Origin of the sequence: Desulfosporosinus sp. OT (assembly GCF_000224515.1) — a bacterium.
Taxonomy (GTDB): domain Bacteria; phylum Bacillota; class Desulfitobacteriia; order Desulfitobacteriales; family Desulfitobacteriaceae; genus Desulfosporosinus.
Window position 1 is genome coordinate 1 of the sequence record NZ_AGAF01000053.1, and the last position, 57,671, is coordinate 57,671.

The window sequence follows — 57,671 nt, forward strand, 5'->3', positions numbered from 1 at the left end:
CTTAACAATAATTCGAAGTCATTATCAGGAATGCACCTTCGTAACTTAGTTAGCGCTGAATTTAACCTTGACTTGCAAGTTCCTAATGGTATTCCCAAACAATCGGATATTTCATTAAGCTTTAGACCGGAATAAAAATGTAATACGATAATCTCTTTGCTTTTCAAATATAAATTATTAACTGCTCTCCACAATTCATGTTCCTCTTCACTTTTCAAAATAGCGTTTTCCATCAGATCAATTGAATGATTCTCAGGAACTTGGCCAAAAAATCTTAACCATTTTTGTTTTCGCAACATATTTCTGCTGGTATTTACTGCTATTTTGTATATCCATGGCTGTAAAGATTTAGAAGAATCATAAGTATAATATTTCCGAAACACTTGGATAAACGTTTCTTGAGTAATATCATCAGCCAATTCTTTTGATTTAGTCAGGAATAATGCAGTTCTATAAACAAAGTTTGAATTATCAACAAAAATTTTTTCAGCTGTTTCCCTTTCTATGTCATCACTCAACCCTAACCCTCCTTTCATTGAATAATCTACTACATATACACATCAAATCCCCAAATGGTTCGCTGCGAATAAATATATTTTCTAACTCATAGGCTTTCGGTGCTTTAGCTGCCTTACTTTTTTGAAAAATCAGATAATGAGCAGGAATTTTACGGAGCACTGTCGAAATGATAATCTAGAAAGCATCAACAGGCTCTAGCCTGAAAGACAAGCAAAGGATCAGCTAGCCTATTTGAAAAAACCATGGCATTCTTGAAGCCTAAGCTCACATTTAAATGAAATGAGGGGGAGAAAGATCTGTGAAAAAATTAGCTATTAAAGAAGGAACAACCTGTATGTCATGTCTCCAATGCATGATAGCATGTGCTGAGTCATTCTATAAGGAAGCGGATATCACCAAAGCCTGCATCAATATTACTGGAACTGAGACTGGCGGAGAACCTGTGACCTGTGACCAATGCGGAAAATGCGCAGAGGTTTGTGAATTCAGCGCCATAACCAAGACTCCCAAGGGCGTGTACATGATCAATAAGAAACTCTGCACATCCTGTGGAAAGTGCGTGGATGCCTGTCCTTACCAACTCATCGTGAAGCCTAATGAAGCTTCAGTTGCATCAAAGTGTATTGCTTGTGGCATTTGTGCAAAGGCGTGCCCCGAAGGTGTACTGGAAATCGTAGACATCTAAAACGTACAATGAATCCATGGTAGCTCTTTGGTAAAGGTAGTTGATTGCAAAAATTATAGTTTATTCGCTAATTAAAACATGTAGTTTCAGTTTGTTGTAGAAACTTGACTGCATGTTTTTTTGTCGCGCCTGCTTAGGTTAAACCTCAAGATTTGAAGCCAGAATATGTTTTGTATATTCATGCTGAGGATTTTCGAATACCTCGTCGACCGTTCCCATCTCAACAATCTTACCTCGCCGCATAACGGCCACACGATTACAAATGGCTCTTATTATCTCCAAATCATGAGAAATGTACAGCATGGAGAGATTATGCCCTTTGTTAACTTTTAAGAGGTTCAGAATTTGCGCCTGTACCGATACATCCAACATGGATGTTGGTTCATCATAGATAAGCAGCTTGGGTTTAGAGAAAGAGCACGTATAATCGACAGACGCTGCGCCTGTCCTCCACTTATTTCGTGGGGATATTTCTCCAGATGATCCTTGGCAAGGCCAACCCTTTCGATAAGCTCATACACCAGTCGTTCTTCTTCAGCCTTGTTATGCGCCATTTTATAGAGTTTGATTGGTTCCGCGCAAGAAAAATAGATATTCCTGCGCGGGTTAAACATTGACTGCGGGTGCTGAAAAACAACCTGTATTTCTTTTCTTAAGTGGTACCAATCCTTCCTATTTGCTTTGGTCAGATCGCGACCCTCATAAAGTACAGCCCATAGTCGGTTTAAGTAAACCCGAGATAATCTTTGTCACAGTCGATTTTCCGCAGCCGCTCTCACCGACCAAGCCGAATATATCCCCTTCATTGATTGTGAAGCTTACATCATCGACGACTTTAACTGATTTTTGGCCAAAAAAACCGGTATGGTATTTTTCAGTTAACCGCTTCACCTCTAACAACATAATTTGGCCCCTTCCTCCCTATCAAAGTTATTACAATTGAAGCACTTCACAGCATGCCCATCGTTCAGCTCTGTCAGCTTGGGCTCTGCTTTCGTGCAGTTTTCATTTAACTGTTCACACCTATCGCTAAATCTGCAGCCCTTGGGCAATTCTTGAAAAGAAGTCATAAACCCTTTCATAACTTTAAACCCTCTCGAAGGCATAGACGCTATCAAGCCTTTAGTGTAGGGGTGCTGGGGATTATTTAACACGTCATCAGCCCGTCCTGTTTCCACGACCTCACCGCAATACATTACGGCAATCCTGTCCGCAATATATTTTGCAGCCGCTATATCGTGCGTGATGAATATCATGGAGCACCTGGATTCCTTTCTTAACTCATGCAAAATTTCGACAACTTCTTTACGAAGCGCCCAGTCCAGCGCTTTTGTCGGCTCGTCTACTATAAGCAGGTTAGGATTGGTGATGATTGTCCAGGGACATTTCCCGAATATCTCGGCCGCCGATTTTAACGGCCCCGCCACTAACCTCCCAATAGCGCAGCAACAAGCTGACGCAGGTGGTTTTCCCCGCCTCTGAGGGGCCTACCAAAGCAACCGTTTTCCCCTGTTCTGCTGCAAAACTTACGCTATGCAGCACTTCCTCAGAATTGTCATCATAGCGGAATGAGACGTTTTCAAAGGTAACGTTATGGGCAAGTTTGTCAACATTAATCGGCAACCCTGCGTCTTTTACGACAGGCTCAGTCTCCAGGACCCTTTGAATGCGATCAGCAGCAGCAAACACCAAACCCAGATTGCGAGCTGCGCCACATACTTCGATAATCGGGTTAAACAGCAAGGCGGACAAAATGACGACCATAGGATAAATCGCAAATTCGACGGAGCCCTGAGCCACAAAGCTGGCCGTCACTCCCATGACGATGACGGTAAAGACGCCTACCAAGATCTGCATCAGCATACTTCAGAGCAATGACCAGATACCCGCCAATGTCGGAGACGCTCCCCCCCAGGAATACCACAGAAACAGCTTTAGCCATGACAAGGGCTTGTCCAATATAGGTTGTGCTGATGGCCAAACCGATCAGGACTTTTAAGGCCACTTCACGTTTAATAGCTGCCACATAACGCAGCAATCGTCCATATGCTCCCATTTGTTATCCTTTCTTTGTGCGCCACGGGCGCAATTATTATAATTATAGTTTAACAGTGGTATCCAGGGTCAAGGCCGAACGAATCAGTAATTTTGTATAATCATTTTGGGGATGTGGGTTTGTATGTAATAAAATACTTCTGAATAAAATAAAGACCACGAAGCTGACTCTAATGAGTCAAACCTCCATGGTCTTTGCAAACACCTTCATGGTTCTGCATTCAGAATATATTCTTACAATAATTCTACGATTCTACAAACTCTTCATAAATTCCTGCTAATTTCGGTATTTGAAAATAAATTCCCAAATAACTGTATTGATACATTAGAATAAGAAGATTGCGAACTAATCTACGTCATTTTTGAATCTTCCCATTATAACAGTATTATGATAGATACCATCTCTATGAATTCGGTCCTTTTTTAATAATCCTTCTTCTTCAAAGCCAAATCTTTTATATAATTGAATTGCCTTTGCGTTTGTATCTACCACGGTTAATGCAATCTTTTTAATTCCTTGATTATCTGCCCAAAATAAAATATTTTCCAATAAAACTTTACCTATTCCACAACCCCAAAATTCCTTTAATATACATATTCCAAACTCGGCTTTATGTCTAAATCTACTTAACTTACTTCCTACGCAACGACTAAATCCAATAATCTTACCTTCCACTTCTGCAACTAGAAATACAGATTTTTCTGTTATTGAATCTTCATAAATAAGTTTTTCGAAGTCCTCCGGTGTTAATAAACCTTCACCTGATTCCCTATCAAGATATTCTGTTTCTCCATCTATCTTCACTCTTAATTCAGATAGTTCAGTTGCATCATATTTAGTTGGACAACGACGCACCCATGTAAGGTTTTTACCTTCTATTTTTCTGTTTTCAATAATCATACATTACCCCTTAATTATCTATCTTTATCAAAAAAACTTTCTCGATTTCCTTCCACCACTCTGGTTCATCAGATGGCATGGGTGACAACCGTCAAAGGGCATGTCCCAGAATGGACAGCGTAATTTAAAGCCAGAATGTTCTTACTTAAACATTCTGGCTTTAAGATTAAACTACTTTGTTAAGACGTCTTTAAACCAATCATCGATTGAGTGATTCAGATCTTCAGGAAGTTTATTTCTCAATTCATGACTTAACCATGACAGTGACTTATTCGCAAGGTATTGTCTCATCTGGGCTTCTGCCTCTAACATAACTACCTTTATGAGACAAGGACATTTACTAAAACTATCGGGTAAATTATCCTTATCAACCAAGATATTATTTTGTCTAATTTCAGCGCATTGAAATATGGGAGATGCTCCTTCCACTGCCTCAATGACGTCCCAGAAACTAATTTCTTCCGGTCTGCGAGCTAACTCATAACCGCCATTTACACCTGGTAGGGAACGAACAATTCCGGCCTTCCTTAGCTTTGTAAATACCTTAGACAGATATGTTTCAGAAATTCCGTTAAATAGTCCTAATTCTTTAACACCAATTGGCTTCCCAGAGGGGAGGTCCACCATGTGCAGCAAAGAATGTAAAGCGTATTCAACACCTATGCTAAATTGCAAAGTACATTTCCTCCCTCAATCATTTCAAACACCATTGTGACATTCTCTCTCATAGTAGACCATATAAGGATAATATATTCTACCCAAGATTTCAATTGACTTTTTTAGTTAAATCAAATATAATCGCTATTATAGATAACAATTATCCACAATATCTCTTATGCCCTTATATTTTTCTAGGAGGATGAAAAAATTATGATTAACAAGACACTATCGGAAGTATTATCGCACCCTGCAGACGGAGTTGTAGCAATAGTCACTCAAGGAACAGACGAACCGCATGTCGTTAATACATGGAACAGTTATGTTCACATTTCTGCTGATGACAAATTATTGATTCCAGCCGGATTCATGCATAGAACTGAAAAAAATATTGCTTCAAATGACAAAATCCAACTTACGATGGGTAGCCGTGAAGTACAAGGCAAAATGTATAAAGGCACTGGATTTCTAATTAAGGGTACTGCCAGGTTTCTTAAAGATGGTGAAGAGTTTACAATGATGAAGAAACAATATGACTGGATTAGAGCAGTTCTAGAGATAACCATAGAACACGCAATCCAGACAATCTAGCAACTGAAACCTCTCATTATTCTGTTGCCAGCATCTTGTATCTACTATAATTTAAGCCAGTCGGTAGGAGTCACGTTTAACGAAGATAAAGTAATAAAGTCAAATAATGGCTAGAAAGAGCAAGGGATATCATTCATTTGATTATCCCTTGCTATAATATTTTAGGAGATATTACAAATGGAACTAAACGAGATCATGGCCTTTCAAATAATATCGAAGTAAATAATCCGCTCCTTGTCAATTGATAAATTTACCTCGTCATTTCTAACAAACCGATTATTAACCTCAAACAAAGTATCAACATCTAGAAGATTCTATGGAATGCTACGTTCATTCTTTTACTCTTTTAGCTTTCCGACACTTTTTAAAGCATCGTAGATTAGTTGATCACTTCTTGGATCAGATTGGCTATTGGTTGTTTTATCAGGATATCCTGCGATAATATGTATTGTATTTTGAGGAGACATCGGCAGCACCATGACTGAAGGTATAGGTGCTGTTTGTGACGAAATCGGTGTCCAAAACGCACCCAAATAAACTCTTTCATCATTCGCCACTACAACAAAAGGCAACCCGGAGAGTGGCACGTAGTCCAATAGCCCGCTAAGGTCAAAGTCTTTTCTAAGTTCCAAACTATGATCCTTCCATTTGTATATCTTCAGGTCTTTATCAGTTAATACAGGTTGTGTCTCCAACTGTAAATCTTCAATTTTAATGTTTATTGCGTTTCCTGTTTGTTCTCTCTTAACCAAAAAAATCGCAAAATGATTAGAAACCTCATGGTTTTTCATACTACTAACGGGTATTCTATTTGACTTATAGGGATTCTCTAAAGAACATGCCAAAACAAGTATAAGCAAAAATAAAAATAACATCTTTCTTAATACAAAACTCTTCATAGGCTCACTCCCACTCTTGAACATTAAAATAGTTCTCTTACACATAAAATACTCCGCAATTGGGCATTTCACTTTACTTTAGACTTCGTTAATTGTCTATCGGAATGACTTTATACGAACCTGTTCGTATATTTTACCTTGTCTCCTCCACCAGTGACGACCATCCAGATTCGTCACTGGTAACGAATCTGACCTACACCCAGGTGCTCAGCCTCCTGGGGATTCCGGAGGATGAGCGGGAGGAGTTTATCGTGGAGCATGATGTTGAGAGCCTATCACAGTCTCCACATTGGTTTTCTGATCCAACAACCAGGGCAAAACACCAGGGGTTGGCCTTCAACCGTCCGTCCGTTCATTCATTCATTCTGTCTGCAAATTCGATACTAGGCAATATAAATAACAACACAAAACGATTAAGCCCACCCCGCAGGCCGCCATTAAAACTAAAATGGAACTTAAATTTAATAACATGCCGAATAGGCCATAAGCAACCGGAAGCGATATATTGCTTATCAAGGTCGATAGACTGAACACTCTTCCAGTCATCGTATCTGTAGTATACCTTTGCAATAACGACTGCCAAAAGACAAACGCCCCGGCAATACAAGCACCGATAACTGACATGACCAACATATAAGCATAGACTGTTTGAATGGCAAAATACTGCAAAACAGCGATAACCATAAAACAGAATTCTGCAGCAAAAATAAAGGAGACCAGCGTCCCTTCGCTTACGGAAGTGGTATTTTTGATACTTATCATGACTGATCCCGCAAACAATCCGACTCCCAGCATCATTTCCAAGTAACCCAGGTTATTCAAGCCGTTTCCTTGAAGCCCTTTGGCTAAAAAAGGCAAGGTCACCGTTAAACTTCCTAAGAAAAGGTGAGCTATGGCAATGACGGTTAATAGAAATAAAATCCGCTTTTGATTTTTAATAAAAGAAACGCCTTCCCATATCTCCTCCCGGATATTTTTCGTTTCTTTCATGACGCGATAGTCTTTATGCACTGTGATAAACCAAGCCAGAAACGAGGCTATAAAATAGGAAATACCGTTTGCCAAAAATACCCAGGCTAGTCCAAATACGCTCACGGCTATCGCCCCAAAGAGAGGGCCTGCCACCGAACAAACACCGCTAACCATTTGGCTCAGGCCATTTGCTTTCGTGAAGTCTTCTTTTTCCACGATTTCGGGAATAATCGCTTGCATGGCCGGCTCGAAGAAGGCGGTGACAAAGGATATACAGATTCCGATGAGAAAAACATGCCATACTTCAAGTACCTTAACCATCGCTAATAACCCAATGACAAGGACCAGACAACCCCGGATGATATCCGTCACCACAAGTATTGTTTTCCGCTTCCAACGGTCAGTCATCACTCCGGCAAATATGCCAAGAAGAATCTCCGGAAGGGCAGATGCCAATAAAAATAAGCCCATGCAAGAAGGAGAATTCGTTCTTTGTAAAATCCACCAGGCAAGCGCTATGGCATAAAACTTATCTCCTAATTGGGATATTATCTTTCCTGACCAAAGGTAAGTGAAATTTTTGTTAATCACAATCAAACCCGCCTTTCTATAACTTTTATAGCCCATGGTAAACTATAAAGTTATAGTCAGGTCAAGTTTAATCCGGTTCTTTTCGGTCCTGCCTGCTCAATTTCCGGATATTCTCAATTTCTTTATCGCCTATTCCTAAAAATTCCAGAAAAAAATGGTGGGAATCCGGTGAATTTTTTTCTAACTGACTGTGAAAACGATCCATCATAGCATCATCAAGGCCTGACTGTTTTAGTACTGTAACAAAGACTTGTTTATCCAGCAGCATTTTTTTAGTTGTTGGATTCTTTTTCTTAAGCATTTCGACAATCATCTTTTGTTGAAATCTCAAATACTTTATTTCCCGGTTTAATTCACTTAAACGTCTTTCCAAAACATCGCTCTCGCTTTTTTCATCCGTATCAAGTAGATCTTTAATTTCATTCAGGGGCACGCCGGCTTCACGAAAAGCACATATCTGGCTCAGACGTTTTTTATCCTCTTCGGAGTATTGTCTGTAATTTCCCCTCGTACGTTGCGAAGCAACCAATAAACCAATGGAATCATAATATAATAAGGTACTTCTCGACAGCTTAAATTCACGACATAAATTTCCTATAGTATACATACGGCTACCTCTATAAATTTTTAGTTACGATATCCCAATTAACTGCACAACGATCTTGCAATCAACAGAGTCGAAGCGCCATGTCTCTCAAAACCGTCATCGTCAGCCGGACCCAGACTGACAAATACATCATCCATGACCTCATCATCAACATATGACTGGTCTTTAAGAAATGCCCCTGCTTTATTATAGACACCCATGTCAAAATACAAAGGAACAGCTTCCCCATCGTGAAAATCAACGCTGGAATTAACCCCTGTGTTTTTATCGATAATCTTCATCTTAAACCCAGGAAGGCATACTACTTTCAGATCCAAGCCTTTGTTCAGTTCTTCCTGAGATATCACTGAAACTACCTTTTTATTTTCATATGCCATCAAGGCATAAAGAACAACTCCGCCGCTGCCACCAGTTTCAACCGAAACCAGGATCTCATTTTTCTTTGCGGCAGTGAAACTCCCGATACTGAAGCGCGGCAACATGACCCCAAAATCTTCAGGCAGTAAATAAGCATCAAACTTCCCGATAACCCCATCCCTGACAACCACCGCCAGATTACGAGTTTGATTGCCAAAAGATGCACTCGGATCATTGTTTTCGCCAACCAGCAGCACATCGTCAGCAGCACCGTCTCCATCGGCGTCAATTCTGGTGCTGTCATAAACATATCTAGTCTTTCCGTTTCCCGGATCATTCTGTGAGAACGTACTACCGGGAACAAAATTCGGGGAATACTGGTGTGTTGTATGTACTGCAGTTCTTTCCGAAACAGTAGGATCTGGTTTTCCATCATTGGAAGTATTACTGGCGTTTGAATTATTTTCATTGGATGTTGAATTAATGCCGTCTATGGTATTAAGGCTGGCGACAGTTTTATCGCCGTCCGTAGGATCATTCTGCGTATTGCTTGTATTACTGGTTACCTTGACAGCGTCTGTTTCAAACATCTCATGATAATTGAAGACAACGATTATTCCGACTGTACAAGTAACTGTTATTGCAATGATGATGACAACAGGTAACTTGCAAAAAATATTTCTAGTCTGCATTGGCTCGCAATTCTCGGCTTCACAATTATTGCACTGGCAATATGTGATGGCCAACCCCTTCCCATTAGCATTTCAGATACCTAATATGCTCATTTTTTACGTTAAGCACGACCTCACATAATCAACTGGCACATCCATACGAGTGGCCGTTTCTTCAATCGAAAGTCCGGTGTTTATAAATCTCCTAACAACCATAATTATGTTTTCGCCGACTTCAATAATGTGCTTGTCCAAATCATAGAAACGAACTACTCTCTGGCCCCACGAATGTTCAAAGAGTGGATGAACATATTCGATACTTTTCATAAAGTTTAATTTTGCAATAAAGCCGTCCATGTCTTCTTCCTCAAAATATAACTCACAGGCATTGTTTCCAAAAACAATTTCTTCATCTTGCTTATGAATAAAGCCTTTCCAAGTATCAGCAGTCTGCAATGCAATACCGCCTGTCAAAGTAACATTTGCCCCAAAATCAGCAAGAATTTCTAACCCTAAAACGTCGTGATAAAACTGCTTTGCTTTCTCTATATTTCTTACAGCAATCAAAGTGCAAGTATACTTCATTCTCATAATCCTCCCATATAAAATCATAAAAAATAAAATTTCTCTAATGTTCGTTCATATGTCGGCTAAGTCGGAGGGATTGCTCCCTCTTTCTCGCCTAAGAACTGTACGTGTCCCTTTCAAGACATACAGCTCAAGCTCTCATTTATCCGTCTGTCTTTATGATATTTCCGCCAATCTCAGTTGTCTTATGGTTTTACAGACTTCCTGTTTTTGTTGTTCATTTTGAGGCTCACCTTTTAACGGGAACATTTTTCCATATCGTCTATTACAATATCCATGTACCAATTGTAAATTATTATATTTCCTTGTCCCGCCGTGTATCACCGGTACTTTTTCTCTTACTACCAGTTTCTCACTGAAATCCGTAATACTCATTCTGCATATAGGGCATTTATAATTCTGAGTTTTAGCCAGTTTCTGTTTGCTTTTAATACAGTTTCTGTCAAACTCTTTTTCGTCCCTATTCTCGAAGTATTCGTTAAGACAAGCGTCATATGGCGTTGCTCTGAATTTGATAAATGTATGCCTGGCTATCGGTATCCACGACATTTTTGTGAGTTGCTTGTACTCTTTAGGGTCGGTCAGTATCCATCGATTTTTGCTTTGTCCCGTTATATCTGGTTTGTAGTATCTATCTACTATCCAAGTTTTGCTTTTCCTTTGATGTAGATATTTTAAAAATATAAACGTACATTTCCAGACATGGTGGTCCATATATGAATACGTCTGCTTTGCGACCGAAGGCGACCAATAGTTACCTATGCCTCTTATAATGGGATTGAGTTTGTCTGTTATTGCGCTAACGTTACTGCCTTTCAGTTTCTGTATTTCCTTTGAGATGGTTTCCTTACTTTTCTTGATAGATTCCTTAGATGGCTTTATCAGCAGTTTTTTGCCCTGACACGTTGGGTATAATCTAACATTAAAGCCCAGAAAGTTAAAGCCGTCCTCTATTGGCACTACTCTTGTTTTTCTTTTGATAATTCTAGGCCCCTTTTCTCCAAATATGGCTTTAGTAGTCCATAGACATCTTCTGCATCCTTTTGCGTATTACACATTATTACAAAATCATCTGCATAAAACACTAGGGTATATTTGCTCTTATTTGCATAACTTACATTTCTGCCATTGCTCTTCACGGGTTTGTATTTTATTCCAAGTAGTTCTTCCATACCCATTAGTGCCTCTCGGTCTATGCCCTCTCTATTAAATCCACATTTCTCATAACAATTGATTGCTCTTTTGTTATATTCAAGAACTCGCAAATATACCTTATGATATACCTTATGATATCCCATAGTGTTAAAGGCAAAATTAAGTACCAATTTTGTAACTTCAGTTCCAATACCTATATTAACTTTGTCATTATTTAAAACCTTCATCTTTTCTAGGTTAGAGATTAAAATGAAAGCCATACTTTCTGCGCTTTCATTTTCCCTCGCTTATTCGATAAAATGTTTATCTGCCTAAAACATTAGCTAGCTTCCGGATTCCTTCTATAATTTTCTCCATTTCCAAATGACCATAACCGAGTAAAATTTTATCCTGATGATACCCCTTGATTAAAGCGTGTTCTTCCACCGGATAAACTCGAACACCTGCTTCAAGGCAAGCATTCAGCAATTGATCATCGAAAATACGGCCTGGAAATTGAACTATTAGGTGTAGCCCAGTTTTGTCACCGCTGATTTGGATGGACCCGGAAAAACCTGTGTTTAGTTCTTTCACCACATGGTCACGCCTACTTTTATAGAGCTTTTTCATTCTGGCAATATGCTTTCCTAAATGGCCCTCCTTAATAAACTTAGCCATCACTAGCTGTTCAAGGGTGGGAGAATGCAAATCTAAAAGTCTTTTAATCTCACGACATGGCTGAACAAGGTTTTCAGGCACAACAATATACCCTAACCTCAGGGCAGGAGAGAGAATTTTACTGAAAGAGCCGATATATATAACCCGGTCTGGATCAAGCCCTTGCAGAGAACTTACCGGAAAACCTTCATACCGGTATTCACTGTCGTAATCATCTTCAACGATAAAGCACGAAGACTTTCGGGCGAATTGAATTAATTCTACCCGTCTCTTAACGGGCAAATTGCCTCCTAAAGGAAACTGGTGCGAAGGTGTAGTAAATACGAAGGCAGGATGACTTTCAACAGGGAGCAACTGTGTTTTGATCCCAAATTGATCAACCTGAATCGGTATAAGAGGAGAACCTGATGAACAAAAAATGGAACGGATATCATTATTACTCGGTTCCTCTATGATGAAAGGCCGTTGGTCATTGAGCAACAGCTTAACCACTAGCGTTAATGCTTGGACTGCTCCAGAAGTAATCAAAATTTGACCCGGATGACAGTTAACACCCCTCGTACGGTGCAGGTAGCCAGCCAAAGTACCTCTCAACTCTTCTCGTCCTTGTGGGTCACCATAACTCCATATTGAAGATTCAGCTTCCCCGCAGATTTCTTGTGCCAAATTCCCCCACTTTTTATATGGAAAAAGTTCCAGGTAAGGAAGCCCCGAGCGGAAATCAATAAAGCTAGTAAGTATATTGTTCACGGTATCTTTGCTGGAAGAGAGCTTACTTTGATGACCTGATTCCAAATAGACTCCGTCCTCTACGTAAGTACCAGAACCGGATCGACTAACAAGGTACCCTTCTGCTACCAGTTGCTCATAAGCATCCATAATAGCGTTTCTGGAAATTCTTAGGGTACTGGCTAGCTCACGGGTTGAAGGAAGTTGCTCCCCGGGCCGCAACCGCCCACTTAGGATAGCACTGCTAATCTGGTCGACAATCTGCCGGGTTAATGGAAGTTCCCGATCCTTCTCAATAGAAAGCCATATCATATTCTTCCATACCTCCATATCCAAAGTGGCCCTATAAAAATAGCAAAAACCGGTACTACAACCAGCCACTTTCTTTTGTTATTATACACGAGAAAAAACAAGTTGTGGTATTTATTGGAGGTGGAAGGTTTTATGAACCAACAAATTAAAGCATATCTTTTTCTTGGTACTGCTATGGCCATTATTGGCAGCTCCATGAGTATAGCCAAGCTGGTAATTGGCTTCATTCCGGTTTTCTTAACTTCTGGGCTAAGGTATGCCATTTCTTTAATTATACTGGCACCCCTTCTATGGCGACAGAAAAAAGGTTTTCCTTCATTCTATAAAATCAGTAAAAAGAATTTGTTTATTCTATTTCTGCAAGCCTTAACTGGTCAGTTTCTATTCAGCGTTTTCCTGCTATTTGGCCTAAAGTACATTACAGCTTCGGAAAGTGGTATTCTAACAAGCACCATGCCCGCCGTTATCGGAGTTATTTCCTTTCTGTTTCTCAAGGAGAAAATTAGCCGTCATAAACTAGCAGGTATCACTAGTGCCGTCCTTGGTATCATGCTAATGAATATATTTGGTATTGCTAATCTTGCACAACGAGGCTCCAATCCCCTCCTTGGTAGTTTTCTTGTTTTCGGGGCTGTGGTCGGAGAATCCTTGTTCACTATTATAGGCAAGATCGTTTCTGATCGGCTTAGCTCCTTAACCATTGTCACTTTGGTAACCTTCTTCGGGTTTTTACTATTTTCCCCCTTCGCCATTTACGATGCCATATCTTTTAATTTTTCCAGCGTCCCTTTAAAGGTCTGGATGGCATTACTCTGCTACGGCTCGGTAACTACAGTTGTACCTTTTATTCTTATTATCCGGGGTTTAGCCCTGGCCCCAGCAAGTACCGCAGCTGTATTAACAGGTGTGATGCCTGTAAGTAGTTTACTTTTCGCTTACCTTATTCTTAATGAACCTTTCTTATGGGTTCACTTGCTGGGAATAGGAGGAGTTCTCATAGGAATTAGCTTTATCGCCAGGGAATTTTAGAATCAAACAATCTTGGACGCTTCTGAATGTATTCTTAAAACTTAGAAAAACCAATTTAACTCATCTAGTAAAATAAAAGCAAATTATTTATTATAGCGAAATGAGAAAAATGACAGATTCCGCAAATAGACATAAAATCAATTTTGACCAACTTTATAATGGTTTGGAGGATAATAAATGAATAAGATAGCAACACTCGGTCCAACTGGTACTTTTAGTGAACTTGCATCAAAGAAATATATTGAAACAATCAACGAAAATACTGAAGTGATCTTCTATCCAAGTATAAAAAAGGTTTTCAATGCTATTGGTACGGAATGTGAGTTAGGGATAATACCTATTGAGAATACACTGGATGGATATGTACAACTTACACTTGATTTACTTGCACAAACAGATTTGCAGATAATATATGAAATTGTTCTTCCAATACAATTTTCACTAGTGGGGAATATACAAGATATATCAGATATCAGATATCAGATATCAGAAAAATTTACGTCCAATTTAAAACTCAAGGACAATGTTCTAATTTTTTGAAAAAGCTTACTAACACTAAATTTATAATTACCGAGAGTAACGGCGAATCATTTATAGAAGTAAAAAAGGGGGTTTTAGGGGAAGCGGCCGTAGTTCCGAAATTTCTATTGAATATGAGTAATAAATTCCCTTTTAATATCGAAAATATAACCGATTCAATAGATAATAAAACTCGTTTTATTGTACTTTCGAAAGAAACTATAAATTATGATGCTAATAAACCTTATAACACTTCTATGGTCATTATGAATGCTATAAATAAACCTGGAGAATTATCAAAAATATTAACTGAGTTTTCTCGAAATTATATTAATTTAACTTCAACAATATCACGTCCAACTAAAAAAACACTTGGAAAATATTATTTTTTATTGATATTGAAGGACGTTATGCTAAAGAAATAAAATAAAACATACAATTAGAAAAATTAGTGAGTATAACATAGTTAAAATTCTAGGATCTTATCCTTTATGTTAACTTAATATATGGCTCATTTACGGAAGCCCTTTCTAATGATAATTTAATCGAACATGTTTGGGGGAATTGCGATGATTGAAAAAGCTTTAGTATCAGATTTGGAAGAGATATTAACATTACAAAAGTTAGCGTATATAAGTGAAGCAGAAATTTGCAAGGATTATTGTATTCCACCATGGCTTGATTTCTAATCCCGAAAGCTCTCAATCCGCTTCGGCAAATTTTAATCTTAATTATGTTGCCAAGAGTTCGGCGGCCCAGGACCAGCTCATCATCAGAGTTCATGGACAGGGAGCCTCCCTTATAACGGGGGAAGAGTTTGGAGAATGGCTGACCGGCGTGTCCGGCGGCTGGACTGAAAAGCAGGTTAGCTCTCCCTATGAGCTGAGCCCGGGATTAACAGTTTATGTGAACGATGGCCCTGAGGGGTACCGGTTGAATTTTTATGATTCGGAAAAAGGACTGGCTATGCTTTCCGGTGACGGGGATTTTCGCTATTATATCATCTCTCCCCAGCAATATGAGCAGATCTATGGCCTGTGGGGTTCCCGCAGCTATTTTATCCCGGAGGTGGTTGTCCGGGCCCTGCTGGAAGGAAAGAAAACCAACCGGCAGAGTGTTCAGGACATCCCTGACGAAAAGGATTACCGGGTTATTGAGATAGGCAAGGAACTATATTATCTCTACCAAAAAGGCGGCAATTATTATTGTGAGCGGCTTTCCAAGCATCTACCGGATTTAAATCTGGTAAAGTAAAACTCTGAATCGAGTAATTACCCGTCCCCTCCGTCCCTACCGAAACATTCATATCCACATACGAAACTACAAAGACTAGCAAAGAAATCCCCAAGAATTTATGGGATAGCATTTTGCGCAAGCATCTTCAGGTAGACGAAAGCGACTTTTGGAAAGGCCTTTGAAAAGTAATTTTCTCCCGCTCATCTTCCGGAGTCCCCAGTAGGAGAAGGGCCTGGCGGCAGGTCAAATTCGTCGGTGCCGACGAATTTGACCTAATCGCAACACTCCTGGGAGAATTAGGTTTATATCAACTCCACCGTAACATCTTCGCGTCTTTTTTTTCATAAAACACCATGCGCCACTCAACATCATCCATCGGCTCAAAGTGCAGTGCGGAGCAGGCTACATGGAGCTTGCCCTGGCCGCTGCCGCCGAAAATGATGGCTGTCAGACCATCTGCGCCACCAATAATGCCGATGCAAATGCTGCCCGATGACTGGGGTTCATTGGGATTGATGCGCTTCTGCCGAGGTTGGTCGGAACGAACGCAATCAGTGACGGTAAATGCACATCAGGCAGATCGGGCGAGAGCGTATAGCTTATCACAGTATAGTGCTTCGGGAACTCCTGATTTTGGCTGTCAAAATGCTCACAGGACATTTCGTGCTATTGAGAAAAGGTGCTAACTTCTTCAGTATTCCAATTTAACGCTCGATGATTTAATAAAGAACGATATAATCAGACCGACAATTGCAAGTGTTAGTCCAAAAATAAAGGCATCTTGAACACCTGCAGTCAATGAAGCCCCAATTGAAGATGGATCAGATGGGTTTGTCACACTCATCATATAAGTGTTTTGTGATACTGACATAATAGTAATAGCAACAGCTGTCCCAATCGCTCCAGATACTTGTTGTAACGTATTCATCAACGCAGTTCCATCTGGATAAAGAGCTTTTGGTAGTTGATTCAGCCCGTTTGTCTGAGCAGGCATCATCACCATAGACACACCAACCATAAGAAATGAGTGCAATACAATCACCATTAGAATAGATGTTTCTGTTGTGACCTTTGATAAAAGCCATAACATGACAATCATTATAATAAATCCGGGAAGAACGAGCCCTCTAGGTCCATATCGATCAAAAATACGACCCGTTATAGGAGACATAATACCATTTATCACGCCACCTGGTAAAAGTACAAGTCCGGCTGAAAACCCATCTAATCCGAGCCCAACTTGCAAGTATAATGGTAAAAGAATCATAGAAGACAAGATGACCATAAAGGCAACAAATACGGTTAATACCCCTAAAGTAAACATAGGATATTTAAATACCCGCAAATTAATCATCGGTTTGTTCATTTTACCTTGTCTAAGAGAGAACAAAGCTAGTGCTAAAAGACCTACGGTAATTGTAGAAATAACGATCGTGCTTCCCCACCCATTTTCACCGGCGCTACTAAAACCATACACAATTCCGCCAAAACCAATGGTTGATGAAATAATAGATAGAACATCAATTTTCGGTTTGGTAATCGTAGAGACATTTTGCATATACGTTATACCAGATAGTAAAGCGAGGACAAAAAACGGTAAACAGACCCAAAAAATCCAATGCCAACTAAGATATTCAATAATTAACCCTGAAATCGTTGGTCCAATAGCTGGTGCAAACATGATTACTAACCCCATTAGGCCCATGGTTGCTCCTCTTCTATGAATTGGGTAAATTAATAGAACAGTATTGAACATAAGTGGCAATAATAAGCCAGTTCCTATTGCCTGAATAACACGAGCTAGCAGCAACACGCCGAAACTTGGTGCTAGTGCTGCGGTTATCGTCCCGATAAGCGAGAACACCAATGAAGTTATAAATAATTGGCGAGTACTGAACCACTGTATCAAAAGACCAGAAACTGGAACTAATATCCCCAAGGTCAATAGATAACCTGTTGTCAGCCATTGGACCGTTGAAGAACTAACATTAAATACCTGAATTAAATTGCCAAGTGCCATGTTTAAGGCTGTCTCATTAAATAATCCGATAAACCCTGCAATCAAAAAGGAAACCAAGATAGGAGTGGTTTTAATAGATTGTGTTTGCTGCTGTATGGCATTTGTTGACACGAAAAATTCCTCCCATAAAAACTGAATCAGGCTTAAGTGTATAATTACTTTTCCGTAGGACCTATTTTTTAATTAATAATAATGGGATCTGTTCAGCAATGACTTGAAGCGGTTTCCCATTTTTTGTCGTTAAAGATAAAAGAATACCCCCTTCTACCATAGCGTTAATGACTATACTTAAATCCTTTGACTGCTGTTCGCTATATCCTGATTCAAGTAATTTATTTACATATGTAGATTGCCAATCCTCAAAAGCTGATTGACAGGCAATTCTTATAGGCTCACTTGTCGAATATTTTTCAGCCGCTATTGTTCCTATCGGCAAGCCTGAAATATCAAGTTCCCCGAAATGCTCTGACAATTGCAATATATGGGCTTGTAATGCTTTTATTGGATCTTCAAATCTTGCTAATATCTTTTGAATTTCACTAGTAACGGCCTCTTTTGTATGGTTAATAGCCACAATTGCTAATTCCTCTTTGCCTTTTGGAAAATAATGATATAATGAGCCTTTTGGAATACCACTTTCCTCAATAATGTCATTAAGTCCCACACCATCATATCCACGTATTCGAAATAGTTGAGAAGCAACTTCAATTAGAATGTCTTTAGTCTTATTTTTATGAGTCATCGTTAAGTCACTCCTTATAATATTATAACGACCGGTCTATTATTACAATAATCTTAAATATTAGTTTTGTCAATCGCTTAAGTCGTTGTTGCTTCATGCTGCATTAGAAGGTTGGACTGCAAATTCAAGCAAAAACCAGCAAATATGTTTGCATATACAGACTGATAGCAATACCGTTTATGTTTACCACATTGTCCACGGCTCAAGAGAATATTCTAAGCTATTTGCTTAAAACTGAACCAACATTGCCACCTTGAAAGCACCGCATACTCCACAAGAGATACAGATGTCTAATTCACTGCAAAACATAATGACCAAATGATACTTCAACCATTTCCCCCTGTGTTTTTACGTCTTTCACATCATAGTCTAAAATCTTTTTATTCCTCTCGAAGACAGGATCAGGCACTGGAACAGCGGACAAAAGAGACCGTGTATACGGATGAAGCGGATTATTAAATAACTCTTGGGTCGGTGCCAATTCCATAAGCCTGCCCTGAAGCATTACAGCCACCTTGTCAGAGATAAACTTAATAATGGAGAGGTCATGGGCGATTAGGAGAAAGGAAAACCCATAATAGCGCTGCAAACGTTGAAACAAGTTAATAATCTGCGCCTGAATTGAAACATCCAGAGAGGCAACAGGCTCATCAGCAATAATCAAATCAGGACTCGTACTTAAACATCTGGCAATGGCCACCCGTTGACGCTGCCCCCCTGAAATCTCAGCGGGACGTTTCGTTGCATAGGTGTCATCCAAACCCACTTCGAATAGCAAAGACTCTAATTTATCGCGCAGTTCATTTTTGTTCCTCATAATACGGTTAACCTTCAGCGGCTCAGTAATTATCTGCTCGACCGTCATTCTCGGATTTAGAGCAGCCGCCGAGTCCTGAAAAATAATCTGCATGTTTAAATGCAGATCTTTTTTATTTTGCCTATAGATTTCTTTTTCCGATATCCTCCGGCCCTTAAAATACACTTCACCGCTCGTGGCTGGATAAATGCCCATAATTGTCTGCGCTACTGTGGACTTTCCTGAGCCGGTTTCACCCACCAGGCCAAAAACTTCACCCTTCTTAACCTGAAAAGTCACACCATCGACGGCCTTGATCGTTAAATCTTTATTGATGTGAAAATGCTGTTTTAAATTATTAACACATAAAATTTCCTCTGGGCTCATACTTCGGTCCTTCTTTGCAGTGAAATTGGGGATGTAATTTTGGGCGCTCTTTCATCAAGCAACCAGGTTGCCGCGCTGTGGGTAGGAGAAATCTGAAACATGGGCGGCATTTCTTCGTAATCAATCGCCAGAGCAAATTCGTTCCGAACAGCAAAAGCGTCACCGAGCGGAGGATTCAACATCACCGGCGGCATGCCGGAAATACTGGTAAGATCCTCTCCCTCCTTAGTCAGGGATGGCAGCGCTGACATCAACCCCCAAACGTAAGGGTGCCTCGGATCATAATACACTTCTTCTGCCGTGCCGATTTCAACGATTTTCCCGGCGTACATAACAGCCACGCGGTCGGCAATGCGGGCCACAGTTCCAAAATCATGCGAAATAAAGACGATTGAAATGCCGCTCTTGTCCCGAATATCCAGAAGCAGATCAATTATTTTGGCCTGAACTGTTACGTCCAGAGCAGTCGTCGCCTCATCGGCAAACAACACCTTGGGATTGGAAGCCAGAGCTATAGCTAAGACACAGCGTTGACGCATGCCACCTGAAAAGAAGTGGGGCTGCAGAGCAAACATCTGTTCAGGATTTTCTATACCTACCAAATTCAGCATTTCCAGCGCTCGTTGCCTGGCCTGCTCCCGGCTGACCCTGGTATGCTTAGAAATCGATTCAGTAATTTGTTTTCCGATCGGAATCGTGGGGTTTAACGTTGTCATGGGATCCTGAAATACCATAGACAAAACACTGCCTCGCAATCGACGCATTTGTTTTTCTGTATAATCCGTTATATCTTCACCATCTACTATAATTCGCCCCTGTTTGATCCTTGAAGTTTTGGGAAGCAGCTTCAGAACCGATTGACTCATCACCGTTTTTCCGCATCCGGATTCCCCCACTACCGCCAGAATTTCCCCCTTGTTGAGTGATAAGCTAATGTCTCTGACGGCTTCAACTTCACCACTTGATGTGTCGAAGCTAACTGATAAGTTGTTAAGTTGCAAAACAGGTTCCGCCATGAACAATTCCTCCCCTATTGCAGGTAAGACGTGCCGGGTTTCCGATACCCTGCACATCTTACAACGACTGCGTAGTTTTATACTGACTCAGCCTTTCTACTATTTCTTATTCTTAGAGAGTTTCCACTCCTCAATGTTCCACATCACACCCACGGCATGGTGACCGAGAACCCGTTTCGTGTTTGGACCTTCAAGGCCACTGATGCCGACATAATTGCCGTCAAGATAAACGATTAAGACTGACCCCGGATCCTTGGCGTAAGCAACTTCAAATTTACCATACAAGCTCTTTCTTTCATTAGCATCTTGGGCATGTCTCGCTTGAGTAAGGATATCATCCACTACCGGATTGGAGTATTTCATTGTGTTTGAGCTTCCGTTGGTAATAAATTGCTTATAAGCAGCATCCGGATCAAACTCAACCGCATAACCGGCCAAGAAGCCATCATATCCGGCCTTCCAGTCGAACTTTGTAACCAACACAATTTCCATCTCCACGCCGGCATCTTTCAGCTGCTTGGTAACAACATTGGCAATATCTACGCGCTCTTCTTCGTAGTCACGCACCTGAATTTTGAAGTGGAACTTCTGTCCATTGCGCTCATAGATACCGTCGCTCCCTTTCGTCCAACCGAGCTTGGCCATCTCAGTGGCAAACTTAGCCAGATCATACGGGTAAATGTCAGCATCCTTATTACCGCCAAAAGCGTTCAACTGCATCGTGCTGTAAGCGGTACAGCCCTGACCGGTAAGCACGCTTTTCACGACAGCGTCTTTATCGATAGCATAGTTAAGCACGCCGATGGAATCCTTGTTTTGGGGCCAGAACTTGGATCTAAAGTCCATGGACACTGCCCGGTAGTCAGCTGTTGTAAAATCGTAATTTTTAAATCCCTCTTTACCACGAAAATTCTTGGCATATTTGGCATTGAGCCAGGCCAGGTCTGCTTCACCGGATTGCAGCATCAGAGCCTTTGTGCTTTCCACCGCAACTGTTTTGTAGACTATTTTTTCGATGTTGGGGATCTTATCGTAGTATTTTTCATTTCTCACGAGTGATACCGTTCCGCCGGCTTTATCCCACTGAACAAACTTATAACGGCCGGTACCCACTGGATTTTGGTTGAAAGAGGATGTCGTGAGGTCCTGACCCTCAAGCAGATGCTTCGGAATGATGCCAATTGTAAAATAATTAAGCATAGCAGCGTTATATTTCGCAAGTGTTATCTCCACGGTGTTCTCATCCTTCGCTTTTACGCTGGCAATATCCTTGTAATCATCGAGCATACTTGAAGCTAAAGTTTTGTCAGTTGTCAGCTCCTTATAAGTGTAGACAACGTCCTCGGCAGTAAACGGTTTACCATCCTGCCACAAAACCCCTTGCCTCAGATTGAAGGTATAAGTGAGCGACTTTTCATCATACGAATAACTTTTTGCTAAGTCTGCAATGGGCTTGCCGGAAGCGTCATACTTCATCAAGCCAGAAAAAACAATACTGACTAACTCGCTTTGACCAGTGACAACCGGGTTGATTGTATCGGTATTTTCGCCAGCATAGACCAGGGTATTGGACAAATCAGAGGCGTTCTTTGGTGTGTCACTTGAAACGCTTGAGGCACCTGAGCCACACCCCATAAAACTTAAAAGAACTCCTAGACATAAGACGACTGCCAATAGTGTCTTGATTCTCTTCTTGTATTTCAAGATAATCCTCCTCCAAATTTTATTATTCTAAAGGCCATTGCCCTTATAGAATGCTTTCCAGTTTGTTGGTTTCTCTTCTGAAGAAATAGGCAATATTGGTGATACACACTAAAGTTATGATTAAAAACAAGCCCGGAATGATGATGACCCACCAATTATTCGACAGCAGCGCTTTGTTGGCCAGAGAAAGCATGCTGCCCTAGGAAATAACATCTACAGGAAGCCCCAGCCCAAGAAAACTCAGCGTCGACTCCATGGACATGCTTAAGCTGATGCTGGATACTACCACAAACATAATTGTCGAAACAAAATTTGGAATTAAATGTCTGCGCATAATATGAGGGAAATTTCCCCCCATGCAATGGGCAGCCAGCACGTATTCGCTGCTGCGTATTTGCCTCACTTCGCTGCGCACAATTCTTGCCAAAGCACACCAGCCGGTAACGCCAATGACCAATGATATTTTAAGAATATTTTGCTTTCCAATAACTGACGTAAGCAATAAGACAAGTAATAGTATCGGGATACTGTTAATAAGTTCAGGAACGCGCATCATGACAGCATCAACCCGTGAATCGGCACTGCCGCTAATACATCCATAGACCACCCCGATCACAGTGATGATCGCCATGCTCAGCAGTCCGATAAGAATTGAGGCTCTGCCGCCATACCAGATCATGGAGAAGATATCCCGTCCCAGCGAGTCTGTCCCGAAGTAAAACTCTGCATTGGGTGCTTCACTGAGATTCTGCAGATAAAAACCGGTCGGGTCATGATTATACACTTGCTCCGCAAAAATACATCCCAATACGATTATGCTGAGAATGACAATGGACAGAATCGGTTTTCCCTTCAATTTATGCCTAATAGATGGGTCTTTCCGCTCAGGCAGGTGTGGCCTGTAATTGGCACCAACTATGACGAACTGCTCTCGATTATCCGGCATGTCGGCACCTCCTTCAATTTCATTCTTGGGTCAATCACTTCATTGATCGATTGGGCAATCATACTGGTTGAAACAACCAATATCCCTGTAATCAGCACTACTAACATCAATAAATTGTAATCATGATATTTGGCACTTACGACGGCAAGAGCTCCAATTCCAGGATAATTGAATACAGACTCTGCAATATAAGTTCCGCTCAAGACATGAGGAATCGAAATTGCCATGATGCTTACAATCGTCGGGGCTACATTGCGGAAACAATGCTTGAACACAATTTCATCTTTATTACAGCCCTTGGACTTGGCTAACAGGACATAATCCTTGCGGATTTCATCTAAAAGCTTATTTCTGATCATATAGGCGTAATACCACAGGTGGCTGAGTATCATAACCACCAGCGGCAAAATCATATGCTGAATTCGATTTAGGATATCGCCCGATTTGCCGATATCATAAGCGCCACTGCTAGGCAGCCACTGAAGATTGATACTAAAAATCAAAACCAGAACAACGCCCAGCCAAAACGGAGGAATATAATAGGCCGCTGTCCCCACCTTGCAGATGATTCGATCCACTAAGGTATCTTCATTCCTAGCGCAAAACAAGGCCAGGAGAGTGGCTAAGACAAAGACAAGGATGTAGGCTGTGCCCCCAAGCAGCAAAGTATTTCCGATGAGCGGAGAAACAACCTCCAATGCCGGTGTCTTATACTTCAGCGATAAACCGAAATCACCCTGCAGCACGTTGCTGATCCATTTGCTGTATTGAAGATAGATTGGACCATCCAGACCTAAGCGTACTCGCGCAGCATCCAGCTCCGCAGTGGTCATGGACTCAACTGCATCGCCGTAATAGGATTGCAGGGGATCACCCGGTGCCAGGCGTGCAATATAAAAAACCCCAACAGACAGAATAAATATAGTTAGTATAAATCCTAAGATTCTCTTGATCAGCTTTTTAGAAATCGTTGCTTTTCTGTTCAAGCAGTTCCATCCCCACCTTCTTTTGCAGCTTCTAACACCTTGATTTTTGTTCTTTTAAGATTGACCCCCTTTCAAATGAAAAAACCACGAAGTTGACTCGAGTGAGTCAAACCTCCGTGGTTTTTGCAAATACCTTCATGGTCTTGCCCTACAATATTATTTTATGTTTTATTCGACACTTGGTCGCCAATCCCTGCCAAACAGATCCAAATAATTAATAGCCCTCCCTAACCCTGGGGTCAAGCAGCGTATAGGACAGATCCAGTTAGCAAACAGATACTCTATAGGTTTATCCTTTGAACACTAATGTGGTCCCAACATTATTTGGAATAAAAGCTTCTGGCATCGAATTAGCGATTTGATGTATGGCGGACCAACCAGTACAGTGACCAGGCATTAAATAAGTTGGACTGATCTTTTTCAGTTCGGCAATTGTATCAGGAATTATTTTTTCAAAAATACCGCCTGTTAGATGGAATCCTCCTAAGACAGCATATACTTGTTGGGTATCGGTCAGATGTTGAGCATACCTTATGGTATTGATTACTCCGGAGTGGGCACATCCTGTAATAATTACTAAACCCTTTCCACGAACATTCAAAATGACGCTCTGATCATCCTTTATTAAGGGATCACATTCCCAGTTATCATTACGTTTAGTATAGTGAATAGGAAATCCTTTTTCAAAATCTGTAGTGCGGTCTATTTCACCAGAGACGAGAATCATGTTATCACTCAAAAGAGTCGGTTCTTTCTTTTCAATAAACGTAATGTTATCTCGACGCAAATTAGCTATTTTAGGAGGGGAAATATTTAATTCATATCCATTCGGCATTACAACTTTTCTCTCAAGGGAAGCATCCGGGTGAAGAATGAGGGAGACGCTCTGTGATCCCAACCTCTCAATCAGGCTAGGTAACCCAAAAGTATGGTCGCTATGACCATGGCTGATTACGATTGCTTGAATATCAGCTAACTTGACCCCTAATGAGTTCATATTATGTATGATGCCATTGGTGCTTATACCTGTATCTAATATTACTGTTCCTTTTTTTCTCCGCATTTAACCTGAATCAACGCTGAAAAACCGTGCTCCGCTATTGGAGGAGGACACTTTCTGCTTAAATCAAGCTTTAAATCAATCCTGTGAGCGATTTCACTACTCGGCATAAATACGTCAATAGTATTGTCCATAATTATTGTAATATTTACTTCATCGACTTCTAACAACGGAATATTATTTCTTGTCAAACTACACACCTCCAATTTTCCATGTCATACATATATTAACATCAATTAGTTAATTTATGTTACTGATAGGCAAATATTTCTACTAAATGAAGCCGAGCTACCAAATTTCTCACATCCTTTTGCTAAAGTTTGACGTTATTCGGTACCTCGGGAAAAAGTGTCGCCTTATTTATGTTCAATCGATTCAAAGCTTTCAAAATGGTAGTTCTTTCAGCGTTAGGCAGGGTCAGCTTTAATAAAATTACTTTAGCCTTGCTGACTACACTATAATTTTCTTTTACCCACCGCTCAATGTCTACTCCTCTGGGAGACTTTGTAAACACACCACCCTGGTTAGCCAACCTTGAGTCATCATCAAATACAGGCTCTATGTACTTAACAAACAAATCATCCTCACTAACGCCAGGGTTCTTCATTTTCAACTCTTTATTAATAACAAGTGCTACTCTCTGAGCAAAAGCATAGATAGACCTTTTTTCTTGCTCATTGCCACCTTCACAGAAAGCAAAGTAGGCAGCGATGAAGGGGGAGATTGTCCACTCAAGAAGTGGCGTAACAAGGCCGTTATGCAGCCCCGCTGCCCACCAATCATCATCCGATTCTGTATTTTCCCTGTTTAATTCCCCCCGACCCCCGGTGCCAATCTTAAAGCTCTTAAGGTGCCTTAAGCTATCATAATTATTAAACTTTTTTAGCATTCTATCAAAGGTTGGTTCCAGTAACCAGTCCGGGGACCTCTGACCGCGCCAAATATAATTACTAGTGTTCAATAGTCTCCCTGTTACAAGATTAGAAAACTCTTCCCAAGAGGAGAGATCTGCAGTAATTACTCCTTCACTAAGATTACGGGCTAAATAATCACGTGTTAAGATCATAATTTCCCCCTCAAAAAAGTAAGGCTAGCTGATCAACCTATCTAAGATCGCCCATCAGGATCTCTTAGGCTATCACATGACAGCACCGGATCGTTTTCAAATTCATACTAAGCCCTGTGCGCACAACGGTTATGTTAAAATTCCACATCCTCTCTGCATATCCCTTCCAAATTTATCATTAATTACGGACCTTCAGATAAAGGATTTAACCATTCTTTCGCTCTTCAGCGGAGCTGCCTTAAGCTTCCAGCTCCCACCGGGACCGGGTCATTGCCTGCTTGCAAATCATTTCCAAACGAAATAACCGGATGATACTTCAACCATTTCCCCCTTTGTTTTTGCACCTTTCGAAGATAGGATCAGGCACAGGGACGGCGACAGAAGAGACCGGTTATACACTTGAATCCCACGACTAATAATTAGAAAAGCAGTTTACCACTTATGAGTAAACCGCTCTTCATATTTGTTATATTTAAGCATTTTTCTTAAATATTGTGGTTATAAAACAAACAATGTATCGATTATGAAAATGCGTTGCCTACCCTTATTAAACAGAAGGAAACACCGCACTCAAATCTACCGTTAAATCCGGAAATATTGATACATTTATTTTTTCTTCTTCTGTGTATATTTCCGGCCTGCCATACCTACCGTTACTTTGCAATAAGAATACACTTACAAGCCTACCTTCCGGCTCTACAGTTCAGTATTCCACAACTCCGGCTTTTTCATACTGATTAAACTTGGTAACCCTGTCATGTTTAATCGAAGATGGAGAAATAATTTCAACTCTTTCATCTTCAGGCCATACTAGATAGTCTGCATACGTGTATTGTCTTTCTTCGTGGGGTAATGGCATAATAGCACTCTCCCTCATTCAAGATAACTTTCTTCTACACAGAACCATTGAAGACTCCTGTTAAAACTGTTTATTCCATCATACACAATATTTCATAATAATTATGTTAAAAGTCATTTTACAAAGCTCTATCAAAATTATTAACTGACTCACTCGCTAAGGAAGCTTACATTTGGGTTTTCTGGTTTATCTTATCTAACAGACATTTATCAATTGGATGATACCCCGATACCATTATACCATAAAAAGGTAAACATCTTCGTATATAAGTTTTGTGGTGAATTAACTTCTTCCACAGAAGATGATAGCCAATGTGTTATGTTTCGTATTCATTGCCCACTCACGGACGCCCTTTCCATGTTAAATAAGCTAAATGTGCTTTCAACCAGTTTATCATCCCAAAGTGCCAACAAGTAGTGAGGTATTGAAATTGTCCATACTAAAACAAGCTAATTTGCTGCAGCTTATTGGATTTACCCTTTCTGTCCGTGATTTTTTCACCCTCTGCTATCGAACCGATAAGCATTTCACTGTTTGGCTTATGAGAGTTATGACGCCGCAGAGTGGTAAACGGACTGTCATTAGCGTAACAATAAACGCATCCGTTGGGGCAGGTGTTATAGGCGCCAATATCAATGCTTTCCATACAGCCGCAGCCATTGCGCTGGTTTTTATCAGGCGAAATGTTTAAACTACAGCCGCAAACTCTTTCGAGTACAGCTTTGTCAATACAGCTGGCCTTTTGGATTCCATAAGGTGCCAGGTCTATTTTTTCGCAGCAGGCCTTCGCTGTAAATCCGCAGGCCTCGGCGGTTTCCGCAATATAACCGGCAAGTTCAGCTTTCTCTTCATCATTAATTTCACGGATAAGCGGTGTTTTTAGTTTTCGATATGTCTCCACAAAACTGATGGTCACGCTTTCAGTGAAAGGTGCGAGTTTTTGGCAAAGCCGTTCAAATTGCAATTTATGATAATCAATAGTCAAACTATCATTGAGCATAATCGGATCATAGCGCCACAAAACACGTTCTTTGCCGATTTGTTGGGAAAGCTCTATAAAGGTGTCCTCAATAGTTAGCTTATCACGCAGGTTTTGCTCTATAGTCCGGTCATAAGGTGTCAGAGTAAACTGAAAATAGTATTTGTATCCCATCTCATCAATGAGTTTGAGGTGAGGTAAAATATTTTCAGCATCCTTTGTCCAGAATACAAGGCAATCAACCAGCTCAGGATTAAGCGGCAGGCGTGAAATCTGGGCCTTGTTCCTGGGGTTTCTGGTCAATACAAATCCTGCTTTCAAGCGGTTGATAAACCATTCCGAATAGTAACAGGGAATATCGGTTCGTCGGGACACCGAAACTATCATTAAACATCACTCCCCTCAGGACCCTGTTGTTTTATAATGTCTGACCCCCATGCGCCAGAAGATCAAACAAGGAATGATAAACAACATTCCCACCAAGGGCAGGAACATATAATAAGTCTTATCAGATTTTCCGATCAAATATAAAAAAAAGAGGGCTAGTGAGGAATGCCATATTGTGATCCTGCAAAAATCCTTGAGCTTTAAATCCACCTTCGAATCTATACTTGACTGATTAGTCTTTATCAAAGCGGCTATTCCTGATCTTCCTGAGCTTAGCAAGGCACAAAGGCAGGATGCTGACGATTAGTACCTACAGCTTGGCATGAGCTTGCACAATCGATTTCACAATAGTCTCGATAATCGCTTGCGATTCCGTCGAAGCAATTTCAAATCTTAAACCGCTACTATTTTGAAACACAGCAGCCGGCAGACGGTCATTATAGTTTTTACGCAGTTTAACGTCAATTCCGTCAATTTGTTTCATATCAAATGTTGATTCCGGCGTTGCCACTGGAGCGAACCAAGGGTGATCTCCTTTGATCATCTGTACATTAATGAAAGGTGTTGATGTTCCTTTCGTATTCGTATAGTATAACGAAAAGGTTTCTGACTTTTTGTCCCCTTGAATATAGATCATGGAATTTTGCATATCAAATTTATATCCCTGGGGAATGACTACATCCCCTGCTTGGATAGTATTAAAGCTTAACCCATCTGTAGCCGAAGTGCCCCCTTTTCCTATATAAATGTCTGAAGGCGGATTTTTAGCCGGAACTGCTATACTGGCACAGATTTTCTTTAACTCCTCGATTGAAATGCCCCCGCCGATTATATTGTTGGCAGTATACTCTACACCGTCCTTTGTGAACTGAATATATGCATCTCCAATCGTTCTCACGTATAAAATTGCCGGCAAATCACCTATTTGGATTTGGGTTTTCGTTGAGCGATCAGAAACATTAGGATCCATCCCTTTGGGGAGCCCTTCCGAGATTGTAAATGCTGCGTAGCTACCATAGGCAGCTAAGTACCCTACACCGGAAGCGTTATCCGGAGGCATGTTTTGGCTGCTGCTGATCTGCGAAGAGGTAAGCTGGTATCCAGCGGTGTAGCGTGGAAGTAAGGGGGTAAATGGCAGATATTGATGGTAATTAAAGCTTCCATTTTGCTCAGAAGAAGATTGATTAGACTGAGTTATAGGTTCGCCTGATTTGCCATTTGTCACGGCGGCCACTTTTCCAACTGTACCGGAATTGTTCACCTTAGCATTGGTCAAAGTTACATATACCAGAACAGATACTACTGAAATAACTAATAAAGTCCACTTTAACGGTACTTTACGAAAAACTTTTACCATTCCAATTCTTCTCCTTATCTGTGACCGTGTGCCCAACAAATTTGCCATACTTACAATTCTTGATACTCTCATGTTGCTCTCCGCCAACTTGATAAGCGTAAAGGCATACTCCTTAGGGTCATCAATACCCATCTTTTCAATAGCCAAATAATCACAAGCTATTTCTTGATCTTCACGCAATTTTATTAATGCGTACCAAAGCAGAGGGTTAAACCAATGTAGTATAAGCAAACCCTGTGTCAACCAGTTTACCAATATGTCCTTACACTTGAAGTGAGTTAACTCATGCGTAAAGACATGATTAAGCTGCTCAGGGTTGAAATCCTCTAAAAGGCCAACCGGCACTAAAAGTTTGGGACAGAATAATCCGTATAGCGATGGGCTTGTGATTATCTTCGTTTGAATTAAAGGAACTTCGGCCTTGATGTTTAGTTTGTTCTTGGCTCTTATATAAGCGGAGACTAAATCGGTATCAACTACAGGCAAACCTTGAATATTTTTCGCAAATCTTCTATTGATTAAGCCGGTAATCATGAACAAAACAGCAACTCCTATAAGCCAAAGGAAGAATAAAAGCCGGTGAATAAACCGGTAGTTGGCCAAAGCATTATGGGGTTCGCCCATATTATGTAATACACTCGGCTTTGGGGCCGCGGCAATTTGGTTTATGCTATTAACCTTTTCTTGCTCGCTAAATCCAACGCCTGCTGCGGAAAGGCGTGACGGCGTTTCCGTCCCTCCATAGAGAGAAGCCGTTTTTTGTATATCCAAGTTGGTAAGATTATAAATGCTCAATGAACTTTGGGGAGCCCATGGTACAAGCAAACTGACAAAAACAGCAACCCATAACCAGTAGTGCAAACGTGCTCCAATTCGGTTCTTCACCACTAACTTCACAAGCAGTAGAAGAATTACCAGGAAGCTTACCTTTACCGAAGAACTCCAGATCCAGTCAAAGAAGCCAAGATAATCCAGATGAATTGGCGGCACTGTCAGTCCTTCCTTTCTTCTAGGATGCGTTTCAGCTCTTCAATATCATCCTTCGATAATTCCTCTTCTTGAAGAAAGGTAACTAACAGCGGTTTAAATGCCCCACCCAAAACCCGGCTGACAAAAGATTGGGTCTCTGACCTGATGCACTCGGTCTCACTAACCAAGGAATAGTACCAATAGATCCTGCGCTTTTCCTTATAACCCAGAGCCTTTTTCTTCACCAACCTTGTGATTAATGATTTTACTGTGTTAGGCTTCCATTCGGCTATGCCTTCTAAGGCATCAACAATTTCGTTGGCAGTAAGAGGAGAATTTCTTGACCACACTATTTTCATTACTTCCCACTCGGCATCCGATATTTTCGGTGTCTCAGCCATATGTTTCCTCGATTCTTCAGTTTACTTTTGTAATCATTATTACACTTGTAGTTATAGTTGTCAATATCCTATTCAAAGCAAACAACAAAGCAGTTATCCCTTGCCTAAAACAACGGATAACTGCTTTGTCTTATCTATTCAACTCCCGCTGATAAATTCAAACCAGAATACCACGCCTTCTCCTGTGTTTTTGGCCCCATAGCTGAAGTGAAATAATTCCAGAATCGTCCGGGCAATGGCCAACCCCAGACCCGTGCCCTTAGTCCTTCCCCGCGACTCATCCCCTTTTTTATAGGGCAGCCAGATTTCTTTAATCTTTTCCTCAGGAATATGGCTGCCGCTATTAAACAGTGCAAAGGTACCGGCGCTGATTTCCAGCCCGATTCTTCCCCCTTCCGGGGTATTATCCAAAGCGTTGACAAAAAGATTATCAATCACCCGTTCCATTAAGGAGGGGTCTGCTTTGACTACTGCCTCCCCTTCCAAACTTACCTGAATGAGCTTTTCAGCACAAACCTGGCGGTAACGATCTATGACCTGAGTACACACTGCTTGAAGTAAAACCTCCTCAGATTTTATGGGCAGTAAACCGGCTTCTAATCCGGACAACTCCAGGATTTCCCGGATAATCTCATCCATCCGCTCCACATTGGTTTGGATACCCGCCGCATAATGCTCCCTCTTTTCCGTCCGGACATTTTCCCTGAGATTCTGGGCATAGCCGGAAATAATACTGAGAGGGGTTTTCAGATCATGGGCCAACGCGCTGGCAGTATCCCTGCGGAATTGTTCCAGCTCCTCCCGCTGGCGGTAGGTTTTATAGGTTTGGCCGGCCAGTATTAAAGCTACGCTGAGAAAGGTGATCAGGCAGGCAGCCCAGACAAAGAGCAAAGTGCCCCGGCATTCATCCCAAAGATTGACCTGGCGGGCAAAGACTGTCCAGAATTCGCTGTAATAGCCTCCTTGGTCATCCGTCGATTTGACCATATTTTGATAAGGCTGGGGCCAATAGAAGTAATAGGTCAGCCCCCTCACCCTTTCGCTCAAGTTATAATCCTTATCCGGAAAATGCCGGACAGCTTCCTTTAACTTTTCCTGATCCAGGACCAGCTCACGCAGGCTGGCTGCTTCCTCCTGATCAAGGAGGCGGTTATTGGTAGGCTGAATGCCGCCATATTTGAAATAGGGTAATTTTTTGCTATTTTGCTTGTAGTCCGAAGTATACATTATTGCCTTTAAATCTGTTCCGCTGCTTGACTTAAGCTGCCCCTCTTCGTCGAAAGTGTCCGCATACATAGGCACCACTTTAATTGTCTCAGGAATAATCATTTCGTTATCCACCCAGAGTCCCTCCAAATCGAGAGAATATCCGGCCAGATCACCAGCTTTTTTCGCCTGAGGCCGGGCGTTCAGATAATTTTCCAGTTCCGCCGTCTCTTCTTCACTGAACCACTCTCGGGGGTTTAAATAGCCATACCCGGCATAATTCGTACTGCCTTCACGATGTTCTGTATAGCTGCATTCCCAGTAATCGTTGGTATTGTAAATCAGACTGTAATCCCCTGAATAGAGGGCAGCTTCTGCCCCAGAATAGCTTATGAAAGAAATTTGTTTCGCCAATTCCTTTTTCAGCTTCGCCGTATCCGTCGGCTGCCCACTGCTCTCCGTAGTGTCCCTCAAGATATCTTCAACCCTATTATTGACCTGCAAAGCAAGGGTACTCAGCTCTAAGCCCTTAACTTCCTTCTCCCGGGATATCAGAAACACGCTGAAAGCCGTCATCAGCACCAGGTAAGTGGCCATTAACGTCCCAACGATGCGGAGATAGATTCTTCTCTTTATCTTATTTCTCTGCACTGCTATCCCTCCAATTTGTACCCTCGTTTAATGACGGTTTTAATTTGCCTTGCAGCCTCTCCCAGGGCTTGGCGCAATTTTTTCACATGGTTGTCCACGACTCTGTCATTCCCTGCAAAGTCATAGCCCCAGATGCGGATGAGCAGGCTTTCCCGGCTCACGATCCGGCCGCGGTTCTCCAGGAGTGCTTTTAAAATGGCAAATTCCATGGGAGCCAGAACTGCTTCATGGTCATTGACAAACACCTGACAGCGAAAAAGGTCCATCCTGATGCTGCCGGCTGAAATCAACTCATTGCCGATCATCCCTTTAGTCCGTCTGAGCAAAGCCGTAACCTTGGCGTACAGCTCCGCCAGGGAAAAGGGCTTAACGATGTAATCATCGCAGCCCAGGTGATATCCCTGCAAACGGTCCCGCTCCTGATGTCTGGCCGTCAGAAAAATTATGGGCACATTACTTCTTTTCCGGATTTCCCGGCAGATGGTAAATCCGTCTACTTCCAGCAGCATTACATCCAGCAGCACTAAATCATATTCCTGCTCAAGACATTTCTGCAGGCCTTCCTCCCCGCTCCGGGCCGAATCCAGCCTCAAGGTCCCGCCGCTTTTCTCTGTAAAATAATCGGTGATGATTTCCCGTATCTCTTGATCATCTTCAACTAACAGCAACTTAATCGTCATGTTCCCACCTCTAAGAATAGGTTACCATACCCATCTATCTTTCCTGTATCCTTGCTAAACTTTTTTTGAGTGATGACAATCATTCCTATTAAAAAACTTAGCTGGCGCCCACACGAAGACACTGTCTTCGCACGTATTAGCCCTTCTTGCAGACACTGTTTCGCACGGATTACTCTTCTTGCAGACATCATCTTTCCACGATGTAGTACAAAAAAATTCCTCCGAAAATTAGTCGGGGGAACAAAAAAATAAAAGTATCGGCAGTATTCTTCAAGTCCTTTCTGTCCGGGATTTTCTCACCTCTCTATTTAGCAATAGCAACAAGCATTTTTGGTAATTACAAATCCTGCTTTCAAGCGGTTCATAAACCATTCAGAATAATAACACGGAATATCGGTTCGTCGGGACGCTGAAACGATCATTAAGAATCACTCCCCTCACGACCCTGTTGATTGATAATGTCTGACACCTATGCGCCAGAAGATCAAACAAGGAATGATAAACAACATTCCCACCAGGGGCAGAAACATATAACAAGTATTATCTGATTTTCCGATCAAATATATAAAAGGGTAATATTGAAAGAGAGCTAAGGGGATAACAAAGGTTAAAAACTTTAAAACTCCTTCTCCATAAACAGAAAACGGATACCGGCCGAACTCTCTGCCTCCATCGGTAAAGATATTCATAAATTCCAGTCCTTCTATGGTAAAAAAGCACAGACTTGCATAGATGATAAATAATCCGGAAAAGACAATTATTCCTCCGGCAAGCATAAATATCAGGGTTAAAATCTTATCAAAAGTCCAGTCAACCCTGCTCGCGGGAATGGCATAGGCAAACATCACCAGGGCCTGAAGCAAACGTCCTATCCGTGAAAATTCAATCCGCGAGGCCAATACCTGTAAAATCTCGTTTCTGGGGCGAACCATAATGCGGTCAAATTCTCCGTTGGAAATTATTCCGGAAAAGGCATCAAACCCGCGCACAAAGCACTCCGCCAGAGAAAAGGAAGTTAGGATAACCGCAAAGCATAACAGCACCTCTGAAAAGGTGAACCCCTTTACTGAATTAAAACGAGAAAACATAAAGTAAACTCCCAAAAATGTCGTAAATGACACCAGAAACTGTCCCACGGCAGACATAATGAAGGAAACCTTATACTGCATTTGACTTCTTAAAATAATCGAAGCATATTTCCAATATAAGTTCATGTCAGCCTCCCTGTACTACAACTTTTTTCAGCGCCTGTTGCATCAGCAGCTTTCCTAATTTTAAAAGAATGCCCAGCCAGATGATTTGGAACAGCACACTCTTGAGTATCTCTGAGCTGGCAATATAGCCGTTATAAATCTGAAAGGGCGTGTTTTGCATGGAGGCAAAGGGTAAAAGCATCACCAAGGTCTGCAGTTTCTGGGGAAAAAACGGCAGCGGTATGATCGCCCCTCCCAAGAATTCCACCACGCTTGTGGTCAGAATGCGGATACCCAGGGATGATAAGGTATAAAAGACGGAAATATAAATCAACATGGAAAAAGCGACTAAGACCAAAAAACCAAGGATCAGGGAAATAATAAACATCAGCCCGGCAACAGGAGTACAAGGAAGGGAAATATTAAAAGGCTTCGGCAGAAAGACAGCCACGATCAAAATGGGAAAGCAGCGCAGTATGGCCCTGGAAAGACGAACGGCCATATTTTTCACAAACCACATGGCATAGAGATCGATCGGCCGGCATAGCTCGTAAGCGATGTTGCCGCTGGTGATGGAATTGAAAATATCATTGTCGAAATACCAGGCCATGTAAAGCGCCAAAAACCCCTGCTGCAGCCAAATATAGCTTGAAAGTTCAGGGAATGTCATGGGAAGTGAATTTTCACCATTTTGATAAAATGCCCGGAACATTAAAAGCGTCATACCGCCCCAGACAAATTGTGTTGCAACACCGGCCCAAGCCGCCCCACGATATTGCAGGCCGTTGGTAAGCCTTATCTTGAAGAAAGACAGATATTTATTCATATCTCAAACTCCTTATAAAGGGATACAACCATTTCTTCCGCTGTTGCTCCTGTGACAGAAATATCGTTGATTTCCACCTGCCTCGATATTTGAGCTATGGCCTCGGAAACAGAAATCACCTCTGTGTCAAGCACAATTTCGGCGTGTCCGTCCAAATTTTCAGTAAAGCTCATACCCTTTCCTGCTTCAGCAAGGATACCCACAAAATCCACTGTAAGTCTCTTGTGGCTGGAATTCCTCTTTTTCAGCTCGCGCAAAGAACCATCCAACAGGATTTTCCCCTTGCCAATCAACAGAATTCTTTCCGTTAGAGCTTCGATGTCCTGCATATCGTGGGTCGTCAGGATTACGGTTGTTTTACGTTCGCTGTTTAAAGTTTTAATAAATTTGCGCACCGCAATTTTAGAAACGGCATCCAGACCGATTGTCGGTTCATCTAAAAACAGAATTTTGGGACTATGTAAAAGAGAAGCGGCGATTTCACAGCGCATGCGCTGACCGAGGGAGAGTTGTCTAGCCGGGGTTCGGATGATTTCACTGATATCGAGAAGTTCTGTAAGTTCATCAAGATTCCTCTTAAAGGCTGTATCGTCCACTTTATAGATATCCTTGATCAGCTCAAAGCTGTCGGCTACGGGAACATCCCACCAAAGCTGACTGCGCTGACCAAAAACAACGCCGATTTCCCTGACATGGGCGATCCTCTCCTGCCAGGGTGTTTTGCCGTTAATGCTGCATTCGCCGCTGTCCGGAGTTAAAATTCCGCTCATTATTTTAATGGTGCTGCTTTTCCCAGCGCCGTTGGGGCCGATATAACCGACCATTTCTCCGTCCTTAATGGTAAAGGAAACATCCCTAAGGGCCTGGATATAACTATACTCTTTGCGCAGCAGTGCTTTGACGGCTTCGCTCAGCCCGGCATTCCGCTTGGCAACCTTAAAGGTTTTGTTAATGTTCTTTAACTCGATCATCTTTGCCTCCAGACACGACTCGTGAAAATACCGATAAGTGACATAAGCCCTTCAAACAACGACTATGTTTAAATTCCACATCCCGATTGTATATCCCTTCCAATTTGTCATCAACTAAGGACTTTTAAGATAAAGGATTTTTTCTGTTCATTATCCACGGTCTCTCGACCACTCTGGATGACCATCTCTTGCACTCTTCTACGGACTGCCTTTAGGTTCCATCTGAGATTATTCAGAGCAAATAAAAAAGCAGTTATCCATTGCCAAAACAACGGATAACTGCTCCCTCTCTATTGTTTTCTTTAAGCTATTCCATAAAGTATAGTCAATCAATTCTCTTAAGTTTCTCGTAAGAAATAATAGAAATAGTGGATCGTAAATTCACATTACGCTCTGGAATTACTTTAATATCTCGTTTCACTTCGTAAAAAAATCGTCGTAAGTGATCTCTAATACTGCCTTTATCGCATGTAACTCATCAGAAGAAATATGCCTGATACCAGCCTCGATTTTCGCCAGTGTTCCCCGCGAAATATCGCAGCCATGTATCTGCAATTGGGCCGAAAGCTCCTCTTGAGTCATGCCCTTGGAGCCTCTCCATTTACGAATGTTATCGCCAATACTTTTATCCGCTTTGATATTTTGTCCCATAACATTATACCTTTCTTTGTTCTGATTTCAGAGCACATTTACCTTGATTATAGGGGGCAACCATGCTATAATTGCTCCGACAACGGAGCAAAGGGTGGTCACCATGGCAGATTATAAAAAAATGTATTTCGCACTTTTTAACGCAGTCACAACTGCGATCAATGATCTGCAGGATGCGCAACGTGACGGAGAAAGTGAGTATATTGAGACGCAGGATGTTTCTTTAACTATTTTACCCACTTCTGCTGATGAAAAGCCTAAAATCACCGAATAAACGGTGGCTTCTTGTCAGGAGATATGTTATTGCCGAACAAGTATTTCTTTTTGGCTCTTATGCGAAAGATAAAACATTCAATTAAAAGTAGGAAATTATTCTATTGACATTTTTATAAACTTTACTTTTTATGGCATTTAGCCTTTATTTATACACACTTGTTGTGTATATTATAGTTAAGAGGTGAGAGTATGAAACGAAAGGATTTGATCAAACTTCTAACAAAAAATGGCTGGTGGCTCAAGCGAGAAGGGCATGACCATACCATCTATACTAACGGCACATACAATGAACCGATCTCAAGACAACCAGAAATTGATGACATACTGGCAAAGAAAATTATTAAGCGACGGGGTTTAAAATAAACCTCATCGCCAACCAAAAAGGAGTGAATGAAATGATTAAGGCATACCCCATTGTTCTCACCCCAACACAGACAGGTTACGTCGTAACTGTCCCTGATTTAGATATTAACACTCAAGGAAAAGATATTGCTGAGGCTATCTATATGGCCCGTGATGCGATTGGGCTTTGGGGAATTACCGAACAAGATGATGGCAGAAAAATCCCAGAACCCTCTAGTATTGAGCCGAAGCACGAATCCAACGAATTGGTGACATGGGTAGATATCGATTTCGATAAATACCGCAAGGCAAATGATATGACAACCATGCGCATCAACGTTTCCGTGCCGAAATACCTCAAGGTCTTAGGCGATGAAGCCGGGGTCAATTTCTCTCAGGAATTGCAGGAACGTTTAAAAGAAAAGCTTATTCAAAATTAATTCAGCGACCTTAACCGGCTGCTTTTTTATACCTTTTGTCTGATAAGCTTCTGCAGCTGAGTAATACCATACCGCTGATAGAATAAATTTGCTTCTAATACCTTTGTTAACATCGTGTGAAGTATACTCACAAGTTATGGATTTATGAAAGAAAGAGAATAATTCTTACCACATAAATATTGCGAATCATAATCCAACGGATTCTACTCAAAACTGACTCTACAAATGGCTAAAGTTCCAGCCTCATAAATCCTCCGTAATCTGGATCTTGATTCCCAATACCACAATAAAAAAGTGTCACCAATGACAGCTCATAAGAGACATTGGTGACAAAGAAGAAGGAGATATATTAGGCATATTGAACTCTGCCTAGAAAATTCAATATACAAAAAAGACATTGCAAAGGGCCATGGAATTTGACTCTAACGAGTGTACCTCCATGGCCTTTGCAATCACCTTCATGGTCTTGCTCTAGAAAATATTTATTTCATAATTTTAGTATTCTAAATTTAGTATCATCCTACAATTCATATATTAATAACATTGGCATCCGACAATCTTTCGCGAATTTCTGCTAAAATTTTTTTAAAAATAAATGATTTTAACATTGCAGGAAATATATCGAACATGTAGAATATATATTTTAAATGAACATATGCCAAGCAAGGCTATGAAGGCGTTTGCAAAACCATGGAGGTTTGACTCATTAGGGTCGCCTTTGTGGTTTTTTATTTTATCTGAAAGGAAGTGAAGGCCGTAAAGACCCACGGAACTCTGTGAAAATGGAAAATAAGGAGATAATGATCAATGAAGGGCAAAAGGTATACCTTGACCACTTCATTGACTATTTCAGGGGGGTTAAGTATGGATATAAACTATTTTGAGCAGATCTGGAGCAAGAAGAATACAGATAAGACGGCCTGTCAATCCTTCTGGGATGGCAGAGCCGAAGAATTCAACCTCAGAAAACAAAAAAACGAACGGGACAAGCGGTTAGACAGCGTCTTGAAACTGTTTGCCACCAAAGAAATGCTGAAGGAAGACGGAAATATTCTTGATATTGGCTGCGGACCCGGCATGTATTCTATTGAATTCGCCAAACGAGCTAAAAGTGTTATCGGCACGGATATTTCGCCGAAGATGATTGAGTTTGCCAGAGAGAATGCCCAGGCTGAAGGGCTTAATAATGCCTCCTTTGACACTCTGGACTGGGAAATGGTTGATCTAAAGGCCTTGGGCTGGGAAAAGAAATTTGATCTGGTCTTTGCCTCAATGACTCCAGCCATTAACAGCAAAACTACTCTTGAAAAAATGGTGCAGGCCAGTAAAGGCTTCTGCTTTGTCAGCACTTTTGTTAATAGAAGGGACTCGGTAAGAGACCGTTTGACCAGCCTGCTTAATGGGCCAGGCACCCTCAGAGATTTTAGCAAGACCATCTACTGCGGCTTCAATATCTTATGGTTGATGGGCTTTTACCCAGAGATTACCTATCTGGATACCGAATGGGAGAATACTTACAGTCTGGAAAAAGCTGTTACCTTGTACAATGCCTATTATGAAATGACACACCCTTTAAATAAGGCGCAAAAGGAACATCTCAATGCTTATTTGGAGGAAATCTCTGAAAATGGTCAAATCAAAGAAAAAATCGAGGCCAAGGTTGCTTGGATGTATTGGAAAATTTGACATTGGGGAGGGGTAGCATGTTCAAGAAAATACTAAAGGCTGCAATAGCCATGGCCCTCGTGGCAACTCTGGGGCTTACAGGATGCAGTAATTCAACACCTGTCGAGAGTAAAATTGAAGCGATAAAAAAGCCGGTTGTTATAAACCTCGAAGGCGAAGACATAGGTTATCCGACACCATTCAGCCATTATTCCAGAGGCCCGGGAAGCTTCAAAATGGCCCTTATTTTTGACAGTTTGCTGGAAAGAGGGGAAAAAGGCTATATTCCTTGGCTTGCCGACAAATGGGATATCTCTACGGATGGACTTATCTATACCTTTAGCCTTAAGGAAAATGTAAAATGGCAGGACGGCACGCCAATGACAGCAGAGGATATCAAGTTTTCTTTCGACTATTATACCAAGCATCCTCCGGTATCTAATGATCTGACAGTTGACAACAAAAGCTTTATTCAGTCCGTCGAAGCAGTGGATGCTGCAACAGTACGCTTTAAGGTGGAAAAACCTCTGTCCATTCTGCTTGGTAAAATCGGGAACACCAGGATTATTCCCAAGCATATCTGGGAAAAGGTTGAAGACCCACTCAAATTCAACACCCCCGAGTCGGCTATAGGAACCGGACCTTTCGTGCTTAAGGATTACAATAAGGAGCAAGGGGCCTATAAATTTGAAGCTAATAAGGATTTTTGGGGACCCAAGCCACTGGTGGATACCTTACAGTTTATACCTGTCAGTGATAGTGTCCTGGCCTTTGACAAAGGTGAAATCGATCTGACCGGGAATATTACTACTGATATTCTTCCCAAGTACCAAAACGACAAAGAATATAAGGTACTGCAAAATCCGGCCTTTTGGGGTTATCGTCTCATTTTCAACATGGACAAACGGACTGAGTTGAAAGATAAGGACATTCGTCAAGCTTTCGCCTATGCCATCGATAAAAATGAACTTGTGGAAAAGGTGGCCAGAAAAGCGGCAGTACCGGGAAATGCAGGCTATTTACCTGTAGGGCATGTATGGTTCAATCCTAATGCTAAAAACTATGAATATGACATAGAAAAAGCTAAGCAGCTGCTCCAAGGTAAGAAGCTTTCCTTTAAGCTTTTGACTAGTAACTCTAATAACACTAGTAACTCTAATAACTCTAATGACGAATTACGAATTGCCGAGCTTCTTAAAATAAGTCTGGCTAAAGCCGGGATTGAGCTAAGCATTAACAGTGCCGACACTAAAACCAGAGATGCTGCTGTAAAAAAGGGGAACTATGAAATTACATTAATCGGCCATGGTGGTTGGGGTGGTGATGCAGACCTTTTGAGGACAGCCTATTCCCAAGAAATCACCTCAAGCCAAAGCCCTTCGACGAATAGCATTCCGGGGTACAGCAATGACCAGCTCAACAAATTATTCGAGCAGCAATTATACGAAATGGATGCCGCCAAAAGAAAAAAAATCGTTTTCAAGATCCAAGAGCTGATCGCTGAAGAAATCCCACAAATACCGTTATACAATACAACCGGCTATGTCGTGTTCAAACCTGCCAAGTTTGATGGGTGGAAATATATGTTCGACCATCATGAAGTGACTCACAATAAGCTATCCTACCTGGATGTGAAGTAGTCAATGAGCAGGAACATGAACAAGAGCAGCAGCATCTTAAAGAAAGCCTCTGAGTATTTATTAACTTTTCTTGTGATACTCACTCTGAACTTTTTTATCCCCAGACTGATGCCTGGGGACCCCTTTATTTTTCTATCCTCCAGTGAAGGTCAGGTCACCATAACCTATTCAGAGGAGCAAATAGCTAAATATAAGGCTTACTACGGACTTGACAAGCCTATGATCGTTCAATATACAAGTTATCTTGCAAACCTTTTGCAGGGTAATATCGGTTACAGCATTTATTATAATAACAGTGTTCTCTCGGTGATTGGCAAAAGAGTAATTTGGACGGTTTCGATCGTACTCGCGGCTATCTTCATAAGCTGCCTGATCGGTACAGTACTGGGAAGCCTCTCAGCCTGGTACCGAAACGGAACCTTTGACAAGGTACTGTATTCCTTCATCATAGCCATATCTGAAATTCCGGCCTTTTTAATCGGCATCATGTTTCTCTTTATCCTTGCAGCCAAGCTGGGATGGTTTCCCTTATCCGGGGGTATAAAAACCTTTGCTAACTACAGCAACTCTGTAGAAAAAATTACAGATATCCTGCATCATGCTTTTTTACCGGTCCTGACCTTATCGATCGTCCGATTAGGTGAATTCTACCTCCTGTCCCGCAACAGCATGATAGCAGTGCTAACCAAGGATTATATGAGAACTGCCCGAGCCAAGGGACTTCACAACAAGCGCATCATCTTCCGCCATGCCCTTAAAAACGCCCTGCTGCCTATCGTCACAAGGGTGTTCTTGTCCCTGGGTGCCGTATTCAGTGGTGCCATACTGGTGGAAAATGTGTTTAACTATCCGGGCGTAGGGCGCTTAATGAGAGAAGCAGTCATGGTCAGGGATTATGTACTGATTCAAGGAATTTTCTTATTTGTAGCGGTTACAGTTCTGACCATGAATCTTCTAGCCGATATCATTTATCGAAGATTGGACCCGAGGGTGAATTAAATGAAGTATGTCAAGCACATAATGATCGGAATCAAGCGCTTAACCGTCTTAGGAAAAATAGGTCTGGGAGTCGTTTTAATGGTCTTGTTTTTAGCCGTATTTTCAGACTGGTTAGCCCTGCATCCCTACAGCATCCCCTCAGGTGATGCTCTGGAAGCTCCGGGAGCAGGACATTGGCTGGGTACTGATGATCTGGGAATTGACATCTGGGCCCAGATTTGTTTCGGGGCAAGAATCAGTATTCTTGTGGGATTTGGTACAGCTTTACTTGCTGGGATAGGTGGCAGCATCATCGGCATTTTCTCGGGATACTCTGGCGGGCTGACCGATAAACTAGTCATGCGTCTTACGGACTTGGTCATTGTCTTACCTGATTTGCCCATGATGATTGTCCTGGGAGCCTTCTTCGGTCCCAGTGTCCGCAACATTATTATTGTCTTAGCTCTTTTTTCGTGGACTATACCGACAAGGATTGTCCGGTCGAAGGTATTGTCGGTAAAGCAGGAAAAGTATGTTGAAGCAGCCATGAGCTACGGAGCCGGCTTTTGGCATTTGACGCTGCGACACTTCCTGCCCAATATACTCCCCCTGGTCATGGTGAGTGTCATCCGGCTTACAAGCCGCGCCATCGTCGCTGAAGCGAGCCTGGCATTTTTAGGGCTGGGAGACCCTATTTCCAAAAGCTGGGGCTTGATTTTAAACCATGCCATCAACTTCAAGGGGATATACTTTACCGACTACTGGAAATGGTGGGTGGTCAGTCCCATAACGGCCATAATGCTGTTGGTTACTGCCATCGCCTTTATCAGCAGAGATATGGAGAGAATCATCAACACAAAAGCATGAAGAGGTGTTATTATGGAGCATTCAATTATCCGGGTGGAGAACCTTTCGGTTTGTTACCACTCCGAAAAAAGACGAACTCGGGCCGTAAATAAGGTCAGCTTTAACCTGGACAGGGGAAGCAGTCTGGGAATCATCGGAGAATCCGGCAGCGGAAAAACCTCTATTGCCTTGGCCATGATGGGGTTATTAAAAAAAGTGGCGACAGTTGATGGCCAAGTCTATTACGAAGATAAGGAGTTAAACAGCCTGGCGGAAAAGGAGCGGAACCTTTACCGCTGGGGAAAAATAGCCATTGTATTCCAAAACAGTTTGGATGTTCTGAATCCTGTCTTGACGGTACACGAGCAGATCTTGGAGTGTCTCCTGAGACACACTGTACTGACCGGACCGGCAGCAGATGAAAAAGTTGTCCAACTGCTGGAACTGGTTGGTCTTAAAGCAGGCTGGAACATGCATTATCCCCATCAATTATCCGGAGGCATGCGCCAGAGGGTCTTGCTGGCGATGGCTTTGTCCTGTGATCCAGAGATTTTAATCGTCGACGAACCAACCACTGCCCTTGATGCGATGGCCAAGGATGAAATCGTGAGACTATTAGTTAAACTTCACAGAGAGAAGAAATTTGCCTTACTCGTTATATCCCATGAAATGCAAATCATATCCAGACTGGCCAGCAGAGTCATGGTGATGTATGGGGGACACATCGTGGAAGAAGGCTTGACCAAGGATGTCCTGAAAAACCCCCTGCACACTTATACAAGGGGTTTGATTCAGTCATCTCCGGCCATAAATCCTTATCGTGATCTGTGGGGTATACCGGGGGAAGCAGAGCAGAACAACCCTGAGGGCTGTCCCTTTTATGATCGGTGCAACCAAAAGATATTGGAATGCCAGGCAAAGCTGCCACTGCTTGAGTATATCTCCCTTGAAAGAAGAGTGGCCTGCAACCGGGGTGGTATTACAACACTTCTCACAGGGCGAGAGCTACATAAAAGCTTTGTGTTTAAAGGAAAGACGATTAAAGCTTGCGATAACTGTGACCTGACAATCCGCTCAGGAGAAGTTGTCGTCTTAATTGGAGAATCCGGCTCTGGTAAAACCACTCTAGCCAGTATTCTGGCGGGAGTATCGACACCAGATGAAGGAGAGGTTTTGTTTGAAGGCGAGAAGATCAAAGGGAATAGTGCTACCAGCCGCAAAAACGGCCTTCAAATCGTCTTTCAGGATCCCTTCACAGCCACCAATGAACATTTGAGTATTGCCCAAGTGGTCAAGGAGCCTCTGGATATCTTAAAGCTTGGCACAAAAGATGAAAAGCTTAACAACGTGAGACAGGCTCTCCAGGATGTTCAGCTTCCCAGTGACGACGAGTTTATTAATAAGAAATGTCATTGCTTAAGTGGCGGTCAACGGCAGAGGGTAGCTCTGGCGAGAAGCCTTGTTATGGAACCGAAGCTGCTGATTGCTGATGAAATCAGCTCCATGCTTGATCCATCCACCCAGGCCAACGTTTTGAGGCTTCTCAAGGGATTACAAAACACCAGAGGTTTTGCGATGTTGTTTATCACCCATGACCTGGCGCTGGCCCGGAAAATTGCCGACAGAGTATACGTTATGTACAATGGAAAAATTATTGAACATGGATCTGCGGTGGAAGTCTTTGATTCGCCCAAGGAGAGCTATACCAATAAACTGGTAGATAATTTGCTCTAAGCATCTTCAACTACCAATACTATCAAAAACAGGTTTTAGATTAACCACAAGATCGGGAAATATTGATACTTTAATCTCATCATCCTCTGAATATATATCTGGTCGACCATATCTTCGGTCCCCTTGCAATGTAAAGACAGTAACAAGCTTTCCCTCCGGTTCAAGGAATAATCTCCCATCTTTCATCTTCCGGCCAAGTTAGATAATCAGCGTAGGAATAATTACTTTTTCTATCCGGCAGCGGCATAAAGTTAATCCCCTCCCAATTATTTGCCCTAAACACCCATTACTCAAAAAAGATAGGTTCGGATGCTATAGGATAATATTACCACAAGAGTGAGCATTGCAAGATTGATCCAATTTTGTCGTAATATAAGAATCCAGTTTTATCAAATTAGGCAACAACAAGATTTGTCCTGATAGTCCTTAACTCCTTCGCCATAGACAGAGAACGGATACTCTTTAGATATTGAATCCATTAAAGTCTGGTAGAGAATGTTTTAGTGAAATTAGCAAATATCCATTTTGGATACGTACCACACGTGTTATAATGATCTTTAGAAAGGAGGTCAACGAATGAATCCCCGGGAGCTTGAGAACATAATCAAAGCTAATGGTTGGCAATACACAGATACTAAAGGTTCTCATAAACATTACAAACATCCATCGATGCCTGGGAAAATAACAATCCCATTCCACAATACCGACATAAAAATTAAAACTGTAAACTCTATCCAGAAGCAAGCGGGGCTGAAATAGCCTCTTTGCCTAGAGTTTACGATAAATATAGAAGTTAAAAATAATTAATTTACAAAACGAAAGGCGGAATAGCTATGAAACTAATTTATCCAGCTTGCTTTTACCCTTCCGAGGAAGGAGGTTATACTGTAGTGTTTCCCGACTTACTAGGATGTGTAACCGAAGGCGATACTTTGTCTGAAGCCATGGAAATGGCAATTGACGCAGCTTCTGGTTGGCTGTTAGGCGAAGTTGAGGAGAATAAGCAATTGCCTAAAGCTACAGATATAAAAAATATAATTCCCAATGAATACGAGAACGGCTTTGTCAGCCTTATCGGCGTTGATTTGGATGAATACTCCCTAAAGCACGGAAATAAGGCAGTTAAAAAGACCCTTACAATCCCTGCCTGGTTAAACACTATTGCAGAAGAAAATAATATAAATTTCTCGCAGGTTCTGCAAAGCGCCTTAAAAGATCAGCTTGGTATTCAGTGATAAACAAATCAAAATAAATAATTACAGCAGCCTTAACCGGCTGCCTGGCCACCACTTCATTGCGGATTTTTATTTTTTGGGATAGGAGTACATTGCCAATGAAGACATTTATTTTCAATGGTTCGTTTGTCGCCAAAATTGCAATTAACTAACCGTTTGTAAACTTGTGTTTAGCTTGCACCGTCCTTTCCCAGAAAATAAAAAACCACGAAAGACGACCCTAATGAGTCAACCTCCATGGTTCTTAGCAATACCTTCATGGTTTTGCCATAAATGTTTATTTTTTATAATATTCTACGTTAATTTGTAAATACCTTTTAATATTCCTTTTAAATATAATTTTTGCAAAACCATCTGTTACTTCCTCCATGGTCTTACTCGTACAATCATTTTTCAATAATCATAATTAATTTAAAACTCATTAGACAAATCATGAAGGATTAATTTTAAGTCGTCCCTCCACTTCGTCGACCAGAGCTTCAATCTGGTGCGGCAACGGGATACGGGGGATTCCCACAATTAGAATATTTCCACGTTGGATTGGAATGAATAATTTAGCTGCTTTACTGGAAGAAATCGCCGTAGCCATTGCGGGAGTGATTTCTCCTAACAAACCATAAACTATCATCACCGCGATCGATCCTACAATAAAATCCACCCTATCCGCGTTATAACAAATCGCGGACTCCCCTGAGGCGCCTTCTGTCGCCCCTGCTCGTAACATTGCTCCAGTAGCCAGGGCATTCGTTCCCAGTGCAAGAATATCCAATTCGGGAATTCGTTTGCGTAACTGCTCCACTATATGTTTACCAATGCCGCCACCCTGTCCATCAATGACTGCTATCCGCATATACCCTCCTCGTTCTTTCTCATATACAGGGAAGGTGTTCGACTTCAGCAATAATCACAATATGTCATGCATTTTCTGTCCAGGAGAAAACTCACTCCAGTTTGGATTTTGCTATTCTTCTCCATCTTGTAAGAAAGAAACATCGAGTTCGCTTATTAACCGCTAAGATCATCGTAACTTCGCCCCCATCACTAAAGATAGTGAAAAAGAAGTGCCCCTATTACTTCCCTATCTCAAGCTTTTTAAAGCCTCCAAAATCCCGTTCCATTTCTGCATACAGGGGCTTACCCAGCAGAAACTGATAAATTTCATCACTCTTCTTGATTGGATCAATGTCTTGAAAATGTTGAGGTAAGATAATTTTGCCTGCGTAAGCATAATGCTTGACCAAGAAGCAATATTAGCTGTGCCGACCTTATTCATGGTCGATATCAGAACCACAGGCAAAGGCATGATCGGGCCTCTTTTTTGGGGTTTTAAAATCATAATTTACCATCCTTTCAATAATAGATATTTTCAAGGAGGAAAACACTTTAGTAAAGTTCCGGCTCTCTAAAATTACCTGGGAATTACAACCATTTGGTTTTGTACTCTATCCACGCTTACCGGAACTTCATAGGCCTGAGTAATATTTTCTGCCGTCATCACCTCCGGACCACCGGCGACAAAAACCTTTGTATCCTGGAGCAATAAGAATTTATCTGAGAAGCGCAAAGCTAAATTAAGGTCGTGCATCACTGCAACCACCGCAATATTCTTCTCTTTAGCCGCGGTTCGGATGGTTTTCAGAACTTCCATTTGATTTCTCAGATCCAAGTTGCTGGTGGGCTCATCCAAGAGCAGAACCTCGGGTTCCTGCGCCAAGGCCCTGGCGATGACAACCTTCTGCAGTTCTCCTCCACTCAGTTCGTCTAAGTAGCGCAGGGCAAATTCCGCCAGACCCGTTTTTACCAAGATTCCTTGGACCAAAGATAAATCGGCTGCTGTCGCCTCCCACTTGATGTGAGGTTTGCGGCCCAAGAGTACGGCGTCAAAGACGGTCTGACGGTTGCTCCCGTAGTTTTGCGCTACATAGGCCATTTTAAGGGCTATCGCCAAGCGACTGAGTTTAGACAATTCTTGTTGCCCAACAAAGATGCTCCCTTGTTGCGGCAAAAGAATCTTATTCAGTGTCTTTAGCAAGGTTGATTTTCCAGCGCCATTATTCCCTAAAATAGATAGGAACTCCCCCCGCTGGACAGTGAACCCTATATTCTCTAAAATCGTGCGACATCCATAACTAAATTCGATCCCGTTAACAGATAAGATCATCGTAACTTAGACCCCCTTACTAGAAGATAGAGAAAGAGAGGTGCCCCCAGAAAGGAAGTGACTGCTCCGACCGGCAAAACCACAGGCGCAATAATCCGCCTGGACAAAGTATCCGCCGCCAATAGCAGCAAGGCACCCATCACCCCGGAAGCCGGAATAAGGAAGCGATTGTCCCCGCCTATCAAGCGTTTTACGAGGTGTGGAGCTACGAGACCAATGAAAGCGATGATTCCTAAGAAGGAAACGATGGTGGCTGTGATCAAAGAGGCAAAGAACATCCCCCACTGTCTCGTCCGTTCTACGTTGACCCCTAAACCTTTGGCAGTTTCAGCCCCACTATCCAGGGCATTATAATTCCAGCGGTTGAACAAGAAAAAAAGCGAAGCTCCTAAGACTACACAGGACATAATCCCCAACTCACCCCACGATGCCCTGCCGATATCACCAAAGGTCCAAAAGACAATGGCAGCAACATTAACATCATTGGTAAAATACTGCAAGAGCATTGTAGCCGCCGAAAAAAGAGATCCTAAAGCAACCCCAGCCAACACCATTGACTCGGGAGACGCTCCTTTATATTGGGCCAAAAAGAGAATGATCAACGTCGTAAGCATAGCCGCTACGAAAGCTGAGATTGTGACAATATAGGGACTATTAATCAACAACGCTCCTCCACCTGTACTTGGAGTGCTGCCGGCTCCCCAGCCGATGATGGCCAGCGCGGCTCCAAAGGCTGCGCCTTGAGCAATCCCGAGAGTACTGGGGGAAGCTAAGGGATTGCGGAGAATATTTTGCATGACCGCACCGGCAACCGCCAAACCGATCCCCGCCACCATCGAGGCCAATACTCGGGGTAAACGGATTGACCAAATGATAATCTGAGACTGTCCCTCGGTTCGACCGAGTAGCGTCAGAACCACTTGCCAGGGCGTAAGCTCGGCCGAACCGGCACTGATGGCATATAGGGAGAGCAGAGCAGTCATAACCAACAGACCCAACAAGATTAATTTCTTCTTCCAGGTATAGTTTAAGTAATGGGTTACCCCGCCATCCGGCACGGTTTCATCACGAACCAACTTTAATCACCTCAAATCATTTTCCCAACACAAGGACCCGCGACTCATAAGTTTCCACACACTCCGGACAAGCAATACACCCATCACGCACACTCGCCCGCTGCTCCATTACACCTTCTCCACAGAAGGCACATTGCACCGTAGGATTGAGTTTAGGACCCTTCGGCAGTTCAAAGGTGATTTCCCGCCAGTCAAAATGCTCTTCCGGCGGAGCTTCCACTAGATGCCTGGAAAGCTCTTCATGCACTTGATAAAATTCCTCTATCTCAGCCGGGGTTGCTGTTTTGTCCATCACTTTAGGCCTCAAAGCTTGATGCCTCTCATTGTCCATGGCGTCATACTTCAGGGCCACACGAACACCACGCCCATCCTGACGCCGGATAAAACTAAAAACCAACTTGCCATGATCCTTGAACATTAGATTCCCTTTGCCAAACGTACTAGAAAGCAACGTCTGCACAGCATCCACGCCACAAGCATCATTCTGCACAATGCTGACAATTCCGCTTTTCGGATTATACGGCTCCCCCTCTAAAGCAGGGAGCACTTTTAAGGCAATTTGAGCAGCCTGGAAACCAATCGCTAACCCTGGGCAGACATGTCCGTGAAACTCTACACAACGATCCCAATCTCTCTGAACTAGTTCATCCATAGTTCATCGACTCCTTAATTAATTATTTGATTAATCCTTTTGTCTTTGATCCTTACACTTTAAGACAACACAGGGTTTTGCTAATTATTCTAATTCCTCAATGGTTCTGTTAAAATTCACCTCCGTCATTGACCTTGTACGCCATTTACCTGGTAAATCATTTTTATCCTAAGCAAAATAAAAACCATGAAGTAGACTCTAACGAGTCAAACCTCCATGGTTTATGCAAACACCTTCTTGGTCTTGCTCAGCAATATCGTTTTCTTAATATTTTTTACATTCTACAGTTATTCGAGAATTCCTGCCAAATAGGTTTCTCATTATAAATTTTCATTTCTCAGATGGATACTTTTCTTCCTATTAAAAGATAACGCTGCGTCACATTTTCAATGGTGATATTCTCGAAACCTGCTTCAGAAAAAATAGCTTGCATAACGTCCGCATGTGGTATCATACAGTTCTTTACAGCACCACCGAGAGAGGCATGCAGATCATTAATATACTCTCGGCTATGTGGATGAAGCACAGAAACTCTACCTCCATTTTTCAGCACTCTGAACATTTCTTGGGCGGCTTTTCTAAGATCATCAAAATGCGGAAAAGCCGAGTTGCATACGACTTCATCCACTGCTTGGTCTGCTAAGGGAATATCCTCAGCATTTCCCTCCATGAACTCTAAATTAGGCCACTGATATTTTTTCTGAGCCTCCGCCAACATCTGGGGAGCAAAATCTATCGCCACAATGCCTCCGGATAAACCCACAGCCTCGATCAACATCGGAATGAGCACCCCAGTGCCGGTACCAAGATCAAGAACCTTACTACCCTGAGGCAAAGCAAGTTCTTCAACCATAGTTTTCAAACGGAGTATTACCTCATCTTGGATAAGGGAGTCCCAATTCCCAGCTTTCTCATCAAAATAAGCTTTTTTATGCATATCCTATACCTCACCTTCTGGAATAAATAGCTATCGATTTCTTTAGCCTCGATATCTACCTTTCTTATTTCTTACGGATGAATTAAATCAAGTTTCTTAAATCCGCCATAATCCTTAACCATTTGTTCATAGACAGGTTGACCTAGGAAAAAACGGTAGATTTCCTCACTTTTTTTGACCGGATCGATATCCTGAAATTTTTCCGGGAAAATCACTTTCCCGGCATAATAAGCATCAGCCAAGGCCGTATCGATATTCGTTGTATAAAAATTATAAGGGATCTGGCCGTAAACCCGCCCGTTCTTAACTGCACTCAGAGACTGATAAAATGTCGGGTTTTTCTTAGCGTCGTCAAACACTTTATTGCCGCCTTCATCGATAAAGAGAATATCTGGATCCCAGCTCACCAGCTTTTCCTGCTCAATCATCAAGCTGCCGCTTTTCCCGGTTTCATCGGCGACATTCCGTGCTCCAATGTACATAAAAGGCGGATACTTGGCCTGAGTGCTTTCGATACCTTGAGTCCCTTTCACCCCTAAGGCTCCCACATATACTTTTGGCTTCGCAGAGTCTGGAATTCCTTTGGTACGCTCTGCCAAATCCGCTTTGCTGCTTTTCACATAGGTAATGACTTCCTCTGCCCGCTGTTGTGTTCCGATAACTCTACCAACCAAATCCAAGGAACGATAGACATCCTCTTCATTGAACGTTGCCAAAGGACCATAACTTAAGACTACGACAGGAATTCCTGTCTTAGCCTGCAGGTTATCCGCCGCCTTAGCCTTATCCACCAGATAGGAGGCAAAGATGACATCAGGTTTGACACTCAGCAACGCTTCTTCATCTGGAACGGAATCTATACCACCCTGCCCAATCGTCGGAAGACTTGTCAGCTCCGGATAAGCAAACAGATAGGGCCTTCCCGTCTGATCTTTCTTTTCCATATTCTCTATACCTACGACTCGGTTTGTTCCCTTGGCGTAGGCAACCAGCCTCAACGACCCCGGCCCGACGGCTACAATTCGTTGAGCGGGGATTTTCACTTTCACTTCACGCCCCACTAAATCAGTGACTACTTTCACTTCAGTATTAATTGTACTCTGCGAATTCTCTGCAGCTTGACCTGTCTCTGTCTTGTTGACTTCTTTTCCTGTTTGAACAGTAGAACACCCCATCAAAGCTAGTCCCACGAGCAGCACACTGAGAAGCCAAGCACTTCCCTTCGAGATCCTTCTAGACATTTTCATGGCCCCTTTCCTCTTCCTATATTTTATCTATCTGAAATTGAATCCACAAATCATTATCCTTTCAGTGATCTTGAGCCATAACTCATCTTTCTCACCATATTTCTGACCTAACAAAGCTTACAATTATCCAAGGTCCTCATAATTTCTTCATAAAATGTCCCCCTCATCATTGGCCTTAGTTGTACCAAGAAACGTCGAACTGAGATCAGCCAATCTTTTCTTTGTAAGCAGAATGAAAAAACCATGAAGTAGACTCTAACGAGTCAAACCTCCATGGTTTTTGCAAACACTTCACGGTCTTGCACGACAATATCATTTTCTCAATAATTTACATTCTACAATCGTTCGCTGATTCCTGCCAAAATGTTCCTTATTACAAAAATTAATTATTTTCATTTATAGATAATTATTCTCTGAATTTTACCACTCAAACCTTCTTTCATATGGAAGCAAAAAACGTTCTCTCACGAGAACGCCTTATCAATCCTAAGAACAATAATTGTTAATGGTTATTTATTAGCACCATAACCTGCTTCCCACAACATGTTCCATGCTATCACGAACGCAAATTCAGCAGAGAAAAATTAAAAGAGCCGATCTTTTCGGCTCTTTTAGATGACAAACTATGCTTCAAAATAGATTTTACTCTCTACTTTATAATAAAGATTATCTTCAAATACATACTCTCCCACCGAAAAATATAGTGGAATTATAAGTGATTTTCCACTTATTTGAACAACGAAATATTAAAATAAGTGCTACTTTTTGTTATTTCTCTAAGACGTAACAAAGGCTGGTTACCCAGGCTTGATCTCTCTTACTCCCGTTGTACCTACCCTTCGAAAATCCAGTGACATTTGTAAGGCTACTCTCTGTTACAGTGGCGGGACCGCGTCGGATTTAAACCGACTTCCCTTTTAAACACTTCTTTTTACAAAAGAAGTGTACTTACTCTTCATAATATTAAGTTGGCTATAGAATAGCATGGGTTAATTTTCCTGTCAATGGTTTCTTATGCTGCGTGGAGTACTCTCAAATGACGCCTTAAATGACGCTCTATTGATATTCTCAGTCGAATACTTCCCGCTAACACGTAATCAATACAATAATTTTACCCTAATATGTTGATTATTTAACATTTCACTTTTTAATCCTATGTTAAAATCACCTACAACAACTAGCTGCTTTCTTTAACCAACCAATACACCCTCATGCAGCTCACTTGCATATTTGATCTCCAATCAATCCCCATTCGGATACACTTCTCTTGACATCATAGCTATGTCCACGTGTGGCAGAGCATTAGGTCTTCACTCGTTCGTTCCTTGATCCGATAAAACTGGCTGTATGCTCAAAAAAATCGAGTGGTTACTCTACTGATCCGTTAACCAGTTCTATTACCTGAAGCTAGGACGTTAAACTGATCTATGATTAGATAACTAGGGGGTGAATATATGAAGATAATGTCCTTAAAAACCATTGACAGGGGATTTGGCCCATGCTATTCTTTAAGCATCTTAATATTATACAAAATGAGTATATTGTCTTTGCAAACATAAAGATAATATTTAAAAGAGAAGTCAGTCTAATTCTGACGCGGTCCCGCCACTGTAATAGGGAGTAGCTTTACAAAATGTCACTGGAGTTATCCGGGAAGACGTAAGGTTGCGATGAACTTAAGCCAGGATACCTGCTCATTTTGGAATTCACCTTTAGCACCCACGACGGATGGGAGGTAAGGATATTTATGTTATTGGCATATTTATAAACCTCCTGCTTTGAGTGCAGGAGGTTTATTTATTCTACTTTTAGGTTGATGTATAAGGTGACTTAAGAGATGTTTTTCTTAGAGGAACTGTGGGTTAATTAGTATGAGGGGATGGGAGAAATATTATGATTACAGCCACTGTTCATAGCTTAGAAGGTGTTGTTGGTAGACTCGGGTTAGACCCACTCGCAGTTAACCGCTTTATGGCGGAGTGGTTACAAACCGCACGTGAGGTATCTTTTGAGGAAGCTAATGAGGTAGCTTGTATCTTAAATAAAATGAAAAAAAGTGCCAAGTACTACTTAGCTCCAGATCCAATGCAAGAGGGTAATCAAGTCGTGCTCATAGTGCGAAAAAATCGAGTTATTACTGTACTTACTCAGTTAACCAATTCCTTTTACGGTGTCCCTGAGGCTAAGACTGTGAATGGTACACGAATGATTAAAACACTAGGAGGAGAGATGTATGAAGACCATGGAAATTGGGTTAGACAACTAAGAATAAAGCATCTGAAAAATTTATATGGAAAGAATCTCCGCTACTAAAAACAAGGATTATAAATCTCTTTCAAATGATAAAAAACCATACAAATCACAGGCGTCGTCTTACCACCTAATGACTCATATGGTCTTAATAGCATAATTTATTTTGCATTCGCCAAACAGTTTGGACGAGAGTTCCTGGAACCAAACTATAAACTTTCATCGATAGTTCCCATTCTTGCCTCCGTGCATTTATGATTTTCAGTTAACGAGGCAGTGTGTAGTTTTATGAGGTTTAACACTTTCTTTAATAAGTTTCATTGCCAAATCAACCGCTTTCATTACATCGACAGCAAACCCATCTGCCTTGATAGTTTGTGCGTACTCTTGAGTTGCTGGACTTCCACCAATAATAATTTTGACTTTATTGCGTAGATCTCGACGATTGAGTTCCCTTATTGTCTCAGACATCATACCTAAAGTGGTCGTAAGCATAGCAGACATGGCCAAGATGTCGGGCTGGTGGTCTATAATTGCTTGCGCAAAATCTTCAGGTTGGACGTCAATTCCAAGGTCAATGACTTCTAATCCAGCACCACATAACATCATAACAATTAAATTCTTCCCGATATCATGTAAATCTCCGGCTACAGTGCCAATAACTACTTTACCGAGTGAAGATTGCTGTGGATTTGACAAGAACGGTTTCAATACATGCAACCCCGCATACATTGCCCGTGAAGCGATCAATACATCCGATATATAGATAATGTTATCTCTAAATTGTCTTCCGATTTCCTGCATGCCTGGCATTAATGCTTTTTCAAGGATTGTTCGGGGTCCTATCCCGTTCTCAATCGCCAGTATGGTAAGAGTTTTCACCCGGTTAGCCTGTCCCTTTATTAAAGCTTTAGTAATAAATTCTAATTCTGATGTTATCAACAGAGCTCACCTCCTCGGCAATTGGATAATTTACAAACATAAGCTTTACTCTTAAATCACTAATTCATTGTTAACACCTCCAAAAATAAAAAAGGCCAATGAAAGATGACCAAACTACTGTCAAGTCAAGACCTCCATGGGCCTTATATTCATGATGATTATTTTTATAATATCAAGGAATAACATTTATGTAAACCTTTTCCTTCATAATTTTCAGAATTTTCTTTTTTTGTAATATGATAATCCACATTACAAACTCTTGTCAGTTAGATTTAACTCTTGTCAAGGCTTCCGGCGAGTAATGCCTCTCAAAGCAAAATTCATACGATTATAACCAATAAAAATAGGTTTTTAAAAAACGCAAAACTGTAAAAGGAATTAACACATTTGTGTAGAATATAACAACGGTATAGAAGAATATTATGATAAAACAAAGACCATGGAGGTCTTGGCTTGACTTTAAAGTCTGGTCAGTTTTCCATGGTCTTTTCATTTTTAACAAGGAGGTGAACTTATAACATATGCTCTCGTTCAGGATCTTTCCGTAATGTGATAATTCCTTGTTCTAGAATACCTTCAAAATCCACCTGCAGCCTCAACTCGTACCCAATGATATTCTGATCTGACCATCACAATCTCATTGGGCCTGTTATCCATGACAAAAGCTACTAGATTAAACCATCCTAAAAGGATACAATTGTGCAAATAACATACAATATCAACTAGCACCCGTCATCCAACATATTTCTCCCTCGCAATACTTTTTATTTAATTACTTTTACAGGAAATCCCTACTGACTGTCGAATAATAGTTATAACTTAATGCCTAAAAAACTTGGCTAATATATGCTGACTAGTACAAAAACATAGCGGTCGACCCGAATAGAGGTATCTATGTCTTTCAATTTTAAAAAAGAAGGAGCATAACAATAATGTGTGAAGCGAATGCCTATCTTAAAGATGGAGACAACGAAGTGTTGTTTATGGAATCAGTAGATATCATCGAACCCTATGAAAATGGTCTTAAACTCATGGATATTTTCGGAAAACAAATGTTTATCCAAGCCAAAATCAAAGACATGACCCTTCTAAACCACCGAATTATTTTAGAAAGAACCGACATTTAATAATGAAAGAGAGCTAATCAGCATGGATCTTCCTCTTTGGCTTCAAGATAATAGTCCTCTTGCGCCTTCCCCTTCAAAATTAAAGCAATCTAACTTTATTCAAAAAACCCTTAAAGGTATTATTACTTTTGTAAGGGAGTCCGTCTATTCTGAGGAGGTCGCTCTTCGCTCAGGGTTCCTGCAAGCAATGGATCCCAGAATGAAACTGCTTGCCTTTTTTTCACTCCTCATAACTGTCAATCTTTTGCGTCATTTGCCTCTACTTTGGGGGATTTATCTGATTATTCTGATCCTGGCCACGTTATCGAAGGTTCCTACTCGGTTCCTCGTTCAGCGGGTCTGGTTAGTCATACCCTTATTTACAGGAATTATGGTTCTCCCGGCCTTATTTAATTGGGTACGCCCTGGTGATCCCCTCTGGACCATTTGGACTTTCTCAACCTCACTCCACGTCGGACCCATTCATTTTCCGCGTGAATTAAGCATTACTTCACAGGGCTTTTGGGGAGCAATCCTCCTGATCAGCAGGGTCGGCATTTC

65 protein-coding genes, 5 pseudogenes and 2 riboswitches (1 of these 72 running past the window's edge) are annotated in these 57,671 nt (G+C 41.6%); of the genes and pseudogenes, 22 read left to right on the top strand and 48 right to left on the bottom strand.

All coding sequences use genetic code 11. The features are described 5' to 3' along the window. On the bottom strand, window positions 1-518 hold a 518-nt coding region (locus DOT_RS04255), incomplete at its 3' end, for a sigma-70 family RNA polymerase sigma factor (RefSeq protein ID WP_009614692.1). Between the two features lie 299 nt (window positions 519-817). Here DOT_RS04255 and DOT_RS04260 point away from each other — a divergent pair. Continuing rightward, entirely contained in the window at window positions 818-1,204 is a 387-nt protein-coding gene (locus DOT_RS04260; RefSeq protein ID WP_009614694.1) for a 4Fe-4S binding protein, read from the top strand. Window positions 1,205-1,342: 138 nt separating this feature from the next. On the opposite strand, the gene DOT_RS31620 is transcribed toward DOT_RS04260, so the two are convergent. From DOT_RS31620 to DOT_RS04285, 8 genes are all read right to left on the bottom strand, one after another. Continuing rightward, complete coding sequence (locus DOT_RS31620) at window positions 1,343-1,486, bottom strand: hypothetical protein (protein WP_242833769.1); 144 nt, start codon at window positions 1,484-1,486, stop codon at window positions 1,343-1,345. A gap of 56 nt (window positions 1,487-1,542) precedes the next feature. Then, window positions 1,543-1,893, bottom strand: coding sequence for an ATP-binding cassette domain-containing protein (locus DOT_RS32245; RefSeq protein ID WP_282433430.1), 351 nt, complete (start codon window positions 1,891-1,893; stop codon window positions 1,543-1,545). Between the two features lie 10 nt (window positions 1,894-1,903). Further along, window positions 1,904-2,107 carry an ATP-binding cassette domain-containing protein gene (locus DOT_RS32250; protein ID WP_009614700.1) on the bottom strand — a complete coding sequence of 68 codons (204 nt, stop codon included), beginning with the start codon at window positions 2,105-2,107 and terminating at the stop codon, window positions 1,904-1,906. Then, window positions 2,098-2,631: an oligopeptide/dipeptide ABC transporter ATP-binding protein gene (locus DOT_RS04270; RefSeq protein WP_157998409.1), complete on the bottom strand. Its 534-nt coding sequence runs from the start codon at window positions 2,629-2,631 to the stop codon at window positions 2,098-2,100. The genes DOT_RS32250 and DOT_RS04270 overlap by 10 nt, the downstream gene beginning before the upstream one ends. Then, entirely contained in the window at window positions 2,561-3,019 is a 459-nt protein-coding gene (locus DOT_RS27690) for an ABC transporter ATP-binding protein (protein WP_242833770.1), read from the bottom strand. The genes DOT_RS04270 and DOT_RS27690 overlap by 71 nt, the downstream gene beginning before the upstream one ends. Next, window positions 2,937-3,260 carry a hypothetical protein gene (locus DOT_RS31625; RefSeq protein ID WP_009614705.1) on the bottom strand — a complete coding sequence of 108 codons (324 nt, stop codon included), beginning with the start codon at window positions 3,258-3,260 and terminating at the stop codon, window positions 2,937-2,939. Before DOT_RS31625 ends, DOT_RS27690 begins: the two co-directional genes overlap by 83 nt. A gap of 345 nt (window positions 3,261-3,605) precedes the next feature. Beyond that, window positions 3,606-4,160, bottom strand: a complete 555-nt coding sequence (locus DOT_RS04280; protein ID WP_009614708.1) for a GNAT family N-acetyltransferase — start codon at window positions 4,158-4,160, stop codon at window positions 3,606-3,608. Window positions 4,161-4,331: 171 nt separating this feature from the next. Then, window positions 4,332-4,835: an Rrf2 family transcriptional regulator gene (locus DOT_RS04285; protein WP_009614710.1), complete on the bottom strand. Its 504-nt coding sequence runs from the start codon at window positions 4,833-4,835 to the stop codon at window positions 4,332-4,334. A 195-nt stretch (window positions 4,836-5,030) separates the two neighbouring features. Here DOT_RS04285 and DOT_RS04290 point away from each other — a divergent pair, with 195 nt between their 5' ends. Further along, window positions 5,031-5,408 (top strand): pyridoxamine 5'-phosphate oxidase family protein, encoded by a 378-nt coding sequence (locus DOT_RS04290; RefSeq protein ID WP_009614713.1) that lies wholly within the window; start codon window positions 5,031-5,033, stop codon window positions 5,406-5,408. 338 nt (window positions 5,409-5,746) lie between these two features. On the opposite strand, the gene DOT_RS04295 is transcribed toward DOT_RS04290, so the two are convergent. Then, entirely contained in the window at window positions 5,747-6,307 is a 561-nt protein-coding gene (locus DOT_RS04295; protein WP_139024128.1) for a hypothetical protein, read from the bottom strand. A 152-nt stretch (window positions 6,308-6,459) separates the two neighbouring features. On the opposite strand from DOT_RS04295, the pseudogene DOT_RS29295 reads away from it, so the two are divergent. Beyond that, window positions 6,460-6,585 (top strand): annotated as a pseudogene (locus DOT_RS29295) (DUF3102 domain-containing protein); the annotation flags it as partial. Between the two features lie 82 nt (window positions 6,586-6,667). On the opposite strand, the gene DOT_RS04300 reads toward DOT_RS29295, so the two are convergent. The 7 genes from DOT_RS04300 to DOT_RS04325 all read right to left on the bottom strand — a co-directional run bounded on the left by DOT_RS04300 (window position 6,668) and on the right by DOT_RS04325 (window position 12,946). Continuing rightward, window positions 6,668-7,870 (bottom strand): MFS transporter, encoded by a 1,203-nt coding sequence (locus DOT_RS04300; RefSeq protein ID WP_009614720.1) that lies wholly within the window; start codon window positions 7,868-7,870, stop codon window positions 6,668-6,670. A 67-nt stretch (window positions 7,871-7,937) separates the two neighbouring features. Further along, window positions 7,938-8,477, bottom strand: coding sequence for a MerR family transcriptional regulator (locus tag DOT_RS04305; RefSeq protein ID WP_009614722.1), 540 nt, complete (start codon window positions 8,475-8,477; stop codon window positions 7,938-7,940). Window positions 8,478-8,515: 38 nt separating this feature from the next. After that, the gene (locus DOT_RS04310; protein WP_009614723.1) at window positions 8,516-9,526 is read right to left on the bottom strand and encodes a hypothetical protein; all 1,011 of its coding nucleotides are present in this window, start codon (window positions 9,524-9,526) and stop codon (window positions 8,516-8,518) included. A gap of 96 nt (window positions 9,527-9,622) precedes the next feature. Next, a complete protein-coding gene (locus tag DOT_RS04315; RefSeq protein ID WP_009614724.1) occupies window positions 9,623-10,090 on the bottom strand; it encodes a VOC family protein in 468 nt (155 codons plus the stop codon). A gap of 159 nt (window positions 10,091-10,249) precedes the next feature. After that, complete coding sequence (locus DOT_RS04320) at window positions 10,250-11,053, bottom strand: group II intron maturase-specific domain-containing protein (RefSeq protein WP_009614725.1); 804 nt, start codon at window positions 11,051-11,053, stop codon at window positions 10,250-10,252. Further along, the gene (locus DOT_RS31630) at window positions 11,053-11,475 is read right to left on the bottom strand and encodes a GNAT family N-acetyltransferase (RefSeq protein ID WP_242833771.1); all 423 of its coding nucleotides are present in this window, start codon (window positions 11,473-11,475) and stop codon (window positions 11,053-11,055) included. The genes DOT_RS04320 and DOT_RS31630 overlap by 1 nt, the downstream gene beginning before the upstream one ends. 76 nt (window positions 11,476-11,551) lie before the next feature. Further along, window positions 11,552-12,946, bottom strand: coding sequence for a PLP-dependent aminotransferase family protein (locus DOT_RS04325; protein WP_009614729.1), 1,395 nt, complete (start codon window positions 12,944-12,946; stop codon window positions 11,552-11,554). Window positions 12,947-13,078: 132 nt separating this feature from the next. On the opposite strand from DOT_RS04325, the gene DOT_RS04330 reads away from it, so the two are divergent. From DOT_RS04330 to DOT_RS04340, 4 genes are all read left to right on the top strand, one after another. Beyond that, window positions 13,079-13,975, top strand: a complete 897-nt coding sequence (locus tag DOT_RS04330; RefSeq protein WP_009614731.1) for a DMT family transporter — start codon at window positions 13,079-13,081, stop codon at window positions 13,973-13,975. 177 nt (window positions 13,976-14,152) lie between these two features. Continuing rightward, window positions 14,153-14,515, top strand: a complete 363-nt coding sequence (locus DOT_RS32255) for a prephenate dehydratase domain-containing protein (RefSeq protein ID WP_009614733.1) — start codon at window positions 14,153-14,155, stop codon at window positions 14,513-14,515. Continuing rightward, window positions 14,470-14,919 (top strand): prephenate dehydratase domain-containing protein, encoded by a 450-nt coding sequence (locus DOT_RS32260; protein WP_282433431.1) that lies wholly within the window; start codon window positions 14,470-14,472, stop codon window positions 14,917-14,919. Before DOT_RS32255 ends, DOT_RS32260 begins: the two co-directional genes overlap by 46 nt. 253 nt (window positions 14,920-15,172) lie before the next feature. Further along, a complete protein-coding gene (locus tag DOT_RS04340; protein ID WP_009614739.1) occupies window positions 15,173-15,748 on the top strand; it encodes a DUF5301 domain-containing protein in 576 nt (191 codons plus the stop codon). A 172-nt stretch (window positions 15,749-15,920) separates the two neighbouring features. Here the strand turns inward: DOT_RS04340 and DOT_RS32630 are convergent. After that, window positions 15,921-16,001 (bottom strand): annotated as a pseudogene (locus DOT_RS32630) (hypothetical protein); the annotation flags it as partial. Between the two features lie 82 nt (window positions 16,002-16,083). Between DOT_RS32630 and DOT_RS30245 the strand changes: the two are divergent. Continuing rightward, complete coding sequence (locus DOT_RS30245; RefSeq protein WP_157998410.1) at window positions 16,084-16,416, top strand: hypothetical protein; 333 nt, start codon at window positions 16,084-16,086, stop codon at window positions 16,414-16,416. Window positions 16,417-16,421: 5 nt separating this feature from the next. On the opposite strand, the gene DOT_RS04345 is transcribed toward DOT_RS30245, so the two are convergent. The 22 genes and pseudogenes from DOT_RS04345 to DOT_RS04435 form a co-directional block, all read right to left on the bottom strand. Continuing rightward, window positions 16,422-17,861 (bottom strand): DHA2 family efflux MFS transporter permease subunit, encoded by a 1,440-nt coding sequence (locus tag DOT_RS04345; protein ID WP_009614743.1) that lies wholly within the window; start codon window positions 17,859-17,861, stop codon window positions 16,422-16,424. A 61-nt stretch (window positions 17,862-17,922) separates the two neighbouring features. Continuing rightward, window positions 17,923-18,492, bottom strand: coding sequence for a TetR/AcrR family transcriptional regulator (locus DOT_RS04350; RefSeq protein WP_009614745.1), 570 nt, complete (start codon window positions 18,490-18,492; stop codon window positions 17,923-17,925). Window positions 18,493-18,787: 295 nt separating this feature from the next. Further along, window positions 18,788-19,675, bottom strand: coding sequence for an ATP-binding cassette domain-containing protein (locus tag DOT_RS04355; RefSeq protein ID WP_009614747.1), 888 nt, complete (start codon window positions 19,673-19,675; stop codon window positions 18,788-18,790). Continuing rightward, complete coding sequence (locus DOT_RS04360) at window positions 19,672-20,691, bottom strand: ABC transporter ATP-binding protein (RefSeq protein WP_009614748.1); 1,020 nt, start codon at window positions 20,689-20,691, stop codon at window positions 19,672-19,674. The genes DOT_RS04355 and DOT_RS04360 overlap by 4 nt, the downstream gene beginning before the upstream one ends. A 99-nt stretch (window positions 20,692-20,790) precedes the next feature. Beyond that, the gene (locus DOT_RS04365; RefSeq protein ID WP_009614750.1) at window positions 20,791-22,395 is read right to left on the bottom strand and encodes an ABC transporter substrate-binding protein; all 1,605 of its coding nucleotides are present in this window, start codon (window positions 22,393-22,395) and stop codon (window positions 20,791-20,793) included. A 199-nt stretch (window positions 22,396-22,594) separates the two neighbouring features. After that, window positions 22,595-23,341 (bottom strand): ABC transporter permease, encoded by a 747-nt coding sequence (locus tag DOT_RS04370; protein WP_009614754.1) that lies wholly within the window; start codon window positions 23,339-23,341, stop codon window positions 22,595-22,597. Then, window positions 23,311-24,327: an ABC transporter permease gene (locus DOT_RS04375; protein ID WP_009614757.1), complete on the bottom strand. Its 1,017-nt coding sequence runs from the start codon at window positions 24,325-24,327 to the stop codon at window positions 23,311-23,313. Before DOT_RS04375 ends, DOT_RS04370 begins: the two co-directional genes overlap by 31 nt. A gap of 289 nt (window positions 24,328-24,616) precedes the next feature. Next, a complete protein-coding gene (locus DOT_RS04380) occupies window positions 24,617-25,390 on the bottom strand; it encodes an MBL fold metallo-hydrolase (protein WP_083823948.1) in 774 nt (257 codons plus the stop codon). Next, window positions 25,366-25,578, bottom strand: a complete 213-nt coding sequence (locus DOT_RS27695) for a hypothetical protein (RefSeq protein WP_009614760.1) — start codon at window positions 25,576-25,578, stop codon at window positions 25,366-25,368. Before DOT_RS27695 ends, DOT_RS04380 begins: the two co-directional genes overlap by 25 nt. A 122-nt stretch (window positions 25,579-25,700) precedes the next feature. Next, window positions 25,701-26,453: an FRG domain-containing protein gene (locus DOT_RS04385; RefSeq protein WP_009614762.1), complete on the bottom strand. Its 753-nt coding sequence runs from the start codon at window positions 26,451-26,453 to the stop codon at window positions 25,701-25,703. Between the two features lie 547 nt (window positions 26,454-27,000). Continuing rightward, window positions 27,001-27,312: pseudogene (locus tag DOT_RS28360) on the bottom strand (Uma2 family endonuclease). A gap of 439 nt (window positions 27,313-27,751) precedes the next feature. After that, entirely contained in the window at window positions 27,752-28,678 is a 927-nt protein-coding gene (locus DOT_RS04390) for a DUF1848 domain-containing protein (RefSeq protein ID WP_009614769.1), read from the bottom strand. 310 nt (window positions 28,679-28,988) lie between these two features. After that, entirely contained in the window at window positions 28,989-31,025 is a 2,037-nt protein-coding gene (locus DOT_RS27700; RefSeq protein WP_009614779.1) for a M56 family metallopeptidase, read from the bottom strand. Between the two features lie 2 nt (window positions 31,026-31,027). Next, window positions 31,028-31,405, bottom strand: a complete 378-nt coding sequence (locus DOT_RS04400; RefSeq protein WP_009614780.1) for a BlaI/MecI/CopY family transcriptional regulator — start codon at window positions 31,403-31,405, stop codon at window positions 31,028-31,030. A gap of 138 nt (window positions 31,406-31,543) precedes the next feature. Beyond that, entirely contained in the window at window positions 31,544-33,262 is a 1,719-nt protein-coding gene (locus DOT_RS04405) for a HAMP domain-containing sensor histidine kinase (protein WP_009614781.1), read from the bottom strand. A gap of 2 nt (window positions 33,263-33,264) precedes the next feature. Next, window positions 33,265-33,942, bottom strand: coding sequence for a response regulator transcription factor (locus DOT_RS04410; protein ID WP_009614782.1), 678 nt, complete (start codon window positions 33,940-33,942; stop codon window positions 33,265-33,267). Further along, entirely contained in the window at window positions 33,939-34,130 is a 192-nt protein-coding gene (locus DOT_RS30250) for a hypothetical protein (RefSeq protein WP_207637029.1), read from the bottom strand. The genes DOT_RS04410 and DOT_RS30250 overlap by 4 nt, the downstream gene beginning before the upstream one ends. Window positions 34,131-34,268: 138 nt before the next feature. Next, window positions 34,269-34,364, bottom strand: a pseudogene (locus DOT_RS28365) (DUF1848 family protein); the annotation flags it as partial. Window positions 34,365-34,379: 15 nt separating this feature from the next. After that, window positions 34,380-35,156 carry an ABC-2 family transporter protein gene (locus tag DOT_RS04420; protein ID WP_009614784.1) on the bottom strand — a complete coding sequence of 259 codons (777 nt, stop codon included), beginning with the start codon at window positions 35,154-35,156 and terminating at the stop codon, window positions 34,380-34,382. Between the two features lies 1 nt (window position 35,157). After that, window positions 35,158-35,961, bottom strand: coding sequence for an ABC-2 family transporter protein (locus DOT_RS04425; protein WP_009614785.1), 804 nt, complete (start codon window positions 35,959-35,961; stop codon window positions 35,158-35,160). Beyond that, window positions 35,958-36,932: an ATP-binding cassette domain-containing protein gene (locus tag DOT_RS04430; RefSeq protein ID WP_009614793.1), complete on the bottom strand. Its 975-nt coding sequence runs from the start codon at window positions 36,930-36,932 to the stop codon at window positions 35,958-35,960. The genes DOT_RS04425 and DOT_RS04430 overlap by 4 nt, the downstream gene beginning before the upstream one ends. Before the next feature lie 417 nt (window positions 36,933-37,349). After that, window positions 37,350-37,583 (bottom strand): helix-turn-helix transcriptional regulator, encoded by a 234-nt coding sequence (locus tag DOT_RS04435; RefSeq protein WP_009614798.1) that lies wholly within the window; start codon window positions 37,581-37,583, stop codon window positions 37,350-37,352. Between the two features lie 103 nt (window positions 37,584-37,686). Between DOT_RS04435 and DOT_RS30960 the strand changes: the two genes are divergently transcribed. From DOT_RS30960 to DOT_RS04470, 8 genes are all read left to right on the top strand, one after another. Beyond that, window positions 37,687-37,857 (top strand): hypothetical protein, encoded by a 171-nt coding sequence (locus DOT_RS30960; protein ID WP_009614800.1) that lies wholly within the window; start codon window positions 37,687-37,689, stop codon window positions 37,855-37,857. A gap of 191 nt (window positions 37,858-38,048) precedes the next feature. Continuing rightward, a complete protein-coding gene (locus tag DOT_RS04440; protein WP_009614802.1) occupies window positions 38,049-38,222 on the top strand; it encodes a type II toxin-antitoxin system HicA family toxin in 174 nt (57 codons plus the stop codon). Between the two features lie 32 nt (window positions 38,223-38,254). Next, the gene (locus tag DOT_RS04445; protein ID WP_009614804.1) at window positions 38,255-38,641 is read left to right on the top strand and encodes a type II toxin-antitoxin system HicB family antitoxin; all 387 of its coding nucleotides are present in this window, start codon (window positions 38,255-38,257) and stop codon (window positions 38,639-38,641) included. 864 nt (window positions 38,642-39,505) lie between these two features. Continuing rightward, window positions 39,506-40,327: a class I SAM-dependent methyltransferase gene (locus tag DOT_RS04450; protein WP_040411249.1), complete on the top strand. Its 822-nt coding sequence runs from the start codon at window positions 39,506-39,508 to the stop codon at window positions 40,325-40,327. A gap of 17 nt (window positions 40,328-40,344) precedes the next feature. Beyond that, complete coding sequence (locus DOT_RS04455) at window positions 40,345-41,946, top strand: ABC transporter substrate-binding protein (protein ID WP_009614808.1); 1,602 nt, start codon at window positions 40,345-40,347, stop codon at window positions 41,944-41,946. A gap of 15 nt (window positions 41,947-41,961) precedes the next feature. Continuing rightward, window positions 41,962-42,945 (top strand): ABC transporter permease, encoded by a 984-nt coding sequence (locus tag DOT_RS04460; RefSeq protein ID WP_009614810.1) that lies wholly within the window; start codon window positions 41,962-41,964, stop codon window positions 42,943-42,945. Next, entirely contained in the window at window positions 42,946-43,791 is an 846-nt protein-coding gene (locus DOT_RS04465) for an ABC transporter permease (RefSeq protein ID WP_009614812.1), read from the top strand. 12 nt (window positions 43,792-43,803) lie between these two features. After that, window positions 43,804-45,504, top strand: a complete 1,701-nt coding sequence (locus DOT_RS04470) for an ABC transporter ATP-binding protein (protein ID WP_009614814.1) — start codon at window positions 43,804-43,806, stop codon at window positions 45,502-45,504. A gap of 6 nt (window positions 45,505-45,510) precedes the next feature. Here the strand turns inward: DOT_RS04470 and DOT_RS29595 are convergent. Then, a pseudogene (locus DOT_RS29595) lies at window positions 45,511-45,669 on the bottom strand (Uma2 family endonuclease); the annotation flags it as partial. Between the two features lie 411 nt (window positions 45,670-46,080). On the opposite strand from DOT_RS29595, the gene DOT_RS04475 reads away from it, so the two are divergent. Then, window positions 46,081-46,263 carry a type II toxin-antitoxin system HicA family toxin gene (locus tag DOT_RS04475; protein ID WP_040411232.1) on the top strand — a complete coding sequence of 61 codons (183 nt, stop codon included), beginning with the start codon at window positions 46,081-46,083 and terminating at the stop codon, window positions 46,261-46,263. Between the two features lie 74 nt (window positions 46,264-46,337). Beyond that, window positions 46,338-46,739: a type II toxin-antitoxin system HicB family antitoxin gene (locus DOT_RS04480; protein ID WP_040411233.1), complete on the top strand. Its 402-nt coding sequence runs from the start codon at window positions 46,338-46,340 to the stop codon at window positions 46,737-46,739. A gap of 430 nt (window positions 46,740-47,169) precedes the next feature. On the opposite strand, the gene DOT_RS04485 is transcribed toward DOT_RS04480, so the two are convergent. Beyond that, complete coding sequence (locus DOT_RS04485) at window positions 47,170-47,589, bottom strand: DUF3842 family protein (protein ID WP_009614827.1); 420 nt, start codon at window positions 47,587-47,589, stop codon at window positions 47,170-47,172. Between the two features lie 379 nt (window positions 47,590-47,968). Here DOT_RS04485 and DOT_RS31355 point away from each other — a divergent pair, with 379 nt between their 5' ends. Beyond that, window positions 47,969-48,145, top strand: a complete 177-nt coding sequence (locus tag DOT_RS31355; protein ID WP_207637030.1) for a hypothetical protein — start codon at window positions 47,969-47,971, stop codon at window positions 48,143-48,145. 2 nt (window positions 48,146-48,147) lie between these two features. On the opposite strand, the gene DOT_RS04495 is transcribed toward DOT_RS31355, so the two are convergent. The 5 genes from DOT_RS04495 to DOT_RS04515 all read right to left on the bottom strand — a co-directional run bounded on the left by DOT_RS04495 (window position 48,148) and on the right by DOT_RS04515 (window position 52,806). Beyond that, complete coding sequence (locus DOT_RS04495; RefSeq protein ID WP_009614832.1) at window positions 48,148-48,900, bottom strand: ABC transporter ATP-binding protein; 753 nt, start codon at window positions 48,898-48,900, stop codon at window positions 48,148-48,150. Beyond that, on the bottom strand, window positions 48,897-49,976 hold the full coding sequence (locus DOT_RS04500) for an iron ABC transporter permease (protein ID WP_009614834.1): 1,080 nt from the start codon (window positions 49,974-49,976) through the stop codon (window positions 48,897-48,899). The genes DOT_RS04495 and DOT_RS04500 overlap by 4 nt, the downstream gene beginning before the upstream one ends. Before the next feature lie 16 nt (window positions 49,977-49,992). Beyond that, window positions 49,993-50,628, bottom strand: a complete 636-nt coding sequence (locus DOT_RS04505; RefSeq protein ID WP_009614836.1) for an FmdE family protein — start codon at window positions 50,626-50,628, stop codon at window positions 49,993-49,995. Window positions 50,629-50,965: 337 nt separating this feature from the next. Then, window positions 50,966-51,565 carry a methyltransferase domain-containing protein gene (locus tag DOT_RS04510; protein WP_009614838.1) on the bottom strand — a complete coding sequence of 200 codons (600 nt, stop codon included), beginning with the start codon at window positions 51,563-51,565 and terminating at the stop codon, window positions 50,966-50,968. A 71-nt stretch (window positions 51,566-51,636) separates the two neighbouring features. Next, window positions 51,637-52,806 (bottom strand): iron ABC transporter substrate-binding protein, encoded by a 1,170-nt coding sequence (locus DOT_RS04515; protein WP_040411250.1) that lies wholly within the window; start codon window positions 52,804-52,806, stop codon window positions 51,637-51,639. 779 nt (window positions 52,807-53,585) lie between these two features. Then, window positions 53,586-53,779, bottom strand: a riboswitch (cobalamin riboswitch). Window positions 53,780-54,329: 550 nt separating this feature from the next. Beyond that, window positions 54,330-54,525, top strand: a riboswitch (cobalamin riboswitch). A 180-nt stretch (window positions 54,526-54,705) separates the two neighbouring features. On the opposite strand from DOT_RS04515, the gene DOT_RS04520 reads away from it, so the two are divergent. Further along, window positions 54,706-55,125 (top strand): hypothetical protein, encoded by a 420-nt coding sequence (locus DOT_RS04520; protein ID WP_009614842.1) that lies wholly within the window; start codon window positions 54,706-54,708, stop codon window positions 55,123-55,125. 198 nt (window positions 55,126-55,323) lie between these two features. Here the strand turns inward: DOT_RS04520 and DOT_RS04525 are convergent, their stop codons facing one another. Then, complete coding sequence (locus DOT_RS04525) at window positions 55,324-56,004, bottom strand: corrinoid protein (protein WP_009614844.1); 681 nt, start codon at window positions 56,002-56,004, stop codon at window positions 55,324-55,326. 932 nt (window positions 56,005-56,936) lie between these two features. Here DOT_RS04525 and DOT_RS04530 point away from each other — a divergent pair. Next, window positions 56,937-57,131, top strand: a complete 195-nt coding sequence (locus DOT_RS04530; protein WP_009614846.1) for a CooT family nickel-binding protein — start codon at window positions 56,937-56,939, stop codon at window positions 57,129-57,131. Window positions 57,132-57,153: 22 nt separating this feature from the next. Then, window positions 57,154-57,671, top strand: partial view of a cobalt ECF transporter T component CbiQ gene (cbiQ, locus tag DOT_RS04535; RefSeq protein WP_009614848.1) — the 5' portion only. It continues 415 nt past the right edge of the window; only the first 518 of its 933 coding nucleotides appear in the window; the start codon lies at window positions 57,154-57,156; the stop codon falls past the right edge of the window.

Coding starts and splice junctions, on each gene's coding strand:
- DOT_RS31355 (WP_207637030.1), top strand. CDS start 47,969: ATGCTTGACCAAGAAGCAATATTAGCTGTGCCGACCTTATTCATGGTC.
- DOT_RS04505 (WP_009614836.1), bottom strand. CDS start 50,628: ATGGATGAACTAGTTCAGAGAGATTGGGATCGTTGTGTAGAGTTTCAC.
- DOT_RS32250 (WP_009614700.1), bottom strand. CDS start 2,107: ATGTTGTTAGAGGTGAAGCGGTTAACTGAAAAATACCATACCGGTTTT.
- DOT_RS04280 (WP_009614708.1), bottom strand. CDS start 4,160: ATGATTATTGAAAACAGAAAAATAGAAGGTAAAAACCTTACATGGGTG.
- DOT_RS04410 (WP_009614782.1), bottom strand. CDS start 33,942: ATGACGATTAAGTTGCTGTTAGTTGAAGATGATCAAGAGATACGGGAA.
- DOT_RS04425 (WP_009614785.1), bottom strand. CDS start 35,961: ATGAATAAATATCTGTCTTTCTTCAAGATAAGGCTTACCAACGGCCTG.
- DOT_RS04290 (WP_009614713.1), top strand. CDS start 5,031: ATGATTAACAAGACACTATCGGAAGTATTATCGCACCCTGCAGACGGA.
- DOT_RS04480 (WP_040411233.1), top strand. CDS start 46,338: ATGAAACTAATTTATCCAGCTTGCTTTTACCCTTCCGAGGAAGGAGGT.
- DOT_RS04325 (WP_009614729.1), bottom strand. CDS start 12,946: ATGATATGGCTTTCTATTGAGAAGGATCGGGAACTTCCATTAACCCGG.
- DOT_RS32255 (WP_009614733.1), top strand. CDS start 14,153: ATGAATAAGATAGCAACACTCGGTCCAACTGGTACTTTTAGTGAACTT.
- DOT_RS04455 (WP_009614808.1), top strand. CDS start 40,345: ATGTTCAAGAAAATACTAAAGGCTGCAATAGCCATGGCCCTCGTGGCA.
- DOT_RS31625 (WP_009614705.1), bottom strand. CDS start 3,260: ATGGGAGCATATGGACGATTGCTGCGTTATGTGGCAGCTATTAAACGT.
- DOT_RS04360 (WP_009614748.1), bottom strand. CDS start 20,691: ATGGCGGAACCTGTTTTGCAACTTAACAACTTATCAGTTAGCTTCGAC.
- DOT_RS04310 (WP_009614723.1), bottom strand. CDS start 9,526: ATGCAGACTAGAAATATTTTTTGCAAGTTACCTGTTGTCATCATCATT.
- DOT_RS04435 (WP_009614798.1), bottom strand. CDS start 37,583: ATGGGACAAAATATCAAAGCGGATAAAAGTATTGGCGATAACATTCGT.
- DOT_RS30960 (WP_009614800.1), top strand. CDS start 37,687: ATGGCAGATTATAAAAAAATGTATTTCGCACTTTTTAACGCAGTCACA.
- DOT_RS04495 (WP_009614832.1), bottom strand. CDS start 48,900: ATGATCTTATCTGTTAACGGGATCGAATTTAGTTATGGATGTCGCACG.
- DOT_RS04450 (WP_040411249.1), top strand. CDS start 39,506: ATGGATATAAACTATTTTGAGCAGATCTGGAGCAAGAAGAATACAGAT.
- DOT_RS04400 (WP_009614780.1), bottom strand. CDS start 31,405: ATGGCTGAGACACCGAAAATATCGGATGCCGAGTGGGAAGTAATGAAA.
- DOT_RS04420 (WP_009614784.1), bottom strand. CDS start 35,156: ATGAACTTATATTGGAAATATGCTTCGATTATTTTAAGAAGTCAAATG.
- DOT_RS04370 (WP_009614754.1), bottom strand. CDS start 23,341: ATGCCGGATAATCGAGAGCAGTTCGTCATAGTTGGTGCCAATTACAGG.
- DOT_RS04510 (WP_009614838.1), bottom strand. CDS start 51,565: ATGCATAAAAAAGCTTATTTTGATGAGAAAGCTGGGAATTGGGACTCC.
- DOT_RS04485 (WP_009614827.1), bottom strand. CDS start 47,589: ATGCGGATAGCAGTCATTGATGGACAGGGTGGCGGCATTGGTAAACAT.
- DOT_RS04390 (WP_009614769.1), bottom strand. CDS start 28,678: ATGATAGTTTCGGTGTCCCGACGAACCGATATTCCCTGTTACTATTCG.
- DOT_RS04355 (WP_009614747.1), bottom strand. CDS start 19,675: ATGAGCCCAGAGGAAATTTTATGTGTTAATAATTTAAAACAGCATTTT.
- DOT_RS04530 (WP_009614846.1), top strand. CDS start 56,937: ATGTGTGAAGCGAATGCCTATCTTAAAGATGGAGACAACGAAGTGTTG.
- DOT_RS04520 (WP_009614842.1), top strand. CDS start 54,706: ATGATTACAGCCACTGTTCATAGCTTAGAAGGTGTTGTTGGTAGACTC.
- DOT_RS31630 (WP_242833771.1), bottom strand. CDS start 11,475: ATGAAGGTTTTAAATAATGACAAAGTTAATATAGGTATTGGAACTGAA.
- DOT_RS04465 (WP_009614812.1), top strand. CDS start 42,946: ATGAAGTATGTCAAGCACATAATGATCGGAATCAAGCGCTTAACCGTC.
- DOT_RS04305 (WP_009614722.1), bottom strand. CDS start 8,477: ATGTATACTATAGGAAATTTATGTCGTGAATTTAAGCTGTCGAGAAGT.
- DOT_RS04380 (WP_083823948.1), bottom strand. CDS start 25,390: ATGCGGAGAAAAAAAGGAACAGTAATATTAGATACAGGTATAAGCACC.
- DOT_RS04440 (WP_009614802.1), top strand. CDS start 38,049: ATGAAACGAAAGGATTTGATCAAACTTCTAACAAAAAATGGCTGGTGG.
- DOT_RS30250 (WP_207637029.1), bottom strand. CDS start 34,130: ATGTCTGCAAGAAGAGTAATCCGTGCGAAACAGTGTCTGCAAGAAGGG.
- DOT_RS04475 (WP_040411232.1), top strand. CDS start 46,081: ATGAATCCCCGGGAGCTTGAGAACATAATCAAAGCTAATGGTTGGCAA.
- DOT_RS04350 (WP_009614745.1), bottom strand. CDS start 18,492: ATGACTCATAAAAATAAGACTAAAGACATTCTAATTGAAGTTGCTTCT.
- DOT_RS04315 (WP_009614724.1), bottom strand. CDS start 10,090: ATGAAGTATACTTGCACTTTGATTGCTGTAAGAAATATAGAGAAAGCA.
- DOT_RS04515 (WP_040411250.1), bottom strand. CDS start 52,806: ATGTCTAGAAGGATCTCGAAGGGAAGTGCTTGGCTTCTCAGTGTGCTG.
- DOT_RS04385 (WP_009614762.1), bottom strand. CDS start 26,453: ATGATCTTAACACGTGATTATTTAGCCCGTAATCTTAGTGAAGGAGTA.
- DOT_RS04430 (WP_009614793.1), bottom strand. CDS start 36,932: ATGATCGAGTTAAAGAACATTAACAAAACCTTTAAGGTTGCCAAGCGG.
- DOT_RS04445 (WP_009614804.1), top strand. CDS start 38,255: ATGATTAAGGCATACCCCATTGTTCTCACCCCAACACAGACAGGTTAC.
- DOT_RS04460 (WP_009614810.1), top strand. CDS start 41,962: ATGAACAAGAGCAGCAGCATCTTAAAGAAAGCCTCTGAGTATTTATTA.
- DOT_RS04330 (WP_009614731.1), top strand. CDS start 13,079: ATGAACCAACAAATTAAAGCATATCTTTTTCTTGGTACTGCTATGGCC.
- DOT_RS04295 (WP_139024128.1), bottom strand. CDS start 6,307: ATGAAGAGTTTTGTATTAAGAAAGATGTTATTTTTATTTTTGCTTATA.
- DOT_RS30245 (WP_157998410.1), top strand. CDS start 16,084: ATGCGCCACTCAACATCATCCATCGGCTCAAAGTGCAGTGCGGAGCAG.
- DOT_RS04470 (WP_009614814.1), top strand. CDS start 43,804: ATGGAGCATTCAATTATCCGGGTGGAGAACCTTTCGGTTTGTTACCAC.